Source organism: Pseudomonas sp. MM211, from assembly GCF_020386635.1.
Classification (GTDB): domain Bacteria; phylum Pseudomonadota; class Gammaproteobacteria; order Pseudomonadales; family Pseudomonadaceae; genus Aquipseudomonas.
Genome location: NZ_CP081942.1, coordinates 2753669 through 2811339, shown reverse-complemented (window position 1 = coordinate 2811339; position 57671 = coordinate 2753669). Strand labels below are relative to the sequence as shown.

The window sequence follows — 57671 nt, the reverse complement described above, 5'->3', positions numbered from 1 at the left end:
GGTAGGGGGTGGCGGGAAAGAGCGGGTATTCGATGACCGGCTGGCCGACATCGACCTGGGCATACACCTCGCGATTGAAGTAATGCAGGATGCGCCGGTCACCAATTACTACATCCACACGCCCGCTATAAAGCAGCCGATTGCGGGCGACCTGCTGGGCTTCCTCATGATAACGGGGGTTGTCTTCGGCCATTTGCCGGAACTCGTCGCCGAGCAGGAAACGGGCGCGCTGGAAAGCGCGAACCGAGTAGTGCCGCAAATCACTGATGCGCTCTATGCGATAGCCGCGAGATGCCAATGACATGGCAACGTTCTGGTAGTAGATGTAAGGCTGCGAATAGAAAGGCGCTGCCCCATCCTTGGCGTTTGTGGTGGTCATCGCCTCAATCTCACCAAGTTTGAAGGAACGATGCAGACGCTCCATGGGCGAGTAATAAGGCTTCACCGTAAAGCCGGCGGCACGCGCAGCAGCGACCACTACGTCATACTCGAGCCCTCTGTTCTGCCTCTCAAAGACATAGGGTGGCTTGTGGGTGCCAAAGCCGATTCTCAACTCCTCGGCCACGCAATCCAGCGCGAGGAGCGACAATCCGACTACCCACCACTTCATGCGCATAACTGCCACTCATCGGCTCCGTAGCCAGTTGGTATAGCGGGGGCGAATCACGCTGTCCAGCACGGCACTCATCGCCCATACCAAAGCTTACCAGCCACTGCGCCCATTACCGGTATTCAAACTAGCGTGGCCTTGGGCCCCAGCCCATCGAACACCTCTGGCGTCAGCGCCGCCAGCCCGTGCTGGTCGAGTACCTCACGCGGATGCTCTTCCCCGGGGAAGGTGCTGTCGATCATGCTCAGCAACTGGGAGCCGCGCGGGGTGAGCACAAAGTTTTCCCCATTACCGCCCTCACTTTCCGGGCGTGGTTCGATAAAGCCGCCAGCGAGCAGCGTGGCTTCATAGCGATCGGCCTGGGCCTTGAGCCCGTCGATATCCTGCACATCCTGACCAGCCTGCTGCAGCGCCTCGGCCAGTTCCTCGGCACAGCGACGCGGCACGAACGCCTGGCCGGCGCTGTTCTGCACGTCGTGCAGTATGCGCTCGATGAGATCCCAGTTATGGGTTTGGGCCTGAGTCGTCATATCATCATCTCCCACCATTTAGGGCACCCGATGGGACTATCGGATGCGGCGCCCGCAGGCACCTGTGAACGTGTGACGCTGCTGCATTGGGCAAGGTTCGCCCTATCTGCCCAAACGCAGCCTGAACCAAGGCAAACGGCGCCAGTCTGAGGCGCATCTCCCCCTTCGCACAAAGGACTCACCCATGCTCCGCCGGCCACCGCTGCGCCCCGTTCTCAGCGCCCTGCTTCTGGCGACCATCGCGCCATCGGTACTGGCAGCCGAACCGCTGCGGCTCAAGCATCTGTACCGCTGTGAAGACGTGCTCGATAGCCAGCGCCAGACCTTCTGCCTCGACGCTCGTGGCATGGCAAGCGGCAACCTGCAGGTGTTGCTCGACGGTAAACCGCTGCCCGCCAGCGCAGTAAGCCGTCGCGATGGCCTGCGTATCACCCTGAACAGCGACAGCTACCGCAGTGGCCCGCTGTGGTTGCAGCAGGGCGACGCAGTCAGCAATCCAGTGTGGCTGTCCATGGCGGGTAGCCATGTACTGGCAGCCAAGCCGAGTGAAGTGGCCAAGAACATGGATGGCCTGAACACCTACGTCGACCTGGTCAGCGTGGTCATCGAAGAAGACGCGAAAGGCCTAGAGACGGCCAAGGCACTGGCGAAGAAATACGGCGCTGAAGTGGTCGGCGCGATTCCGCCGCTCAATACCTTCCAGCTGCGTCTGCCAGCCAAGGATCTGATCCAGCGCGATGCCATGGTGCTGCGCCTGGGTAGCGAGCTGAGCGTGGATGCCGTGGTGATCGAAGAATCCTCGGCGGAGGAACAGGAAGCGCCAGCTGGCGAGTCCGCAGATGCTCATCTCGACGAAGAGGAATGGGCAGCGAACCGCTTTATCGATGCGGTGAACTACTACCAGCGGCGTATCCCGTCCAAGCGCTCGCCCATCGAAACCAAACCGGTGCGCATCGGCCTGATCGAACGCAATGTCGACTTCGACGCTCCGGACTTCAAGGATTACCTCGGCGCCGCCGAGCGCGATGGCCATACCCCTCACACTCGCCTGTACAGCCGCGACGCCGACAAGCCGAACGGCCATGGCTCCACCGTTGCCGGCATTCTCGCCGCGCGCTGGGACAACGGCGGCAACACCGGTTTCCTGCGTGGCCTGGACGGCGCCGGCCCTGGCTTCGAAGTCATCGTCGACCGTAACTCGGATGCCGGCATCACCGCCAACATCGCCGCCTCGGTCAACCTGGTCGAAGATGGCGTTCGCGTGCTGAACTGGAGCTGGGGCATCCACCGCGTCGGCGCCAAGAATATCCATGGCGACGAGATCGACTCACTGGTGCGCTCAGGCATTGCCATGAGCGGCTACGAGGAACTGCTCGAAGAATTCTTCCTGTGGCTGCGCCGCGAGCACCCGGATGTGGTGGTCATCAACTCCGCCGGCAACGGTGCATCATTCTCCGGCGCAGACGACTACCGCCTGCCCTCCTCCTTCGTCACCGAGCAACTGTTCGTGGTCGGCGGCCACCAGCGCAGCGAGCGCAAGGACGTCGCGGTAGACGACCCGGCTTACGTTACCCGGCGCAGCTCCTCGAACGTCGATACCCGCGTCGACATCACTGCTGCCGCCTGCGTGCGCGCCTCCACAGCAGAAGAAGGCAAACAGGGCAGCGTGCATTGCGGCACCTCCTACGCCACGCCACTGGTGGCGGGCGTGGTCGCGGCACTGATGTCGATCAACCCCGAGCTGCATCCCGATCAGTTGCGCATGTTGCTGCGCCGCAGCGCCATGACCATCGGCGAGGAATTCGACTTCGAGCCCACCGATGCCGACGACCTGACAGCGCCGATTCTGCCCTCCGAACGTGGCTTCGATCTGAATGACAAGGACATCGGCCGCTCGGCCAGGCTGGACATGCAGAAAGCCCTGGATCTGACGGTGCGCAGCCTCGATAGCGTGAAATAGCACGCCGGCCGATAGCCTGAACCTTCACGCCAAGCAGGCACTCAATCCCAGGACATGACCCTGCTAAGCGTGAGGAATTGAGCATGATCAAGCATATCGCGCCACTCTGTGGGCTGGCTCTGGCGCTCTACGGCGCCGGTCACGCACAGGCCTGCACGGCCGACGAAGCCGCCGCCAAAGCCCAGGAGCTGGCTGCAAAGGTCGAGGAAATAACCCAGCGCGATCCCGAACGGGCCGCCCTGTTGCGCCAGGAACTCAAGGAAGCGGAGCCGCAAACCGAAGCCGACAAGCTGGGCACCGATTGCGACGCCTATGACCAGCGTCTGCGCGAGCTGGAAGAGATCGGCGGCGAGGTCGAGGAACAGGTGGAGTGAGGCTGGGGGTAACAGGCGCGGCATGAAGCGCGCCCGTCAGCAGCCCCGACGCATCAAGCGTCGGCGGAAGGCGCCTTGCGCTTGAGCGGCGCCAGCCCATCCTGGCTGACCAGGGTCGGCGCATCGCTCTTCGGCTTGTTCACCGTGTTGCGTTTGGCTGGAGTTTTCGCGACTGGCTTCTTGGCGATCTTCTTACCGGTTTTCGGATCGATCTTTTTCTTCTTCGGGCCAACTGCCTTGCCAGACGCCTTGAGGTTCTTCGGCCCCTGGTAAACGCCCTTGTGCTCCTTGATGCTGCGACGCTCGAAACGCTGCTTGAGGTAGCGTTCGATGCTCGACATCAGGTTCCAGTCGCCGTGGGTGATCAGCGAAATCGCAGTGCCTTCGCTACCAGCACGGCCGGTGCGGCCGACGCGGTGTACATAGTCGTCGCCGGAGCGCGGCATATCGAAGTTGATCACCAGATCCAGCCCATCGACGTCCAGGCCGCGGGCGGCCACGTCGGTGGCGACCAGCACCTTCACGGCGCCCTGACGCAGGCGGTCGATGGCCAGCTTGCGATCCTTCTGGTCCTTCTCGCCGTGCAGCACGAAGGTCTTGAATTCCTTGGCCACCAGCTTGCCGTACAGACGATCGGCCTGGGCACGGGTGTTGGTGAAGATGATCGCCTTGTCGTAGGTCTCGTTACTCAGCAGCCACTCGACCAATTGCTCTTTGTGGTGGTTGTGGTCGGCGGTAATGATCTGCTGGCGGGTGCCCTCGGCCAGCTCGCTGACGCGGTTGAGCTGCAGGTGCTCGGGGTCACGCAACACCTTGCCAATCACCTCACGCAGGCCGGCGCCGCCACTGGTGGCGGAGAACAGCAGGGTCTGGTGCGCGTTGCCGCACAGCTCAGCCAGGCGCAGCACATCTTCGGCGAAGCCCATGTCGAGCATGCGGTCGGCTTCGTCCAGCACCAGCATTTCCACGTCTTCGAACAGCAGGTTGCCGGCGTTGGCATGCTCGATCAGGCGCCCGGGAGTGCCGATCAGGATGTCGATCTTGCGCAGCATGGCGGCCTGCACCTTGAAGTCTTCACCGCCAGTGACGAGACCGGCCTTGAGGAAGGTGTACTGGGCGAAGCGCTCGACTTCCTTGAGGGTCTGCTGGGCCAACTCGCGAGTCGGCAGCAGAATCAGTGCACGCACGCTCAGGCGCTGCTTGGAATTACCGTCGCCGAGCAGGCGGTGGAGCATCGGCAATACGAAGGCAGCGGTCTTGCCGCTACCGGTCTGGGCGGTTACGCGCAGATCCTTGCCCTGCAGCGCAGGCGGAATCGCCGCCACCTGTACCGGAGTCGGCTCGACGAAATTAAGCTCGGCCACGGCTTTGAGCAGGCGTTCATGCAGGGCAAATTGGGCAAACACTGGGCAACCTCGATGCAAATGCTAAATCAGCCGCATAGGTTACCGCGTTCGCGCTCCGGGGCCGAATGCTTTCTCCGAACGGATGGTTGAAAACTGTCAGATGGCCGGCCGCATGCGCCATTGTTTGATCAGTAGACGTCCACTGTCCCAGCCCACCAGTACCACTGCCAGCCAGATGGGCAGGTAGGTGAGGAACTGGCCGGAGTCGAACTGCTCGCCCAGAAACAGCAGAGAAACCATGAACAGCAACACCGGCTCCACATAACTGAGGATGCCGAACAGCCCCAGCGGCAGGAGCCGCGACGACGCCATCATCGCGGCCAGGGCGATGGTGCCCAGCAATGCCATGCCCGGCACCAGCCACCACAACCGAGGAAACTCGCCGAATACGTTGTCCGGCGCCCACTGCAGGATCAGCCAGATGGCCAGGGGCGCCAGCATCAGCATTTCCAGAATCAGCCCGGACAGGGCATCAAGACGCATCCAGCGACGCAGCATGAAATACGGTGGATAGCCCAGCGCGGTGACCAGCGTCACCCAGGAAAAGGCCTGGGAACGCCACAACTCATGCAGGACGCCGGCAAAGGCGCAGGCCACGGCAATTTTCTGCAAGGGCCGCAGTCGCTCGCCATAGAACACCCGGCCGACCAGCACCATGGCCAGCGGCAAGAGGAAATAACCCAGCGAAACGTCCAGCATGTGCCCGGTGAGCGGTGCCCACACGAACAGAAACCACTGCACGCCGATCAGTGCCGCGGAAAGCGGCAAGGCGGCCAACAGCAAAGGCTCGCTGCGCAGGCGCTGCAGAACGGCAAGTAGCACCGGCCACTGGCGCAGTACGGTAACCAGCAGCAACACCGCCGGAATCGACCAGATCACGCGTTGGGCGAACACCTGAAAACCGTCCAGCGGCGTGAGCATCTGCACGTAGCCAGGGATCAGGGCAAACAGGATCGAGGCGCTGACAGAGAACACCACACCACGTCCGGAAAGCGTCATTGCGCACCTCGAAGAGAGAGAAATCACCCACGCTGTTCAGGCTATCAGGCGGCCGCAATAGCGGCACCAAAACGGCGCAGACAGACATGCCAGCGACGCTCTGGCGAACGGCGGCGCACCATAACGGTTCAGCGCAAGGCAAACAATCATCTGCGCCACGAAACTCCAGGCAAAAAAAGGAACCGCCGAAGCGATCCCTTGGAAAGTCACACCCAGGACAGGCCGTGTGAAAACGTAGCGAGCGAAGGTCAGGCAAGGCAAAAACCAGCGAAACGTAGCGCAGCGGAGTAACAGCCGAAGGCTGGCCCGTAGGGCGAACGTAGTGAGTCAAAAGCGCAGTTTACGAGTTGTAAATGAGCATTTTGACTGGGCTGGCATTCCAGCTAGTTTTTAACGCCGCATGACCGAGCGCAGTAGTTTTCACACAGTCTGGGGAGCACCGGGGGCGAGTGGCGATTCATATCACCTGAGTCAGGCGCAGCTCGGCGGCTTCCAAACCCTTGGCCATGAACTCGACACCGAGGTTGAGGCCCTCGGCATGGATGAAGGTGACGTCGTGGATACCCATGAAGGCCAGCACCTGACGCAGATAAGGTTCCTGATGATCCTGACAGCCGCCCGCATAAATGCCGCCACGGGCGGTGAGCACGAAAGCGCGCTTGCCATGCAGCATGCCTTGCGGATCGTTTTCGCTGTAACGGAAGGTCACCCCGGCACGCAGCACGTGGTCGAACCAGGCCTTGAGTGTGCTGGGAATGGCGAAGTTGTACATCGGCGCAGCCAGCACCAGCACATCGGCAACCAATAGCTCATCGATCAGCTGATTGGCGCGCTGTAACGCCGCACATTCGGCTGCGCCATGCTTTTCAGCAGGTTGCGTCCAGGCGTTAAGCAGACTGGTATCGAGATGGGGTAACGGCTCGACGCCCAGATCACGACGGCAGACAGCGTCGTTGGGGCGCTTCTCGCGCCAGTGCGCCAGAAGGCGCTCGGTCAGTTGTCGTGAAACCGAGCCGTGCTGCCGCGCACTGCTTTCAATCACCAGCAACTGAGCCATGGGGTCACTCCATCGATAGGCGGGTATCAAACGATGGGCGCGAGACTAGATAAACGAGGTTCGATAATAAAGCGTAAATATCCACCACTAAATATCGATGAAGTTGATTTGTTCGGGATCAGACCCTAGGCTGCTCGAAGTTTCAGGTCACTGTGGTTCGCAGGTCAGCTGAACACGCAGACGGATGATGCTGCGGGCGAATTTCACCGTCAGGTTGCCGCTCTCCCCCGCTGCCAGATTGGCGCTGCGGGTACGTGGCGCTTCCGGGCCGTTGCGAAACACCGCTTTGCAGGAAGCCGCCGTTTCGCCGTAGTTCTGTACCAGCACCGCCGCCATGTTGTGGTCGATTTCCTGGGAGCTGGCCGATACCTCGGCGCCATTGAGCTGCTTCTCCAGTTCGATGGGATAAGCCTGAGCTGCCAGCGGTAGCAAGGCGATCAGCGCGCAACAGAGTTTTTTCATGGCCAGCCTCCAACGGTGGGCCGTCAGTTTAGGGCCAGTACCCTGCCCGTGCACAGGGGCTGGCAGAGGAGATGAAATGAAGGCCCCACGCGTAACCCTTGATCAATGGCGCACTTTGCAGGCCGTGGTCGACCATGGAGGCTTCGCCCAGGCCGCCGAGGTACTGCATCGCTCGCAATCGTCGGTCAGCTATACGGTGGCGCGCATGCAGGAGCAGTTGGGTGTACCGCTGTTGCGTATCGATGGGCGCAAGGCAGTGCTCACCGAAGCGGGTGACGTGCTGCTGCGCCGTTCCCGGCAACTGGTCAAGCAGGCCAGCCAGCTCGAAGACCTCGCGCACCATATGGAACAGGGCTGGGAAGCTGAGGTTCGCTTGGTGGTCGACGCCGCCTACCCGAGCGCGCGGCTGGTGCGCGCACTCACCGCCTTCATGCCGCAAAGCCGTGGCTGCCGCGTGCGCCTGCGTGAAGAAGTGCTGTCGGGTGTCGAGGAAGTGCTCAAGGAAGGCGTCGCCGACCTGGCGATCAGCGGCTACAACATTCCCGGCTTCCTTGGCTCGGAAATGAGCCCGGTGGAATTCATCGCCGTGGCCCATCCTGATCACGCCCTGCACCGCCTGCAACGACAGTTGAACTTCCAGGATCTGGAAACCCAGATGCAGGTGGTGATCCGCGATTCCGGGCGCCACCAGCCCCGCGATGTCGGCTGGCTCGGCGCCGAACAGCGCTGGACGGTGGGCAGCCTGGCCACCGCCGCCACCTTCGTCGGCAACGGCCTGGGCTTCGCCTGGTTGCCGCGCCATATGATCGAGCGCGAACTGAGCGACGGCCTGCTCAAGCCCCTGCTGTTGGAAAAGGGCGGCAGCCGCAGCCCGGTATTCTTCCTCTACGCCAGCAAGGACAAAGCCCTGGGGCCGGCCACGCAGATCCTCACCGATCTGATTCAACGCTTCGATGCGGCCCCGCTTAATGCGGCCTTCGCCTCACCACCATCGGCCTGATCACTGTGCGATGACCTGTTCGATAGGCCATCGCCGCAGGCTTGCCACGCAGCGTTTGAACTCCCTGCCTGCTTGCCTTTCTGCATGAAGTCGAAAACACTGCTGCCACCTCACCTAAGGACTAGACACGATGTTGAAGAAACTCGCCCTTACCGCCTGCTCTCTGTTGTTCACCGCCCAGCTTATGGCCGCCGAAAACCCAGTGGTGCTGCTGACCACCAGCCTGGGCGAAATCGAAATTCAGCTCGATGAACAAAAAGCACCGATCAGTACCAAGAACTTCCTGGCTTACGTGGACAGCGGCTTCTACAAAGGCACCCAGTTCCATCGCGTGATTCCGGGCTTCATGGTGCAGGGTGGCGGTTTCGACGAGAACATGCGCCAGAAGAACACCAGCGCGTCGATCAAGAACGAAGCCGATAACGGTCTGCACAACGTGCGCGGCACGCTGGCCATGGCACGTACCCAGGCGCGTGACTCGGCGACCAGCCAATTCTTCATCAACCATGCTGATAACGCCTTCCTTGACCACGGCTCGCGCGACTTCGGTTACGCCGTTTTCGGCAAGGTGACCCGTGGTATGGAAGTGGTCGACCGCATCGCTCAGGTGCGCACCGCCAACCGCTCTGGCCAACAGAACGTGCCAGTGGATCCGATAGTGATTCTCGACGCCAAGCGCCTCTGATACTGCTACCCTCCTGCAAGTAACCCGCGTGCCAGAGCACGCGGGTTCGCCTCTGAGCCCATGTGCTCATGCCCCTCAGCATTCCAGCCGGCAGGCCTACCCTGTCGGTAGCAGCAAGCAAAACGCCCGCCCATTTGCCAGAGCAGACTGTGCCCCATGTTGTTCCGCCGCTTCGAAAACCTGATCGATGTCTTCAAACCCAGCCCTGACGTAGCACCGCCTGAAGGCATGCTGCGGTTCTACGCCCATTACCTCAAACAGGTCTGGCCGTTGATGATCGCCGTGCTGGTGATCGGCTTCTTCGCAGCGTTGATCGAAGTGGCGTTGTTCAGTTTTCTCGGCCAACTGATCGACATGGCCCAGGCGACCACCGACGCCCGTACGTTCTTCGCCGAACACCGCAACGAACTGCTGTGGATGGCGCTGGTCGCGCTGATCATCCGGCCCTTCGTGTTCGGCCTGCACAACCTGCTCACCCATCAGGCGATCAACCCGGGGCTGACCAACCTGATCCGCTGGCAGAACCACCGCTACGTGCTCAAGCAGAGCCTGAACTTCTTCCAGAACGACTTCGCCGGGCGTATCGCCCAGCGGGTCATGCAGACCGGTCCGTCGCTGCGCGATTCGGCCATGCAGGTGATCGATGCACTGTGGCACGTGCTGGTCTACGCCGGCAGTGCGCTATACCTGTTCGCGGCCGCGGACCTGCGCCTGGTGGTGCCACTGTCGCTGTGGATCATCGGCTACAGCGCCGCGCTCTGGTACTTCGTGCCACGCATCAAGGCCCGCTCGGCCGCCGCCTCGGCGGCACGCTCCAAGGTCATGGGCCGGGTGGTCGACGGTTACAGTAACGTCGCCACGTTGAAGCTGTTCGCCCACTCCCGCGAGGAAGAAACCTACGCTCGCGAGGCCATGCAGGAGCTGCTCGATAAATTCCGCCTGCAGTCGCGCACCATCACCAGCCTGGACTTCCTGATCACCTGCATGAACGGCCTGCTGATCGTCGGTACCGGCGCCCTGGCCCTGTGGCTATGGAGCGAGTCGCTGATCAGCACTGGCGCCATCGCCCTGGCACTGGGCCTGGTGATCCGCATCAACAACATGGCCGAATGGATCATGTGGGTGGTCAACGGCATCTTCGAGAACGTCGGCACCGTGCAGGACGGCATGCAGACCATCGTTCAGCCGCGCGAGGTGCTCGACCGCGAAGACGCCAATCCGCTACAGGTACAGCAAGGCGGTGTGCGCTTCGACGACGTGAACTTCCACTACGGCAAGAAAGGCGGCGTGATCAGCGGTCTGACCATCGACATTCGCCCTGGCGAAAAAATCGGCCTGGTGGGCCCGTCGGGCGCCGGCAAGTCGACCCTGGTCAATCTGCTGCTGCGCCTCTATGACCTGGAAAGCGGGCGCATCCTCATCGATGGCCAGAACATCGCCGATGTCAGCCAGGAAACCCTGCGCGCCAACATCGGCGTGGTCACTCAGGACACCTCCCTGCTGCACCGCTCGATCCGCGACAACCTGCGCTATGGCAGGCCCGATGCCAGTGATGAAGAGCTCTGGGCGGCAGCCCGTAAGGCCCGTGCGGATGGCTTCATCAACACGCTGGACGATAGCCAGGGCGGCGTCGGTTTCGAGGCCCAGGTCGGCGAACGTGGGGTCAAGCTGTCCGGCGGGCAGCGTCAGCGCATCGCCATTGCCCGGGTGCTGCTCAAGGACGCGCCGATTCTGGTGATGGACGAAGCCACCTCAGCCTTGGACTCGGAAGTCGAATCGGCCATTCAGGAAAGCCTCGACAGCCTCATGGACGGCAAGACGGTAATCGCCATCGCCCACCGACTGTCGACCATTGCGCGCATGGATCGCCTGGTGGTGATCGACAAGGGCCAGGTGATCGAGACTGGCACTCACGCCGAGCTGATCGAGCGCGGCGGCCTGTATGCCCGTCTGTGGCAACACCAGACCGGCGGCTTCGTCGGCGTCGATTGATGCTGACGGGGCAGCGCCAGCCTGAGTAATCCAGACGAATCGTTAGCTTGCTAACATCATCATTTTTCATGATGTCTACTAGCAAAGGCATCAATTTCCGAGATACCGACATTGCTGGTCATATAAGTCCTACGAGGCAACGAAACCGATTGGATCGGTCAGGCTGCCTCACATCGAAATGATCGAGGACTTCATCATGAAAATCGCAACTGCCGTTACCGCTCTGCTTTCCAGTCTCGCTCCTGCCGTGTTCGCCGCCGACATGCAGCCCAAACCCGGTGCTGGCCTGCCGACCGAGGACTATCACTACGGCATGAAAGTCGATGTGCAGAAAGTCCTGTATCGCACCGACGTCTCCGACAAGAGAGGTGTCGTGCCGGTGATCATGGTGTTCACCGACAGCCAGGGCGAAACCCACAAGATGCGTTTCCTCGAGTGGGGCGGCCGCTACGACGGCTGACCGGTCGCGTGCTGCGCTGGCGCGCTGCGGCTCCCCGCAGCGCGCCAGCGCTTCAGGTCAGGCCTGCCTGTACGGCAGCATCTCCCGCGCCTGCTCAGCGTAGGCCAGCACGCCCTCCCGCTCCTCCTGCAGAAACCCCGCCACCGCATCACGTAGCCCGCCATGCACCAGGTAGTGCCAGGAATGGGTGATGACCGGTTCGAAGCCGCGAATCAGCTTGTGCTCACCCTGTGCGCCCGCATCGAAGCGCTGCAGACCCAGCTCGATAGCCTGCTCCATGCCCTGGTAGAAACAGGTCTCGAAGTGCAGCCGATCGAACTCGGCCAGGCAACCCCAGTAACGCCCATACACGCTGTCGCCACCGAGCAGGCTGAACGCCATGGCCACCGGCTGTGCGCCGCGACAGGCCAGCACCACGCGAATGGCCTCGGGCATGCGCTCGGCCAACAGGCTGAAGAAGGCCCGGGTCAGGTAAGGTGCCTGACCGCGTATATGGTAGGTATTGGCATAGCAGTGATAGACGAAGTCCCACTCCGCCTCGCTCAACTGCTGCCCTTCGCGCCAGTCGAAATGGATGCCCTGCCCCGCCACCTGCTCGCGCTCCTTGCGCATCTGCTTGCGTTTGCGTGAGCTGAGGGTGTCGAGAAAATCCTGAAAATCCCGGTAGCCGCGGTTGTGCCAGTGAAACTGACAGCCCAGACGCTGCAGCCAACCCTCACGCCCCTGCAGCATCTCATCGCCAGCGGCATCAGTGAAGTTCACGTGCAAGCTGGACAGCCCCTGTTCCTCGAGGGAAGCGGTAACTCCGTCGAGCAGCTGCCCCGCCGCCTCGGCCGTACCTAGCAGACGCTGGCCGGTTACCGGCGAAAACGGAATGGCACCCAGCAGCTTGGGGTAATAGGCGATACCAGCGCGACGGCAAGCATCGGCCCAGCCATGATCGAACACGTACTCGCCGGAAGAATGGTATTTGACGTAGGCCGGCAGCGCCGCCAGCGGCTTGCCATCGGCACCGAGCAGCACCTGGTGCGCCGCCTGCCAACCGCTTCGTCCGCCAACGCTGCCGCTGTCTTCGAGGGCGCTGAGAAAAGCGTGGCGCAGAAAGGGCTGGGGGCTGCTGAGTAGGCCATCCCAGGTGGCGGCGTCGAGTTCGTTGAGGGCGTGCAGGCTGTAAACAGGCATCGGCAATATCCGCGGGCAATCAGCGCACACTATATAGCCAAGTGCCCGGTCAATAAAAAACCCCGCACTAGGCGGGGTTCAAAGGAGCACCACGTTTGAAACTTTTTGCTTAGAACGCGTATTGGGCGCGGAAGACCATGCCATCACCGTCGTCATCGCCATTGGCGTTGGTAGCGTTGTCAGCCTTGGCCTTGACGTACATACCGCTTACTTTGATCACATCGTTGACGTACCAGTTGACACCCAGGTTATGAACTTTGGCTTCGACATCGCCAACGTTTGCGAAAGCGCCATTGTCATCATCGACCGACAGGTTGTCGTAGCGGTAAAACAGTTCCCAGGCACCGATCTGCTTGTTCTCAGGCTTGATGCTGTCGAACTTGCCGAGCTTGTAGCCACGGGCTTCGCCGGTCAGCGTGTAGGCAACCTGGCCGTAATAACCCGTGGCCTTGATGTCCTGGAACGCGGCGTCATCGGCCTCCAGCTTACGCTTGATGTATTCGCCCTGGATCGAGAACGGGCCTGCCGCAAAGGCAGCTTCCAGACCCATGGCGGCATCGTCGCCATAAGAGCCGGCTACCAGGTTGTTGGCACCACCCAGTACCAGGCGGTTGCCATTGGTACCGGCGTCATTGCCACCACCGGTGCTCACACCACGCATACCCATGCGGCTGCGGATGCGGCCATCGAAGGCAGTGTCGGATAGATCGCGGTAGGCATAGTTGAAACCGACGTGCAGTACGTTGCCGGCCTCGTGCATCGGTGCAAAAACGCCGCGCAGGTTGAACTGCTTGGTGCTCTCGCCATCGACGTCGTTCTGATCCTTGGCGCTAACACCAACCGAGCCGTAGAGGGAGTCAGCCGCAGTACCAGAAACTTGGACGCCGAGGCCATTCTGGTGGGCGTTGGCCCAGTCGACCAATTCGTAAGCAGCGTTACGCTCAGTAGCTGTCACCCACTTCGAGCTGGTGGCTTTTTCCAGGCCGAACTCCGGGTCGAAACGGCCAACTTTGATAGAGATCGGAGCGAAGCCGTTGTAGGCGATGGAAGCCTCATCGAAATAACCATCTTCCTGGCTACCCGAGTTGTGCGAGAAGTCGTAGCTCAGAACGTAGGCCCAGTCTTTGTAGACATAGCCGGAGAGTTCAAGAAACGCGCGGCGCAGGTAGGCAGCATCAGCGTTGTCACCGTTTACGGTGTAGATACCATCGAAAGTGCTGTAGTCAGCTTGTACACGGCCACCGAGCTTGAAACCGAATTGCTTGTCAGTGGTGGCAACCTCAAGGCCGCCTTTGGTTTTAACTACGATGTCAGCGCCGTCAGTGGTGACAGTACCGGCGAAAGCCTGGGCGGAAACGGCCAGAGCCAGGGCGCTGGCTGCGAAACCGGCGAAGTGCTTACGGATCATCGAGAATTCCCCTAATTGAACTTAAGTGCTGAAAAACACCCGAGCTTTGCGCTCGTTCGTGCTGGGGGAATCTTCGCGGCGGGTTATTTCAGCGCGATTGCTGATATATAAATATTTGATGACAAGGGAACTTTTTACTCCCTTTGAATATAAAGCTTGACAAGGCTCACCGTGGCCAAGTAATCGACCGGGCTGTATAGGCCGTTCTAGAGGGGTTGCGGGAGGTCGACGGGCAGCACCTCGCGTGCTGCCCGGAAACGATCAGCGCTTGCGCAGAATCACGCTGCCGATGGAGTAACCTGCACCAAAGGAGCTGAGCACGCCGATGGAGCCTGCCGGCAGATCATCCTGATTCTTGTGCAGAGCGATCACCGAACCCGCCGAACTGGTGTTGGCGTAAGTGTCGAGGATCACCGGCGCTTCCTGTGGTTCAGGGTCACGACCGAGCAATTTGCGGGCGATCAACTGGTTCATGTTGAGGTTGGCCTGGTGCAGCCAGAAGCGCTTCACATCAGCCACGTCCAGCCCATTTTCCTGCAGGTGGCTGGCGATCAGCTCGGCCACCATCGGGCAGACTTCCTTGAACACCTTGCGCCCTTCCTGCACGAACAGCTTGTCGCTGGCCGACTGGCTAGCGGTTTCAGCAGCGCGGTTGAGGAAACCGAAGTTGTTGCGGATGTTGTTGGAGAACTGTGTCAGCAACTTGGTGCCAACCACCTCGAACTGGTGCGCTGAGGTCGCCAGATCGGCGCGTTCGATGATTACCGCCGTAGCGGCATCGCCGAAAATGAAATGGCTATCACGGTCACGGAAATTCAGGTGGCTGGTGCAGATTTCCGGATTGACCATGAGGATCGCCCGAGCCTGGCCAAGCTGCACGCTGTTAACCGCCGCCTGAATACCGAAAGTGGCCGAAGAGCAGGCCACGTTCATGTCATAACCAAAACCCTGGATGCCCAGTGCCGCTTGCACTTCGATAGCCACCGCCGGGTAGGCGCGCTGCAGGTTGGAACAGGCGACGATGACACCGTCGATATCGGCTGCAGTCTTGCCGGCACGGGCCAGCGCCTGCTCGGCAGCAGCAACCGCCATTTCGCAGAGAATCCCCCACTGTTCGTTATCGCGTTCGGGGATGGAGGGCACCATACGCTGTGGGTCGAGAATGCCCTGTTTGTCGATCACGAAGCGGCTTTTAATGCCTGACGCTTTTTCGATGAAAGCGCTGTTCGATTCGCTCAACGCCTCGACCTCACCGCGGCCGATGGCTTCGGCATTATCGGCGTTGAACTGCTGGACGAAGGCATTGAAAGACGCCACCAACTCGTCGTTGGAAATGCTGTTGGCCGGGGTGTACAGGCCCGTACCGCTGATGACGACGTTATGCACGTGTATTCCTCTTGTTCTTCGCCGTTCGCGGCGATAGTCAGGCAAAACCGCAGGGCGGCCAAGGGTGCCAATCGCGTGGCCGACAACAGCGTGCCGCCAGCGCAAACACCTTCATTACAGGCGTTCAAGTGTGCCACAGGCGCCCTGTTTTCGCCTGCCCCCGGATTAACAACGGCGCGTGCGATACGCGCCAGCCATCGACGAACGGGGCGCAGGGCGTCTACATTGCGGGCGCCACCCATGCGCCAAGGAACCTGCATGAACCTGTCCCTGCTCAGTCGCTACGCCTTTTTCGCCTTCTGCGTGCTGTTCACCCTCACCAGCCTGGCTTTCTGGAGGCATGAATGGGTCTGGCCGCTGACCCTGGTCGGCGCCCTGCTGAGCCTGATTGGCGTGGGTGATCTGCTGCAGAAACGCCATGCAGTGCGCCGAAACTATCCAATTCTGGGCAACATCCGCTACCTGGTCGAGGGCATCCGCCCGGAGATTCGCCAATACCTGCTTGAAGGCGACAGTGAGCAACTGCCTTTTTCCCGTGCCCAGCGCTCGCTGGTGTATGCACGGGCCAAGAACGAGGGTGGCGACAAACCCTTTGGTACGCTCATCGATGTTTACCAGAATGGCTTTCAGTTCATCAGCCACTCGATGCGCCCCGCACCGCTAAGCGATCCGGACAGCTTCCGGGTAATCATCGGCGGGCCGCAATGCAGCCAGCCCTACTCGGCCTCGCTGTTCAACATTTCCGCGATGAGTTTCGGCTCGCTCAGCGCCAACGCCATCCGCGCGCTGAACAAAGGGGCCAAACTGGGCAACTTCGCCCACGATACTGGCGAAGGCAGTATCAGCAGCTACCACCGTGAGCATGACGGCGACCTGATCTGGGAATTGGGCAGCGGTTATTTCGGCTGCCGCACCGGCTCGGGCACCTTTGACGAGGAGCGTTTTGCAGCCCAAGCGAAAAGGCCCCAGGTACGCATGATCGAGATCAAGCTTTCGCAGGGCGCCAAACCCGGTCACGGCGGCATCCTGCCCAAGCATAAGATCACCCCGGAGATTGCCGAGACCCGCGGCGTACCGATGGGTGAAGACTGTGTGTCGCCATCACGTCATAGCGCGTTCTCGACCCCTATAGAACTGCTCCAGTTCATTGCCCGCCTGCGTGAGCTGTCGGGCGGCAAGCCCGTCGGGTTCAAGTTTTGCCTCGGCCATCCGTGGGAGTTCATGGGAATTGCCAAGGCCATGCTGGAAACCGGCATTCTGCCTGACTTCATCGTCGTCGATGGCAAGGAAGGTGGTACTGGCGCAGCGCCCGTGGAGTTCACCGACCACCTTGGCGTGCCTATGCGTGAGGGCCTGCTGTTCGTACACAACACCCTGGTCGGCCTGAATCTGCGTGACAAGATCAAGCTCGGCGCCAGCGGCAAGATCGTCAGCGCATTCGACATCGCCCGCGTATTGGCCATCGGCGCCGATTGGGCCAACTCGGCACGCGGCTTCATGTTCGCCATTGGTTGCATTCAAAGCCAGAGTTGCCACACCAACAAATGCCCAACTGGAGTGGCTACCCAAGATCCGCTGCGCCAGCGTGCACTGGTGGTCGAAGACAAGGCCCAGCGGGTTTACAACTTCCACCGCAATACGCTCAAGGCGCTGGCGGAAATGCTCGCCGCAGCCGGCCTCGATCACCCGGCGCAGATGGATGCACGGCATTTGGTGCAACGTATGTCCGCCACGGAAATTCAGCTGTTTTCCCAGCAGCACGTATTCCTCAAGCCGGGTGAGTTGCTCAGCGGCAAGATCGAGGGAGAGTTCTACGCAAGGATGTGGAAAATGGCCCGCGCCGACAGCTTCGACGCCGCAGCCTGACGCGGCGCCGCGAAGCGTCGCGCCAGGCTGCGTGGATCAGCTCAGGCTTTCGTCAATCACCAGCACCAACTTACCGTTGACCTGATTGCCTTCCAGCGTGGCAAAGGCCTCCTGTGCCTCGGCAATCGGGAAGGTTTGCGCCAGTTGCGGCTTGAGCCGCCCCTCACTGAACAGCGGCCATACGTGCTGGCGCAGATCACGCAGCAGTTCGGCTTTGAACAGGTCGTCGCGGCTGCGTAGCGTCGAGCCAATCAGCTGGATGCGCTTACCGAGCAGCAATGCCATATCCAACTCCGCCTTGCGACCGCCCATCAGGCCGATGTTCACCCAACGGCCGTCGAGTGCCAGCAGCTTCAGGTTCAGCGCGGCGTAACTGGCCCCCACGGGGTCGAGAATGACCTCGAATGGGCCAACCTCATGCAATTTCTCCAGGCCATCTCCACCGCGAATCGCTCCCCCGGCAGCACCCAGACTCTCGCAGTAGGTCAACCGTTCGGCCGAACCGACGCTGACCCAACAGGCGCTACCGAAAGCCTTGCACAGCTGGATCGCAGCCGAGCCAACGCCACTGGCGCCCGCATGCAGCAACACTTTCTCGCCGGGTTTCAGGCCGGCCAGCTGGAACAGGTTGAGCCAGGCCGTCGCGTAGACCTCCGGCAGCCCCGCCGCTTCGTGCAGCGACACGCCTTCCGGCACGGGCAGCACGTGGCGTGCATCGACCACCACTTCCTCGGCCAGCCCGCCACCGGCCAGCAAGGCGCAAACCCGGTCACCCACCTGCCAGTCGCAGCCGGCACCCACTTCGCTGACGATACCGGCGCATTCAAGGCCGAGAATATCGCTGGCGCCCGGTGGCGGCGGATACAGCCCGGCACGCTGCAACAGATCGGCACGGTTCAGCCCCGCAGCCACCACGCGAATGCGCACTTCACCCACATCACAGGCAGGAGTGGGACGTTGCACCCATTCCACCTGCCCTTCCACGCCTTGCAATGCTTTCACGCTGCCTCCATAGTGCATTTGAACCTAGCCCAGCGCTTCGCGCTGGGCTTTTGCATTGCGCCGATGGAACCTGGCGCCCTCAAAGACGGCCTAATATGCGTTATCAACTGTCCTCACGTCGAATCAGCATGAAGCGATCTCTTATCAGCGCCACCCTGGCCCTCGTTCTCGGGCTGGGCGCATTGCCCCTCGCAGCCAAAACCAGCCAAGCCGATCCGTGGGAATACCTGCAGCCTGATCGTGACCAGGTTATCGCCAGCCTGAACGTCGTCGAACTGCTGCAGCGTCATCACTACAGCAAGCCGCCGCTCGACAATGAACGCTCGGAGAAAATCTATCAGGGCTACCTGAAGATGCTCGATCCGTCGCGCAGCTATTTCACGGCCTCCGATATCGCCGAGTTCGACCGCTGGAAGGACAAGTTCGACGACCTGCTGAAAAAGGGTGACCTCGAACCTGGTTTCCATATCTACAAGCGTCAGCTCGAGCGTCAGCAAGGCCGCCTGACTTACGTGCAGGGGCTGCTGGCCAAGGGTGTCGACAAGATTGACTTCACGGTCAACGAAGACCTGTTGGTCGATCGTGAAAAAGCCCCTTGGGCCAAAGACGTTGCCGAGCTGGACGAGCTGTGGCGCAAACGTCTGAAAGACGAAGTGCTGCGCCTGAAAATCGCTGGCAAGGAACCCAAGGCGATTCAGGAGCTGCTCACCAAGCGCTACAAAGCCCAGCAGGCACGTCTGCAGCAGACCCGCAGCGAGGACGTGTTCCAGGCGTACATCAACGCCTTCGCCATGACCTACGATCCACACACCAATTACCTGTCGCCGGACAGTGCAGAAAACTTCGACATCAACATGAGCCTTTCCCTCGAGGGCATTGGTGCCGTACTGCAGAGCGACAACGAGCACGTCAAAGTTGTGCGCCTGGTGCCGGCCGGCCCTGCCGAGAAAACCAAGCAGATCTCCCCCGCGGACAAAATCGTCGGTGTCGCTCAGGGTGACGACGAGATGGTCGACGTGATCGGCTGGCGCCTTGATGAAGTGGTCAAGCTGATCCGCGGCCCCAAAGGCTCGCGCGTACGCCTGGAAGTGATTCCGGCGAGCAATGCGCCGAATGACCAGACCAGCAAGGTGGTGAGCATCACCCGTGAGGCGGTCAAGCTGGAAGAACAGGCGGCGAAGAAGTCCGTCCTCAAGATTGAGCAGGATGGTAAGCCCTATAGCCTGGGTGTGATCGAGATTCCGGCTTTCTATCTGGACTTCAAGGCGTTCCGCGCTGGCGACCCCGATTACAAGAGCACCACACGCGACGTCAAAAAGCTGATCACCGAACTGCAGGCTGAGAAGGTCGACGGTATCGTCATCGATCTGCGCAACAACGGCGGCGGCTCGCTGCAAGAAGCCACCGAACTGACCGGCCTGTTCATCGACAAGGGCCCGACCGTACTGGTGCGCAACAGCGATGGCCGCGTCGACGTATTGGCTGATGAGCAAGAAGGTGCCTTCTACAAAGGCCCGCTGGCACTGCTGGTCAACCGTCTGTCTGCCTCGGCTTCGGAAATTTTCGCCGGCGCCATGCAGGACTACCATCGCGCGCTGATCCTCGGTGGCCAGACCTTCGGCAAAGGCACCGTGCAGACCATCCAGCCGTTGAACCATGGCGAGCTGAAGCTGACCCTGGCCAAGTTCTACCGCGTATCCGGGCAGAGCACCCAGCACCGCGGCGTGGTGCCGGACATCTCCTATCCTGACGTGATGGACAACAAGGAAATCGGCGAAAGCGCCCTGCCCGAAGCCATGCCGTGGGACAGCATCCGTCCGGCGATCAAACCCGAACTGGATCCGATCAAGCCGTTCTTGACCGAGTTGAAAAACCGTTACGACAGCCGTACGGCCGACAACCCGGACTTCAACTTCGCCCGTGAGCGCCTGGCCCTGTCTCGCGAGCTGATGGCCGAGAAAACCGTCAGCCTCAACGAAACCAAGCGCCGCGCTCAACAGGCCGATATCGAGAAACGCCAGTTGGTGATCGAGAACGCCCGTCGCAGCGCCAAAGGCGAGGAGCCTCTGACCGAGCTGAAGAAGGAAGATGAGGACGACGCCCTGGCGCAGAGCGAGGAAGAGAAGAAGACCAAACCGGAAGACGACGCCTACCTGTCGGAAACCGGCCACATCCTGATCGACTACCTCAAGCTCAACACACGCCTGGCGAAGCAGTGACAGGCAAGCGCTAACCAGCAAGGGCGTCGTGAATACGACGCCCTTTTTTATGGGCCAGCGTTTCTCTCTGGCACACGGTCTCGACAGCCGTCAAAAACCGCTCCTTTATTTTTTGACGGCGCTCAGCGGTCATTAAACGGTCATCAATCTGTAGTGAAATCCCGAGCATTCAGCAGTACTTATCCGCGTACGGTATCCCCGCCGTGTGCTCGCTCCCTGATTTGCACAGAGACCTGCCATGACCGTCACCGAGCAATTGAGCGCGCTGGGCCAGATCCTCGCGCACGGCGACCTGCATAGCCTGTTTCAGCCCATCGTGTCGCTCTCCGAACGGCGCATTCTTGGCTATGAAGCGCTCACTCGCGGCCCGTCCAACAGCCCACTGCATTCGCCGATCACGCTGTTCGCTGCGGCTCGGCAAACCGGGCTGCTCAACGAGTTGGAGCTGGCTTGCCGCAAGAGTGCCTGCCGCCGCTTCAGCGAATTGAAACTGGACGGCCTGCTGTTTCTCAACGTATCGCCGGATTCACTGCTCGATGCCCGACACCAGCCGGGCCGAACCCTGCAGTTGCTGCAGACCTACGGCATTCCGCCGAGCCGGGTAGTGATCGAACTGACGGAGCAGTCGCCCACCGACGACTTCAACTTGCTCGACACGGCCCTGCACCACTACCGCGACATGGGCTTTTCCATCGCGCTCGACGACCTCGGTGCCGGTTATTCGAGCCTGCGCCTGTGGTCGGAGCTACGCCCCGATTACGTAAAGATCGACCGTCATTTCATCGATGGCATCCATCAGGATTCGGTCAAGCGTGAGTTCGTCGGCTCCATCCTGCAAATGGCCAAGGCTTCACGCGCACAAGTAATCGCCGAAGGCATCGAGCTCGAGGAAGAGCTCGCCGTACTCTGCGAAATGGGCGTCGATCTGCTTCAAGGCTACCTGCTCTGCCGCCCTCAGGATCATCCACCAACCGACGCACGCACGCTGCTACCGGTTTTGGGCAACCCGCCGATCTCGCTCAGCGAGGAAGGCAGCGATCTTACAGCCTTGCTCAACGAGCACCCGGCCGTATCCATCAGCACCCCCACCGCTGACGTGCTGGAAGCCTTCCGTGCCCAGGCCAACCTCAACTCGCTGGCGGTGCTGGACGAGGAGCAGCGACCAGTCGGCATCGTGCATCGCCACTCACTGTCGGAGGTGCTGCTCAAGCCCTTCGCCACCGAACTGTTCGCCCGCAAACCGATCAGCCGCCTGATGAGCAACGATTTTCTCGCCGTGGAAATCAGTCAGTCGCTGCAGAAGGTCAGCCGCCTGCTGACCAGTCGCGCACGCCAGCGTATCGAAGAGGATTTCGTGATTACCGTGGACGGCCGCTACCTGGGCCTCGGCCGGGTCATTGACGTGCTCAAGCTGATCACCGAACTGAAGATCCAGCAGGCCCGTTACGCCAACCCGCTGACCCTGCTTCCGGGCAACGTGCCCATCCAGCAGTGCCTGACGCGGCTGTTGCAGCAGAGCCGTGAAGCGGTGATCTGCTACGTCGACATCGACAGCTTCAAACCCTTCAACGACCTCTACGGTTACGCCAAGGGCGACGAAGTGCTGCTGTGCCTGGCGCATTGCCTGAACGAACGGATCGACCCGACACGCGACTTCGTCGGCCATATCGGCGGCGACGATTTCCTGCTGGTGTTCGGCTCGAAAGACTGGCGCGCACGCCTCAACCGGCTGCTGGAAGACTTTCAGGGACAGTGCCGGCGCTTCTATCTGGATGAGCATCTGGATGCCGGCTGCTTCGTCAGTCACAACCGCCAGGGGCAACGCGAGGAGTTTCCGCTGCTGTCACTGTCACTCGGCGTCGTCCATCTGCATCCGCAGCACTGTGCCCTACTGGACGCCAGCGAGTTGGCCGGCCTGGCCTCGGAAGCCAAGCGCCATGCCAAGGCGGTGCCGGGTTACAGCCTGCACGTGATCGATACGCATACCCTACAGGGCGCGCTCACTCAGGGCTCCGCGGGGTAGTCGAACTCGAACACACGGGTTACTTCAGCGGCGTGCCAGGAGGCAGCAGCCACGCCGTCAGAAGCACCGTCAAAGCGCCCCAGGCGGGTGACACATTCGAAGAAACCGGTACGCGGCAGACGGCTGGCACCCTGGCTAATCACCAACGCACTGCGCAGCGGGCGCTCGCCACGGGCATCCAGTGCAGCCAAGTGTTCCAGTGCGGCGGCTAGGGTCTGCATGGCCGGCGCTGGCAGCGCCAGGCGCTCGATCAGCGCGCGATAGGTCAACAGGTGGCGCTGCCGACGGGCATCGTCCAGTGCGGCCAGCAGCGCCTCCCAATGCACGCGGCTGATGCGCACGCTCATGCACCCGCCTCCCAGCCGGAGATGCCGAGTACCCAGGCCAGGGCCCGCAGGATCGCGGCATCGGGCTGCCGTTCGCCACTTTCGATCATGGCCAGGTAATGGGGGCTGATGCCCACGGCGCGGGCCAGCTCATCGCGGCTCAGGCCCTTGCCCTCGCGTAACTGGGCCAGTTGCGTCAACGGCTTCGGCGCATCGGTGACAGGCTGGGTCGACGGGGCGGCGACACTCTTGCCGGCGGCCTGCAGCAGCGCCTGATACTCGGCCCAAGGCAGTACGGCGTATTCCGGTTCTCCGTCACGCTCGATCACTTGTACATTCATGCATCTTTCTCCGCGAGGCGCAGCATCCCTGTGCGTAATCCGGCCTGGGGCAAATCTGCCTGCCACGTTGTTTGCGCCATCTTATCAGCCATCCCGCCCGAAGCGCTCGTCGGGCGATCGCCGTCTGAACGCACTCACTGTTGTACAGCGGCAGCACCCTGCATGAAGAACTGCATCAGCGAGGAGCCCATGCCGGCGCGTGCCACACGCCCGCGACGCTCGCCATCGACCAGGCCGAACAGCAAGGAAGCGAAGAGCTCGGTCAGCACCGGGGCGCCGATGTCTATGCGAAACACGTTTTCACGCTGGCCGCGCAGAAAGAATTGATCCAGCGCATTGGTATAGGGCAACCAGCGCGCGTCTTCGCCACACTCGTCCAGCGAGTCCGGGCGCCATTGGAAGATCAGGAACACCAGCAGCTCGCGATGGGCCAGGTGCCCGTCGACCAGACGCTGCAGAGCCTCCTGCGGCGGAGCGTGCTGCAGATCGGCATCGGCGATGAGCTGATTCATGACCACCGAGCCGTAATCGAAGAGCATTTCGATCAAGTTATCGCGGGTTCCGCAAAAACGGTTGAGCGTCGCCTTGCTCACCCCGGCAGCCTGGGCTATTTCCTTGAAGGTGCCACGCGGGTGCTCGACGATGGCGACCGCAAGGGCCTTGAGCAATTTTTCTTCAGCAGCGGGTCTAAGCATCAAATCCAATCTTCATTCGGGCGTCGGCAACGGCGCGTCATTGTGCAGGAAAAACCTTTTTCCTCAAGGGGACTATCTACTTTGTCCACAAAAACTGCAAATGAGCCAATATTGACTCATTTGCAGTTATACACGATCATTCGCGCCTTTCGAGTACTAACTAAATGGGCTGAGCCCCAGGTGAAGCATGAGCACGATTCGCGAGCGTTGCGTTTTTTCGGCGATAACCCTTTTGGTAGCGATCAGCCTCGCCGGCTGTGACAAGGGCGAGCAAGGCTGGGGGGAGGCGCCGCCCCGCGAAGTCGACGTGCTTACCGTCAAGACCGAGCCCTTCACCGTGGTCGCCGAATTGCCGGGCCGTATCGAGCCCGTACGCGTCGCCGAAGTGCGCGCTCGGGTCGCCGGTATCGTGCTCAAGCGTACCTTCGAGGAAGGCGCCGACGTCAAGGCGGGCGACCTGCTGTTCCAGATCGATCCCGCGCCGTTCAAAGCTGCGCTGTCTCGTGCTCAGGGCGAACTGGCTCGCGCCGAAGCGCAGCTGTTCCAGGCTCAAGCCACCGTTAAACGCTACGAGCCGCTGGTCAAGATAGACGCCGTCAGCCAACAGGACTTCGACGTCGCTCGCGCTGCCCTGCAAAGCGCTCAGGCTGACAAGCGTTCGGCCCAGGCCAACGTGGAAACCGCGCAGCTGGACGTAGGTTATGCACAGGTGCGCGCGCCTATCGCCGGGCGTATCGGCCGTGCGCAAGTCACTGAAGGCGCACTGGTCGGCCAGGGCGAAACCACCCTGCTCGCGCGCATTCAGCAACTCGACCCGGTCTACGCCGACTTCACTCAGCCGGCTGCCGATGCCTTGCGCCTGCGCGCCGCCATTGCCGACGGCAAGGTGTCCGGTGACGGCGACAAGACACTGTCGCTGAGCGTCGACGGCACCGATATCGAGAGCAAAGGCACCCTGCTGTTCACCGATATCTCCGTAGACCGCAGTACCGGCCAGATCGCCCTGCGCGGGCGCTTCGAAAACCCGAATGGCGTGTTGCTGCCGGGCATGTACGTGCGCGTACGCACCCCGCAGGGCCTCGATCAGGACGCCATCCTGGTGCCGCAACGCGCCGTGCAGCGCTCCGCGGACGGCAAGGCCAGCGTGATGCTGCTGGGTGCCGAGAACACCGTGGAAGCGCGTCCGGTCACCACCGGCAGCATGCAGGGCGCACGCTGGCAGATCACCGAAGGCCTGAAGGCCGGCGACCAGATCATCACCAGCTCCCTGGCGGCAATCCGACCGGGCGCCAAAGTCGTGCCGCGTCAGCCAGGCGCTGAAACGCAGAACGACACCACTCCCCAGGCGCAATAAGTCGGAGCAACGACATGTCCTTGTTTTTTATCCGGCGCCCCAACTTTGCCTGGGTAGTCGCCCTGTTCATCACGATGGGCGGCTTGCTGGCCATCCCCTTTTTGCCGGTGGCGCAATACCCCAACGTGGCGCCGCCGCAGATCACCGTTACCGCCACCTATCCGGGCGCTTCGGCGCAGGTGCTGACCGACTCGGTCACCAGCGTGATCGAGGAAGAGCTCAACGGCGCGAAGAACCTGCTGTACTTCGAGTCCACCAGCAACGCCAACGGTATCGCTGAAATCACCGTGACCTTCCAGCCGGGCACCGATCCCGAGCTGGCCCAGGTCGACGTGCAGAACCGCTTGAAACGTGCCGAGGCACGTATGCCTCAGGCGGTGCTCACCCTTGGTATCCAGACCGAACAAGCCACTGCCGGCTTTCTGCTGATCTACGCGCTGAGCTACAAGGACGGCAGCGCGAACGATGACACCACGGCGCTGGCCGACTATGCGGCGCGTAACATCAACAACGAGATCCGCCGTGTGCCGGGTGTCGGCAAGCTGCAGTTCTTTGCCTCCGAAGCCGCCATGCGCGTGTGGATCGACCCGCAGAAGCTGGTGGGTTACGGCCTGTCGATCGACGACGTCAACAACGCCATTCGTGCCCAGAACGTACAGGTGCCGGCGGGCGCCTTCGGCAGCACGCCGGGTACGGCGGAGCAGGAGCTGACCGCGACCCTGGCGGTCAAGGGCACCCTGGATAACCCGCAAGAGTTCGCCGCCATCGTGCTGCGCGCCAACCAGGACGGCTCACGCCTGACCCTGGGCGATGTCGCACGCATCGAAATCGGCAGCCAGGACTACAACTTCGGCTCACGCCAGGACGGTAAACCCGCCGTGGCCGCCGCCGTGCAGCTGGCACCGGGCGCCAATGCCATCCAGACCGCCGAAGCGGTCAAGCAGCGCCTGACCGAGCTGTCGGCCAACTTCCCGGATAACGTGCAGTTCTCCATGCCGTACGACACCTCGCGGTTCGTCGACGTGGCCATCGACAAGGTCATCATGACCCTGGCCGAAGCCATGGTGCTGGTATTCCTGGTGATGTTCCTGTTCCTGCAGAACGTGCGTTACACGCTGATTCCCTCCATCGTGGTGCCGGTGTGCCTGCTCGGTACGCTGACCTTCATGTACCTGCTCGGCTTCTCGGTGAACATGATGACCATGTTCGGCATGGTGCTGGCCATCGGTATTCTGGTGGACGATGCCATCGTGGTGGTGGAGAACGTCGAACGGATCATGGCCGAAGAAGGCCTGGATCCGGTGCCGGCGACCATCAAGGCCATGGGCCAGGTCTCCGGGGCGATCCTCGGCATCACCCTGGTGCTGTCGGCGGTGTTCCTGCCACTGGCGTTCATGTCCGGCTCGGTGGGTGTGATCTACCAGCAGTTCTCGCTGTCACTGGCGGTGTCGATCCTGTTCTCGGGCTTCCTGGCGCTGACCTTCACGCCCGCGCTGTGCGCCACCCTGCTCAAGCCGATCCCCCAGGGGCACCACGAAAAGACCGGTTTCTTTGGCTGGTTCAACCGTAAGTTCACCGGGCTGACCGGGCGTTACACGAAACTCAACAGCAAGCTGGTGCCACGCGCCGGGCGCTTCATGTTCGTCTACCTGGGCATCGTGATTCTGATGGGCTTCTTCTACCTGCGCTTGCCGGAATCCTTCGTGCCGGTCGAAGACCAGGGCTACATGATCGTCGATATCCAGCTGCCTCCGGGCGCCACCCGCGAGCGCACCTCGTCGACCGCCAAGGAGCTGGAGGAATTCCTCGCCACTCGTGAAGCCGTAGCGACTTCGTTCGTGGTGCTGGGCTTCAGCTTCTCGGGCATGGGTGAAAACGCCGCCATCGCTTTCCCGCTACTCAAGGACTGGTCGAGCGTAACGACGAACAATCGGTGCAAGCCGAAACCGCGGCGGTCAACGGGCGCTTCGCCAACCTTGACGACGGCGCCATGATGGCTGTTCCACCGCCGCCTATCGAAGGGTTGGGCAACTCGGGTGGTTTCTCCTTGCGCCTGCAAGACCGGGGTGGTCTGGGCCGTGAAGCGCTGCTCGCGGCGCGTGACGAAGTGCTGGGCAAGGTCAACGGTAATCCGTTGTTCCTGTACGGCATGATGGAGGGCCTGGCCGAAGCGCCACAGTTGCGCCTGATCATCGACCGCGATCAGGCACGCGCTCAGGGCGTCAGCTTCGAGTCGATCAGCAGTGCGCTGTCTACCGCGTTCGGCTCCTCAGTGATCAACGATTTCGCCAACGCCGGTCGCCAGCAGCGCGTCGTCGTGCAAGCCGAGCAAGCTGCGCGGATGACGCCAGACAGCGTACTCAAGCTGCACGTGCCCAACGACAGCGGCAGCCTGGTACCGCTGAGCGCCTTCGTGACCACGCAGTGGGAAGAAGGCCCGACACAGGTTGCCCGCTACAACGGTTATCCGTCGATCCGCATTTCCGGCGACGCCGCCCCTGGCGTCAGCACCGGCGAGGCCATGGCCGAACTGGAACGCATCGCTGGCGACCTGCCGGAAGGCATCGGCTACGAGTGGACGGGCCTGTCCTATCAGGAGAAGGTCGCCAGCGGCCAGGCGGTGATTCTCTTCGCCCTGGCCATCGTGGTGGTCTTCCTGCTGCTGGTCGCCCTTTACGAGAGCTGGGCGATTCCGCTGACGGTGATGCTCATCGTACCGGTCGGCGCACTCGGCGCAGTGCTTGCGGTGACGGCCATCGGCCTGCCCAACGATGTGTACTTCAAGGTCGGCCTGATCACCGTGATCGGCCTGGCGGCGAAGAACGCCATCCTTATCGTCGAGTTCGCCAAGGATCTGTGGGAGGAAGGTTATTCCCTGCGCGATGCTGCCATCGAAGCGGCACGCCTGCGCTTCCGGCCAATCATCATGACCTCCATGGCCTTCATGCTCGGCGTGGTTCCCCTGGTGATCGCCAGCGGCGCCGGTGCTGCCAGCCAGCGCGCCATCGGTACCGGGGTGCTGGGCGGCATGTTCAGCGCGACCTTGCTCGGGGTGATCTTTGTGCCGATCTTCTTCGTCTGGGTGCTCTCGCTGCTGCGTACCAAGCCTAAGCAAACCGACAATCACCCACTGCACAAAGCGGAGTAATGCCATGACCACCCAAATCATGCTGCGCCCCGCCCTACTGGCAATGGCCATCGCCCTCGGAGGTTGTTCCCTGGCCCCTCATTACGAGCGGCCGGATGCGCCGGTCGCCGAGCAATGGACGGCCGCGAGCACAGCCGGCACTCGCGCGGATGCGTTGGACTGGCAGACCTTTATCGTCGATGCCGACCTGCGCCGTGCGGTGGACACCGCCCTGAGCAATAACCGTAGCCTGCGCCAGGCGCTGCTGGATATCGAAGCGGCGCGCGCCCAGTACCGTATCCAGCGCGCCGACCGCCTGCCGTCGATCAACGCCAACGCCACCGGCAACCGCCAGCGCTTGCCCGCCGATCAGTCGCAGACCGGGCGCTCCGAGGTGACCAGCGTCTATCAGGTCGGCGTGGGCCTGGCCGAGTACGAGGTCGACCTGTTCGGCCGTGTGCGCAACCTCTCCGAGGCGGCGCTGGAAACCTACCTGGCCACCGAGGAAGCGACCCGCGCCACGCAGATCAGCCTGATCGCCGAAGTGATCCAGGCCTACCTGACCCGCGACGGCGCCTTGCGCCGCAGGGCGCTGATCGAACAGACCCTGGACAGCCGCCTGGCCTCGCTGGATCTGGTCAGCAGACGCCGCGAAGCCGGTACCGCTACGGCGCTGGATTATCAGGAAGCCGTCGGCCTGGCCGAGCAGGCCAAGGCCGAACGCGAAAGTACCGAGCGTCAGCTGCGCCAGGCGGACAACGCCCTGGTGCTGCTGCTCGGCACGCCGGACGTGGAGCGATTGCTGCCCGCCAAACCGCGCGACAACCTGATGGTGCTGCAAGACATCGCCCCAGGCACCACCTCGGCATTGATCGAGCGGCGCCCGGACATTCTGGCCAGCGAACACCGGCTCAAGGCACGTAATGCCGATATCGGTGCCGCACGTGCAGCGTTCTTCCCGCGTATCACCCTGACCGGCTCGGTAGGCAGTTCCAGCACCGAGCTGTCGCGGCTGTTCGATGGCGGCTCGCGGGCCTGGAGCTTCGCGCCGAGCCTGTCGCTGCCGATCTTCGCCGGCGGCCGTAACCGCGCCAACCTGAACCTCGCCGAAGTCCGCCAGGACGCGGCAGTGGCGGACTACGAAAGCACCATCCAGACCGCCTTCCGGGAAGTCGCCGATGCCCTCGCCGCCACTGACACGCTGCGCCGCGAGGAAGCCGCGCGGCGTGCGCTGGCCGACTCCAGCCAGGCCGCGGAAACCCTCGCCGAAGCGCGTTATAGAGGCGGCGTGGACGACCACCTGCGTTACCTCGACGCGCAACGCAGCAGCTTCACCGACCAGACCACCCTGATCCAGATCAGCACCGAGCGGCAACTCGCCCTGGCTGATCTGTTCAGAACCCTGGGCGGCGGCTGGACAGGAGATGGAATGGCGCGTGCGGATGCTTCGGCACCCGCGCAGCGCTGATGAATAAAGGGCGTGTTGGCGAAAGCCGCACGCCCTTGTGCATCACCTCAGCAGCAGCCCGTTTCGGTCAGAGCCGGAAACCTGCCACCAGGCTGTTGAGGCTGACCGCCAACCGCGACAGTTCCTGACTGGCAGAGCTGGTCTGGTTAGCCCCGGCAGACGTCTGCAGAGACAGATCACGGATGTTCACCAGGTTACGGTCGACCTCGCGAGCCACCTGTGCTTGCTGCTCCGAGGCGCTGGCAATCACCAGGTTACGCTCGTTGATCGAGCCGATGGCCCGTACGATCACTTCCAGCGCCTGACCGGCCGCTTGCGCCAGGGACAGAGTCGAATCGGTGCGCACACTGCTGCTTTCCATCGCCTTCACCGCATGCTCGGTGCCCTGCTGGACGGTCTCGATCATCTGCTCGATTTCCCGAGTCGATTGTTGAGTTCGGTGGGCCAGTGCACGCACCTCATCGGCCACCACCGCGAAACCACGGCCTTGCTCACCCGCCCTGGCCGCCTCGATAGCCGCGTTCAGCGCCAGCAGATTGGTCTGCTCGGCAATCGAGCGGATCACGTTGACCACCTGGCTGATGTTGCGCACGTTGCCAGCCAGCTTGCCGACCTCGGCGGACGTCGAGGTGACGTCCTGGGCCAGCAGGTGAATCGAGTCGACCGTCTGGCGTACCTGATCCTGCCCCTGACGCGCATTGCTGTCCGACTCCTGCGAAGCCTCGGAGGTGCTGACCGCGTTCTGCGCCACCTCTTCCACCGCAGCAGTCATCTGGTTGACCGCAGTGGCGGCCTGTTCGATTTCATTGTTCTGCTGGTGCAGCCCACGGGTCGAATCTTCGGTGACCGCATGCAGCTCTTCGGAAGCGGATGCCAGCTGGTTCGAGGAATCGGCAATCTGCTGGAGAGTACCGCGCAGGCTGCGCTGCATAACGGCCAGCGCCTGCAACAGCTGAGCAGGTTCGTCGCGCCCTTCATCACTGAACTCGCGGGTCAGATCACCGGCAGCGATGGTCTGCGCCACGCCAACGGCCTTGCTCAGCGGCCTGACGATGCTGCGGGTGAGGAACACGGCCAGGAAGATGGTCAGCAACGTGGCGATCAGCACCACCGACACCACGATGGTGTTACCACTGCCGTACACGCTCTCGCTCTCTGCCGACGCATGGGCAGCCCCCTGGCGATTGAATTCGGTCAGCTCCCGCAACTCACGGACAATGGTATCGCCCTCTTCGGCCATTACCCCGGTAATGATTTTCCTGGCCTCGTCGCGCTGCCCATGGCGCATCAGGTCAATCACTTCAGCCTGGTGCGCCATATAGCGCTCCTTGACGCTGAGCAAACGCTGGTAGAGCGCCCGTTCTGAGTCGCTATAAACCAACGCCGAATAACGTTCTTGCGCGAGTTGCAGATCAGCTTTGGCGCCATCGATAAGCGCTAAGGTGCCCTGCGCTGCCTGCTCACTATCGAGGATGTAAAGGCGCAACGTCAGCGCTCTGATGCGGAAAATAGCCGTACTCAACTCATTCAACGTCAGCGTGGATGGAAACCACTTCGACTCGATGGCATCGGACATGCTGTCCATGCGCTTCATCTGCCCCAGGGTCGTAACCCCCAAGACCACCACGAGAACCGCCAACGCAGCGAAGGAAATACCCGCACGCAAACCGATTTTCACATTCCTGAACGACATCTCATCTGCTCCTGGATCACTAAGTGTTCTGCTCAGGCGCGCGTTCTCGGGCCTGTGGTCATGCCAATTTCGTGGGGTGAGGCAGTACTCGCGTCGTCACCTGGAAGCGATGACGCACGGCTCCTCGAGACCATCGATCAACGCCTGTGGGCGGGCAAAAAGAAACCCTTGAACCCACTGCGCATCACACTCCTGAGCAATCTCCAGATCCTCGGTGGTCTCAATGCCCTCGACCACAACGTGGGCGGCAAGGGTGCTGCACAGCCCGATCAGATGCTTCAGGGTCTTGCCATGCAGGGATGACTGCCGAGCTCGGCGTATGTAGCCCTGATCGATCTTGATCAGATCGGGCTGGCCTTGCTGAATGAAGGTGAGGGTCGCGAACCCCGACCCGAAGTCATCGATCGCCACGTGACAGCCGGTGCTTCTCAGTTGGTGAACGAACTCGATAGCCTGTTCATGGCTGGGTTGCGCTGAACTTTCGGTTATCTCGATGACCAACCGACGCGCCAAGTTGGCATCGTCCGCGAGCTGCTGCAGCACTCGCTCCCAGTGAGAGTCGAGCCTGGCGCTCTGCGCCGATATATTGCAGCCCAGTGTCAGACTTGGGTGGCTCTGCAGCAGGGCGATCACGCTGTTGGCGACACAGCAATCCAATTGCCTGATCGACTGCAGACGCTCCAGAACCGCAAAGGGATTGAAATCCAGCGCTTCGCCACTGCTGCGCAGCAGCCCCTCGTGATAGAGGGTGCGCTGCGCATTAGCAGGGGCAACCACCGGTTGAAAAGCCAGGTGAAACCGGCCCTGCTGCAACTGCCCGTAAAAATACCGGGCCCGAGCCTCGTCGCTCGAAGCCACGGCGGCAGACATCTGCGCCAGGCGGATCATAGAGTTACCTGAAAATATTTTTGCATCGCACGACATTCCCCTAGGCTGTCCCTGCCAGCCTCGTCAGTCGCTCGATGCCGCCCCTGGGTCAGCGGCCCCGTTAAACCGGGCCTGGCCTAGACCAGAAAAATCAGGGTCGCGATAACGCGCCACAACCCCGGCACTGCGCTTTTGCCAGTTCGGGTCTGCAACGTTTCACGAAGCGTATTCTTGGTTTTATGGGGTTCGAGGATCGACATCAAAACCGACAGATAACCGGGAAGCGGCATATCGGCTAGTCGACAAAAACTGCGAGGCTTGGTGGGATATTTATAAGCGTGCTTATGTTTACACCGCCGCGCCTACTCGAATAGTGTTCTCACGCACCTGTTTCTTGTCCGCACGCCCATCCGTCAGTCTTTATTCGATCAATCAGCACCACCCGAGAATCAGGAAAGCCGATGTACACGATGACGAGCGCCTGCTTTCAGGTGATGGCCAAGACCCTGCTCCAACAAGGCATCGATCCGGGCAAGCTGAACCACGAACTGGTCGCTGCGCTGAGCCGCGGAGCCCCAATCAGGCTGGCTCAGGTCTATGACCTGTTTTCCCAGGCGACCGAGCAGGCGAACAACGCGGATATTGGCCTGGCCACATACGCCCATGCCCACCCGAGTATTCTTGGCGCGCAGTGCTACTCGATCATGTCCAGCCCGACACTGGGTAGTGCGCTCAAACTGCTGGCGGACTTCCACCCGCTGACCAGCAATGGCTCGCACATACTTCTCGAGCAACGACACGACACGCTGAAACTGATTGGCCTGGAAGTCGGCACCTCACCAACACCAGCACCTCGCGCCTTCATCGATGCTGGCGCCGCCTTGACCCTCGGCCTGATCCACTGGCTGACACCCCACGAAAAGCCCATGCCACTGGCGGTGGAGTTCACCTACCCGCAGCCCGACAACATCACACGTTTGCAGCAGCTGTTCGGCGACAATCTGCGCTTCTCGGCGCCGCACAACAGCCTGACGTTCCGTGGCGAAATCAGCGCCTTCACCCTGCCGACGGCAGATGAAGCCCTACATGTCATGCATCAGGAATATGCCCAGGCGCGTCTCGACGACGTGGTCAATGGCTCTGTCGCAGCGCGCGTGGTGAGGCTGCTGGTGGAGCAACTCACTCAGGGACTCAACCCCAGCCTGAGCGAGATCGCCGACGCACTGAGCCTGAGCAAACGCAGCCTGCAGCATGCCCTGGAACGTGAAATGGTGAGCTTTACCCAACTGCAGGAGGAGTCGCGCCTGAAGCTGGCACACAACTTCCTGCGCAACTCCAGCCGCAGCCTCAAGTACATCTCGACCACCCTGGGCTTTCGCGACCAGAGCAGCTTCCACAAGGCCAGCATGCGCTGGTTCGGCATGCCGCCCAGCCAATATCGCAACCTTCAGGAACAGTGCTGAACCATGGCGATACCCAGAATGCTCATCAAAAGGTGAGGCAACCAGCGTCGCTTGCATACGAGCCAGGCCGCTAGAGACAAGAAAAAGACAGGAATGGGCTGAAGCAAATCATCGTCGGCCCCACCTGCCGACTTGGCGAAACACCTCGGGCGCCTGCCCCAAAGGGCGCGACGACCGAGCTGATCGATTCAGATCAAGACGCGCGCTCTTCGCTCGGCGCCTGTTTGTGCCACAGGGTCGGGATCAGGAACACGATCGCCAGCAGGCAGGCGCCGATCAGCAGTACGAAGCCGCCGTCCCAGCCGAAGTGGTCGACGGTGTAGCCCATCGCCGCGCTTGCCGCGACCGAGCCACCCAAGTAACCGAACAGGCCGGTGAAGCCCGCTGCAGTACCTGCCGCCTTCTTCGGCGCCAGCTCCAGCGCGTGCAGACCGATCAACATGACCGGGCCGTAGATCAGGAAGCCGATGGAGAACAGCGCAGCCATATCGACGATCGGGTTACCCGGCGGATTGAGCCAGTACACCACGGTCGCGACCGTCACCAGAGCCATGAACACCACGCCGGTCAGGCCACGGTTGCCACGGAACACCTTGTCCGACATCCAGCCGCACAGCAGCGTGCCGGGAATGCCCGCCCACTCGTAGAAGAAATACGCCCAGGACGTCTTGTCGACCGAGAAGTGCTTGACCTCCTTCAGGTAGGTCGGCGCCCAGTCCAGCACACCGTAACGCAGCAGATAAACGAACACGTTGGCCAGGGCGATGAACCACAGCATCTTGTTGCGCAGGATGTACTTGACGAAGATCTCGCGGGTACTGAATTCCTTCTCGTGGCTGGCATCGTAGCCCTCCGGATAGTCATTCTTGTACTGCTCGATGGGTGGCAAGCCGACCGATTGCGGGGTATCGCGCATGGTCATGAAGGCGAAGACCGCCACCAGCAACGCCACTGCAGCCGGCACGTAGAACGCCGCGTGCCAGTCGTTGAACAGCCCCATACCGACCAGGAACAGCGGCCCGATCAGGCCACCGCCGACGTTATGGGCGACGTTCCAGACCGACACCACGCCGCCACGCTCTTTCTGCGACCACCAGTGCACCATGGTTCGGCCGCTGGGCGGCCAGCCCATGCCCTGCGCCCAGCCGTTGATGAACAGCAGGATGAACATCATGGTCACGCTGGAGGTAGCCCAGGGCGCGAAACCGAAAACGAACATCACGCCTGCTGACACCAGCAAACCGAAAGGCAGGAAGTAGCGAGGGTTGGAGCGGTCGGAAATCAGTCCCATCAAGAATTTCGAAAGCCCGTAGGAGATGGCGATGGCGGACATCGCCAAGCCAAGCTGCCCGCGGCTGTAACCCTCTTCCTCGATCAGGTAGGGCATGGCCAGCGAGAAGTTCTTGCGCAGCAGGTAGTAACCGGCATAGCCGATGAATATCCCGGCGAATATCTGCCAACGCAGGCGGCGGTAGGTGCTATCGATCTGTTCTTCGGGCAGGGTTTCCCGATGAGGGGCGGGACGGAAGAAGGCGAACATCCTGAGACTCCAGTTCTTGTTTTAGCTGCGCACTTTGAATGTGACAGTTATGTGACATTTTCATTAACGAAAATAGCACTCACAACTGAAGCGGTAAAGGCAAGAAACTGTTGGAATCTGAACTAATCCGCGCTATTCGGACGGGAGGATGCTCTGGCTTCATCCATTGAGCGATACAAGAACAGTAGAAAAATGTCGTCGCCACAGAAGCGGAACGAAAAAAGCGCGATCCGCCGGCTGGCAAATCGCGCTTTTCAGAACCCCGGACGCGCAGTCAGCGAGCGGTGATCACCGCCAGCTTGGTGATACCGGCCCGCTCGATAGCGGCCATGGCCTTCGCCACCGAGCCGTAGTCCACCTGGTCGTCGGCCTGCAGCTGCACCTTCAGTTCGGCGTCGTCGGCCTTGGCCTGAATCAGGCTGCTTTCCAGCAGCTCCGGCTGGATCTCATCCTTGTTGATGAACAGCTTGCCGTCACCATCGATGCTGATCACCAGCGGGTCTTTCTGGTCGGCTGGGGCCACGGCTTCGGTCTTCGGCAGGTTGATCGGAATAGAGTTGGTCAGCAGCGGTGCGGTGACGATGAATACCACCAGCAGCACCAACATCACGTCTACCAGCGGCGTGACGTTGATTTCGCTGAGTACTTCGTCATTGTCCTGGGTCGAGAATGCCATGTCACACCGCCTCTTTTACGGGTTGGCCGGTGGCGATTCCACCGCGCTTTGCACCTGGGTGAACGATGACCTTGAAAGCACTCTTTTGCGCCAGGCTGTAGAAGTCATGGGCAAAATCGTCGAGATCCGCCGCGGTCAGCTTGAGGCGGCGCAGGAAGTAGTTGTAGACCAGCACCGCTGGTACCGCGACGGCGATGCCCACACCGGTGGCAACCAGCGCGGCACCGATCGGCCCGGCAACGGTTTCCAGGCTGGCGTTACCCGCTGCGCTGATGCCCTTGAGCGCTTCCATGATGCCCCACACAGTGCCGAACAGGCCGATGAAGGGTGAGGTAGAACCGATGGAGGCGACCACGGCCAGACCGGATTCCAGCGAGCGACGCTCACGCTGGATCTGCTGACGCAGGGCGCGCTCAAGGCGATCCTGGTGGTTGATCGCCTGGCTCAGGTCGCCCGGCTGCTGGCCGTCCGGTACCTGGATAGCGGCGAAACCGGCCTGGGCAACATGAGCCACGGCGCCAGACTGGCTCTGACCCAGCTCTAAGGCCGAGTCGAGACTGGTGGCCGACCAGAACAGCTTTTGGAACTTGCGATCCTGATGGCGCTGGCGGGCAAACTGAATGCCCTTGATCAGGGCTAGGCCCCAGGTGACGACGGAGAAGCCGATCAGCAGCCAGATGACGGCGTGTTCGACCGATTGCAGGGGGGAATCGACTAGCAGGTTCATGGTGCGGTCCTCGGAAAACAGTATGTCGATGACAGGTTTCGGGCCCGGACTGTCCGGGCTCGTGAAAAAGGGTGTCGCCGTATGCGTCAGTTCAGGCGGAAGTCCAGCGGTACCGTGACCCAGCCTTCCTGGGCAACATCACCACGCTTGGCGGGCACGAAGCTCCAGCGCTGTACCGCTTTAACTGCAGCCTGGTCGAGGACGTCGCGACCACTGCTGGTCTGGATCTGAATATCGCCGGGCTTGCCGTTGGCCAGCACGCGGATGCGCAGCAGCACGGTGCCTTCCCAACCGCGGCGCTGGGCCAGGGAGGGATATTCCGGCGCCGGGTTGCGCAGGTAAGCGGCGCTGGCGGATGGCGGCGTCTCGGTCACCGGCTTGGGAGCTGGCGGCGCGGGCGGTGCCGGTGGCGCTTCGACCTTGGGCGGCGCAGGCGCAGGCTCGACCGGTTTCGGCACGGGCTTGGGCTCCGGCTTGGGTTTCGGCGGCTGCGGCTTGGGCTTTGGAGGTTCCGGCTTGGGCGGTGGTTTGACCGCCAGCTCATCGACCACCGGTGGTGGTGGCTCGACGATCGGCTCGGGAGGTGGTGGCTCTACCACTGGCTCCGGTGGCGGAGTCGGGGCGGCGAATTCGATGGTCATCGGCGGGATTTCCACCGGCACTTCCGGCAGCACCGGCTCGGGCCGCTGGCTCAGCCAGAACAGCACACCTGCGTGCAACACCAACGCGAAAGTACCCAGCAGAATCGCTTCACGGCGCCCCAGAACGGGACGCGAGGCATGGGGGGCGTGACGCAGCGTACCCAGCGCCTGGCGCAGTGGTACACCGAGGTCAAAGACCTCTCCGGGCACGCGCGCCTGCTGCCAGGCTGCATTGGAACGCACGGAGGATTGAAGATTACCCATTACCAACAGACTCCTGGAAGTACCGACTTAGAGCCGGTCTAAGCAAAAACGGAATTCCAGTTGTCTGGTGCGGCTAAGAATGAGGGTTACCGATTATTTCGTAAAATCACTTTTTTTCAGATGGTTATTCGATTGGAGAATATAGAGCGTGCCTATCCCCAATTTAAGATGACCTGCCTCGGGGAATAGCGTGACAGCCAGCCTTATCAGCCCTCTGAACCAGAGCGCATCAGCTAACAGAATGAGAGGAATGAAAACAAGAAAAGCGGCCAATGGCCGCTTTTCAGGAAACCTGCTAAAGGCAGGTGGATATGGCGCAGCGGACGGGACTCGAACCCGCGACCCCCGGCGTGACAGGCCGGTATTCTAACCGACTGAACTACCGCTGCGTGTCGGTGGACTTGCGTCCGTACAACTCTTGCTTCGTCAGATACGTAAGCGGTGCTTTCGTATCACATCCCAGAACGGCGTCTGGTATGGAAAATATGGCGCAGCGGACGGGACTCGAACCCGCGACCCCCGGCGTGACAGGCCGGTATTCTAACCGACTGAACTACCGCTGCGCGTCGGTGGACTTACGTCCGATTCTCTCAAGGCAAGTGGTGGGTGATGACGGGATCGAACCGCCGACCCTCTGCTTGTAAGGCAGATGCTCTCCCGGCTGAGCTAATCACCCTTGGCCTTGCGAGGAGGCGAAATTTACGCGGGGGCCGAACCTAAGTCAAGGCCCCGCTTCGTTTTTTTCTAAAAAGGTGGTTTTTACAGCGCGGCCAGACCACGCGTCAGATCGGCCTTGAGATCGGCCACGTCTTCCAGACCTACCGCAACCCTGATCAGACTGTCGCGAATCCCAGCATTGGCACGCTCTTGCGGCGATAGGCGCCCATGAGAAGTGGTCGCTGGATGGGCAATGGTGGTCTTGGTATCGCCCAGGTTGGTGGTGATGGAGATCACCCGCGTGGCGTCGATGAAACGCCAGGCGCCCTCCTTGCCTCCTTTCACTTCGAAGCTCACCACCGCACCAAAGGCGCTCTGCTGACGCGCAGCCAGCTCATGCTGAGGGTGGCTGGCCAGACCGGCGTAATACACATGCTCGATGCCGTCCTGCTGCTCCAGCCACTGGGCGAGTACGAGCGCACTGGCACAATGAGCCTGCATACGGATACGCAAGGTTTCCAGCCCCTTGAGGAAGATCCAGGCGTTGAACGGGCTCAGCGTCGGCCCTGCGGTACGCAGGAAGCCCACCACGTCGGTCATCAGCTTGGCGCTACCGGCCACCACGCCGCCCATGGCGCGGCCCTGGCCATCAATGAATTTGGTCGCCGAGTGCATGACGATATCCGCACCGAGCTTCAGTGGCTGCTGCAGCGCAGGCGTGCAGAAACAGTTGTCCACAGCCAGCAACGCGCCGCGCTCATGGGCAATCTCCGCCAGCGCAGCGATGTCGACCAGTTCAGCCAGCGGATTGGAAGGCGACTCGACGAACAGCAGTTTGGTGTTCGGCTTGAACGCGGCGGCCCAGCCTTGCAGATCGGCCAACGGCACGTAGTCGACCTGAACGCCAAAACGCTTCAGGTACTTCTCGAACAGGCTGATGGTCGAACCGAATACGCTGCGCGACACCAGCACGTGATCGCCGGCACTGCACAGGCTCATGACGATGGACAGGATCGCCGACATGCCCGAGGCGGTAGCAACGGCCTGCTCGGCCCCTTCCATGGCCGCAATGCGTTCCTCGAACGCACGCACCGTAGGGTTGGTGTAACGCGAGTAGACATTGCCCGGCACTTCGCCCGCGAAGCGTGCGGCTGCATCGGCAGCGGTACGGAATACATAGCTGGAGGTGGTGAACAGCGCCTCGCTATGCTCGCCCTCAGGCGTGCGGTGTTGCCCGGCACGTACCGCCAGGGTGTCGAAACCTACACCGTCCAGATCGCTGTCGAGTCGACCTGCATCCCATTCCTGCGTCATATCGCGTCCTCGTCCTGAAACCAGTCCGGGCCACATGGGCCCGGTTGTTTACGCTTCGTTTGCCGATCAGTTGTTATACAGATCGATAATTTCGCTACCCGCCTGCTGGATGGTCTTGGAGCCATCGTTGCGCGCCAGATCGATGCGATTCAGGTAAGCCTCATCGACGTCGCCGGTGACGTACTGGCCATCGAATACAGCACTGTCGAAATGCTCGATCTTGATCTTGCCACCACCGACGGCTTCTTTCAGATCATCGAGATCCTGATAGATCAGCCAATCGGCACCGATCAACTCAGCCACCTGCTCGGTGGTGCGACCGTGGGCGATCAGCTCGTGGGGGCTCGGCATATCAATGCCATAGACGTTCGGGTAACGCACGGCTGGAGCGGCCGAGCAGAAATACACATTCTTGGCGCCGGCTTCGCGGGCCATCTGAATGATCTGCTTGCAGGTGGTGCCGCGCACGATGGAATCGTCCACCAGCATCACGTTCTTGCCGCGGAACTCCAGCTCGATGGCGTTGAGCTTCTGGCGTACCGACTTCTTGCGCGCAGCCTGTCCCGGCATGATGAAGGTACGGCCGATGTAGCGGTTCTTGACGAAGCCTTCGCGGAACTTCACACCGAGGTGGTTGGCCAGCTCCAGCGCCGACGTACGGCTGGTATCTGGAATCGGAATGACCACGTCGATATCGTGCTCGGGGCGCTCGCGACGAATCTTGTCCGCGAGCTTTTCGCCCATGCGCAGGCGCGCCTTGTACACCGACACACCGTCCATGATCGAGTCCGGGCGAGCCAGATAGACATGTTCGAAAATGCACGGCTTAAGCTGCGGATTGGGTGCGCACTGACGGGTGTGCAACTGGCCTTCTTCAGTGATGTAAACCGCTTCGCCAGGAGCCAGGTCACGAATCAGGGTGAAGCCGAGCACGTCCAGGGCCACGCTCTCGGAGGCGATCATGTACTCGACGCCTTCGTCGGTATGGCGCTGACCGAAGACGATGGGACGAATGCCGTTCGGATCGCGGAAGCCGACAATGCCGTAACCGGTGATCATCGCCACCACGGCGTAACCGCCACGGCAGCGCTTGTGCACGTCCTTGACCGCAGCGAAGACGTCTTCTTCGCTGGGGTTGAGCTTGCCGCGCACGGCCAACTCATGGGCGAACACGTTAAGCAGCACTTCGGAGTCGGAGTTGGTATTGACGTGACGCAGATCCGATTCGTAGATTTCCTTGGCCAACTGTTCGACGTTGGTCAGGTTACCGTTGTGCGCCAGGGTGATGCCGTAGGGCGAGTTGACGTAGAACGGCTGAGCTTCCGCCGAGCTGGAACTACCCGCGGTCGGGTAACGCACGTGACCAATACCCATGTGGCCGATCAGGCGCTGCATGTGCCGCTGCTGAAACACATCACGCACCAGGCCGTTGTCCTTACGCAGGAACAGCCGTCCCTCGTGGCTGGTGACGATACCGGCAGCATCCTGGCCGCGGTGCTGGAGGACGGTAAGGCCGTCATACAGCGCCTGATTGACGTTCGATTTCCCGACGATACCGACAATGCCACACATGTGACGCAACCCCTACTCAGTGAGACGACTATTTACCAGTGCCAACGGGAATGGTTCCCTGCAGCACATCTTTGAACGGCAGTTCGACCGGCTCGCGTATACCACTCGCCAACCACTCGCTGGACATCCCCAGAATGAGGTTCTTCGACCAGTCTGCAACCAACAGAAAATGCGGCAGCAGCGTCGATTGCTGCCACCAGACATCCTGCTCGACGGGTGCCAGGCTCAACAGCCCGACGGCGACCACGACCAGCAAGGCGCCACGTGCGGCGCCGAATACCATACCGAGAAAACGATCCGTACCCGAAAGACCGGTCACCCGGATCAGCTCACCGATCAGATAATTGATCAATGCACCGACCAGCAGGGTCAGTACGAACAACAGAACGCAGGCGGCGATGACACGGGCGGACGGGGTTTCGATATAGGCACCGAGATGCTGCGAGAGCGCACCACCGAACATCCAGGCGACCACGCCAGCGATGATCCAGGTAACGAGCGACAGCGCTTCCTTGACGAAGCCTCGACTCAAGCTGATCAGGCTCGATACGACGATGATGGCGATGATCGCCCAATCGACCCAAGTGAATGCCACGATGCAGGCTACCGATGGAAGAGGCGCTGCATTTTAGCAGACCCCTGCCCATCGGTTAAGCGCATATACCGAGTCAGTTGCTTTCAGGCTGGAAGCGCACCACAAAGCCATTGAGCTTGTGCTGACGATTGAGCTGATCGCGCAGCCGATCGGCCTCGACCCGCTCGACCAAAGGCCCGACGAACACCCGGTTCATGCCATCGGCGGCGCGGATATAGGCGTTGTACCCCTGAGCACGCAGGGTTTTCTGCAGTGTTTCTGCACCTGGGCGACTGGAAAGACTGGCCAATTGCACCGACCAACTGACCGGCAGGCTATTGGCATCCAAACGCTCAGCCGGCGCCTTCTGCGGCGGCGGTGCCACTTCGGCCGGCTTGCTGGGCGTTGGCTGCGGAGCGGGCGTCGCTACGGGCTCCTGGCTGGCAGGCAACTCGGCGATCGGCTGCTCGACGGGCGCTTGCGCCTGATCAGCAGCCGCGCTGTCGCCGGGCACCGGTTCCTGCGGCAGCTCCTGAGGATCGGGGACGATAACCGGCTGCATCTCGATTTCCGGGACTACGGGCTTGGCCGGCATGCTTGGCGCGTCGACCACCACATGACGCAACTCGTCAGGACGGGACAGCAGCATCGGCAGGAAAATCACCGCCAGCGCGACCAGCACCAGAGCCCCGACAATACGTTGCTTCGTTCCACTATCCAGCATTGCCATCCTGCACATCCTCCTGGGCGTGACGCTCCAGCCATATCAGGGCTTCGGCCACGCAGAAAAAAGAACCAAAGAGCAGAATTTCATCCCCTGCCGCGGCGCGCTCGCACTGTGCCTGCAGAGCACTCGCCACATCGGCGTGCATCTCGACCTGTGCAGCACAGGCGATCAGATGCCCATGCAACTCGGCCGCTGAGCGAGAACGCTCGGTCGGCAGCGGCGTCACCGCCCAGTGGGCAATCTCGCCAAGCAGCGGCGCCACGACGGCAGGCAAGTCCTTGTCGGCCAACAGGCCGAAGACTGCCCGGCGCTGACCGTTGACAGGACGGGACTGCAGGCGACCGGCAAGAAACTGCGCAGCGTGGGGATTGTGCCCTACATCGAGCAACAGAGTGAGGGACTTGCCCTGCCAGTTCAAGTGACGACGATCCAGGCGCCCGGTTACCCGGGTAACAGCCAATGCTGCGGCGATGACGCCGGCATCCCAAGGCAGATCGAGCAAGGCATAGGCTTGCAGAGCCAGCGCGGCGTTTTCCATGGGCAGATCGAGCAGTGGCAGGCCCTCAAGGCGCAGCACATGCCCACGCAGCGTCAGCCCGTACCAACTCCAGCCATCCTCAGTGATGCTCAGGTCAAAATCCCGGCAACGCAGAAAAAATGGCACATCGAGTTCAGCGACGCGCTCCAACAGTGGCAGCGGCGGATCGAAATCGCCGCAGAGCGTCGGCTTGCCGAGACGCATGATGCCGGCTTTCTCGAACGCCACCGACTCGCGGGTATCCCCCAGCCAGTCGGCGTGATCCACACCGATGCTGGTGATCAGCGCCAAGTCAGCGTCGATCAGATTGACCGCATCGAGGCGCCCACCCAGACCGACTTCCAGCACCGCGACGTCCAGACCGGCACGCTCGAACAACCAGAAGGCTGCCAACGTGCCCATCTCGAAATAGGTCAGTGAGGTTTCGCCCCGTGCGGCCTCGACGGCGCTGAAAGCCTCACAGAGACCTTCATCGCTGGCGTCCAGACCATCGATCTGCACCCGCTCGTTGTAACGCAGCAGGTGCGGCGAGCTGTACACGCCAACCTTGAGCCCCTGCGCACGCAGCAGCGAGGCGAGAAAAGCACAGGTTGAGCCCTTGCCGTTGGTGCCGGTGACCGTGATCACCCGCAGCGCCGGACGGGAAAGCCCAAGGCGCTTGGCAACCTCCCGGGAGCGCTCCAGGCCCATGTCGATGGCGCTCGGATGCAAACGCTCCAGGTACGCCAGCCACTCGGCCAGGGAGCGCTGGATCATGCCGTGACCGGCAGCGCTGCAGGTGATGGCTGGTGGGTGAACTGCGCCAGCAGACGAGCCAGACGCGAGCGTAGCTCGGCACGGTGAATGATCATGTCGATGGCGCCGTGCTCGATCAGGAACTCGCTGCGCTGGAAGCCTTCTGGCAGCTTCTCGCGAACGGTCTGCTCGATTACCCGCGGGCCGGCAAAACCGATCAGTGCCTTCGGCTCGGCGACGATCACGTCACCCAACATGGCCAGACTGGCGGAAACACCACCGTAGACCGGATCGGTCAGTACCGAAACGAAGGGAATGCCTTCCTCACGCAGACGCGCCAGCACGGCGGAAGTCTTGGCCATCTGCATCAACGAGATCAGCGCTTCCTGCATGCGCGCACCACCGGAGGCGGCAAAGCACACGAATGGGCAGCGCTGCTCCAGAGCCACGTTGGCGGCACGCACGAAACGCTCGCCGACGATAGCGCCCATGGAGCCACCCATGAAGGAGAACTCGAAGGCACAGGCCACGATCGGCATGCCTTCCAGAGTACCGCTCATGGAAATCAGCGCGTCCTTCTCGCCGGTCTGCTTCTGTGCAGCGACCAGGCGATCCTTGTACTTCTTGCTGTCGCGGAATTTCAGGCGATCGTTTGGCTCCAGATCGGCGCCAATCTCTTCACGACCATCGGCGTCGAGGAAGATGTTCAGGCGCGCACGCGCGTTGATACGCATGTGGTGATTGCACTTGGGGCAAACGTCCAGGGTCTTTTCCAGCTCCGGCTTGTACAGCACGGCCTCGCAGGATGGGCACTTGTGCCACAGACCTTCCGGCACCGAACTCTTCTTGACCTCGGAACGCATGATCGATGGGATCAGTTTGTCTACCAGCCAGTTGCTCATGCTCTCAATTCTCCAACGCTGTAGGCTTCAACATGCTTGTTGCACATGACAAGCGAATTCACAAAGTGGTCGCCTCAGGGGCCGGCGTTACGCCCGCCACCTTACCCGACCACGAAAAAAGCGCGCACTTATCGCGGCGATAGGAGTATGGACGGCTCGCTACGCGACGTCGTCACATCGACTCTCCAACCGCCCGCACAGCGCGCACGAAGTCTTTTACCCGACCGGCATCCTTGATGCCCTTGCTCGCCTCTACGCCGCCACTGACATCGACCGCATAAGGCCGCACTTGGGCGATTGCCGCAGATACGTTACTCGGGGTCAGGCCACCGGCAAGGATCACTGGCTTGCTCAATTGCGCAGGCACCAGCGACCAGTCGAAGGCCTGCCCTGTCCCTCCGGGAACACCCTCCACGAAGGTATCGAGCAGAACTCCGCGGGCACCAGGATAAGCATCCACCAGCGCCGCCACATCGTCTTGTGCACGAACCCGCAGCGCTTTGATATAGGGCCGGCCGACGGCTTCGCATTCGGCAGCGGTTTCATCACCGTGAAACTGCAACAGATCCAGCGGTACCGCAGCCAGCACCTTATCCAACTCGGCTCGCTGCATGTCGACGAACAGACCGACCGTGGTCACGAACGGCGGCAGCGCGGTCACGATGGCCCGCGCCTGCTCGATCGACACCGCCCGCGGGCTGCGCTCGTAGAACACCAGGCCGATAGCGTCGGCACCAGCCGCCACTGCGGCGAGCGCATCCTCGAGGCGGGTAATCCCGCAGATCTTGCAGCGAACGACTGACAAAAGACGAATACCTCCGCGAAAGGCCGGATGGTAACAAATGACCACAGGCGATGGGCCATTAATTGCTGCCCCCACCCTGCCCTGCCGGCTAATCCGGGATTGCCACGTCTTTCAGGCCGGACAGGAAGTGCGGCCCCAGATAACGCGTCGGCAACTCGAACTCGGCCGGGTAATCCACCTGCACCAGATACAAGCCGTAAGGATGAGCCGTCACACCACCAGTGCGCCGCACACCGGTAGCCAGCACCTCACCAGCCCACTCCACCGGGCGCTCACCGGCACCAATGGTCATCAGCACGCCAGCGATGTTACGCACCATATGGTGCAGGAAGGCATTGGCACGGATATCCAGCACGATGAAGCGACCATGTTGCAGCAACTCCAGGTGGTGCACCGTCTTGATCGGTGACTTGGCCTGGCACTGCCGCGCACGGAATGCGCTGAAGTCATGGGTACCAATAAACACACGCGCCGCTTCGCGCATGCGCTCGATATCCAGTGGACGGTGGTTCCAGGTGACTTCTTCAGCCATGTGCGCCGGACGTATCTGATCGTTGTAGATCACATAGCGATAGCGTCGCGCCATGGCGCAGAAGCGCGCATCGAAATGCCTTGGCATGGCCTTGGCCCAGGTCACACTGATGTCGCCCGGCAGATTCATGTTGGCACCCATCACCCAGGCGTGCATGGAGCGCTCGACTGTAGTGTCGAAGTGCACCACCTGACCGCTGGCATGTACCAGGGCATCGGTGCGCCCGGCACAGCTCAGCGTCACAGGCGCGCCGCCGGCAACCTTGGAAAGGGCTTTCTCGAGGGACGCCTGGATCGATGGCACGCCGTCACGCTGGCGTTGGAAACCACGGTAACGGGCGCCACGGTACTCGACACCCAGGGCAATCTTGTAAATGCCGACGGCAGCCATTTCGGCTGCCGTCGAGGTACGCACATCAGACATGTATCAAACCAGTTTGCCGATCAGCTCACGCGCTTCCTGCTGCTGACCATCGTTACCTTCGGCGATCACTTCATCGAGGATGTCACGGGCACCCTCGGAATCACCCATATCAATGTAGGCGCGCGCCAGATCCAGCTTGGTCGCGGTCTCGTCGGTGCCCGAGAGGAAGTCGAAATCCTCGTCATCGTCGAGCGATGAGGTATCCGCCTGATGGCTTTCCGGCTCAAGCTTGCCTTGCTGCTCCAGGCTCTCAGCCAACTGGTCAAGTTCGGCAGTCACATCATCGAGCTGAGCGGCGAAGCTGGCACCGGTGCCTGGAGCCGGCGCGTCGTCATTGAGCGACAAATCGAAATCTGCAGGCAGGCCAAAGTCATCCTGGTGCTTTTCATCCGGCAGCGACGAGGAGAAATCAGCCAAGCCATCATTGGCTGGCGCCTTGTCAGCGTCATCATCGAGGCTGAGTAGGAAGTCATCACTTTGCGCCGCAGCGGTAGTGGAAGGCGAGTCAAGGTCGAGACTGAAGTCCGCCAACTCACCGCCCAGCTCCTGACGATTATCGGCGTCATCGCCGAGATCCAGATCAAAAGCCACAGTGTCATCCTTGATTGCGACCGGCTGCTTGGGAGCCTGCAGATCCAGATCGGAATCCAGGCTCAGGGTATCAATTTCGTCGAAACGATTGGTGCTCTGGGGCGTAGCCTGCGAGTCAGAGGCGAATTCGGCTTCGAGTGCATCCAAGTCAAGATCGAAAGCGTCATCGGCAGGTTGCGGTGCAGCCGGTTTGACGGGCTCGTCCAACGCCAGATCGTCCAGGCTGAAGGAGTCCAGATCATCGGCAGCAGCCAGCGTAGCAGCACCACCGAGCAGCACCATGGCCGGGTAGCGGCTTTTCAACTGCTCGACTTCGGCGTTGGCACCGCCGATTTCACGCAATTCGTTTTCCTGACGAGCGAAACCTTCGCGGTCACCCAGCTCGGCATAGACCTCCATCAGTTTGAGGCGCAGATCGGTACGATGCGGCTCGTCGTTGATAGCGTTGTGCAGCAACTCGGCGGCCTGATTGAAGCGGCCATAAGCGATATAGATGTCGGCCTCACCCATGGCATCACCGGTTTGCGCGACGACACGATCTTCACCTGCTGGCTGCAGTGGTGCTGCCAGGTCATCAGGCAGGTCATTCAGACTGTCGGCAGGCAGCTCCATGTCGCTATCGAAACGATGGGTATCTTCCTGATACACAGCGAGGCTCTCTTCCTCCTCGGCTTCCTTGCGCGCCTTACGGCGCGACAGGATCAGCAGCACCAGCAGCAGTGCCAGCAGCAAGCTGCCACCGACCAAACCCAGCAGCATCGGATTGGCCAGCAGGTTGTCGAGGGCGCTGTCCTCTTCGACCGGCTCAGGGGCGGGAGCTACCACCTCTGGGGCCTGGGTAACGACAGGAGCGGCTGGTTCGACGGGTGCCGGCGCAGGAGTTACAGCAGGATCTTCGGCTGGTGAAGCGCCATCGGCGGGTACAGCCGGGGCGGCATCGGTACCAGGCTGCGCAGCAGACTCACCGCTCAGCGGGGTCTCGGCTACCGGCCCAGCCGGAACGACCGGTGTTTCAGCCGAAGGCGCGACAGGTGTGGACGCCTCGCTACCTGGCGCACCAGCTGGCGTGTCAGTCGCCTGACCTGCGCTGGCAGGTGCTGCAGTTGCTGCGGCACCAGCACCAGCCACCTGCCCGGCAGGAGCCGACACATCAGCCTGCAACTTGGCCAGTTGGTTATCTTTCAGTTGAATGAGCCGCTGCAGCTTGTCGAGCTGGCTTTGCAGATCAGTCATGCGGTCTTTCAGTTCGTCGTTTTCGCGACGTGTCGAATCCAGACTCTCCTGGGTGACCGCCAGTTGATTGCTCAACGCTGCGCTATTGTTGGATCCGTTTTCGCTACCTGCCGTGGCTTTACCCGCATCAGCAGCCAGTAGTTTGAGCTTATCTTCAGACTGCACTTCGGCAGGCGCAGCACCGGCGCCGGTACGGCGCGTAGCATCGATCTGCCGCGCACCAGCGACTGCAGGGGCGCTTCGCGCCTGGCGCCAGGCACTGTTCTGCTCATTTACCTGGGCCAACGCCTCGGTCTGGCTGCGACGGGCGACTTGCTGCTCGTCCGGCAGACGCAGCACCTGGCCGCTCTTCATGCGGTTGATGTTGCCACCGATGAAGGCATCCGGATTGAGATCCTGAATGGCGAGCATCGCCTGATGGACGCTGCCGTTGCCGCGTACGCGCTGAGCAACTTCCCACAGGGTGTCGTTGGTGTTGGTACGATATTCAGTGCCCTGCTCAGTTGCTGCAGCGCGTGGTGCTGCAGGCGTAGCCGCCGCAGCGGCGCGCGGCGGTGTGACCGAAGCAGGAGCAGCAGGACGTGGTGCCGGAGCGGCGACCGGCAATTGCGGTGCGGCAGCGGCCTGAGGGGAATAAAGAGGCGGATCGAGCAGCAGCGTGTACTCACGCAGCAGACGGCCATTGGGCCACAGCACTTCCACGAGGAAATTCAGGTAGGGCTCGCGAACCGGCTTGGTCGAGGTGACGCGAATCACGCTCTTGCCGTTCGGTTTGACGATCGGCGTGAACTTGAGGTCGGTCAGGAAATACTGGCGATCGACACCGGCCTTGTTGAACTCTTCCGGCGAGGCGAGCGCAGGGCGCATTTCCGCCGCGGAAAGATCGCGCACATCCAGAAGTTCAATTTCTGCCACCAGAGGCTGGTTCAGAGACGACTGAAGCGTCAGCTCGCCGACACCCAACGCATGCGCCATACCGGAAGACAACGCCGTCGCGGCAGCGATAGCCAGTACCAGTTTACGAACCCGAACCATAGCCTTTTCCTTTGTGTTAACTGCTCTCGCACAACGAGAGGGTTGGTGATCGTCGGCTGCCCCTTTACAGGCCCCCCAGCCAACAATCAGCGCGCTCAGTATTTGCCAAGCTCGAATAGATCTTCAAATTTCCGCATAAGTATCTTTTACAGATGGTGTTTTATCAATAACTCGCCCAGTTGCACGGCATTCAAAGCCGCACCTTTTCGCACATTATCAGACGCAATCCACAAAGTGAGTTCGCTGGGGTCGTCCAAACCGCGCCGCACGCGGCCTACGTACACCTCATCCTGGCCGACGGCGTCACCGATAACGGTCGGATAATCCCCCGCGTCGACCAGCTCGATACCGGCTGCCGCATCCAGCGCAGCGATAACCTTATCCAGCTCTACAGGTGTAGATGACTGCACCGTTACGCTCAAGCTGTCGCCAAAGAATACCGGCACCTGGTGACAGCTGACCGCGACACTCAGTGAAGCATCATCGAACAGCGCCTTGATGTCTTCGTTGACGCGGCGCTCGATGCGACCGTGCCCCTCTGCATCCGGCTCGTCGACCTGGGCCAGGACGTTGAAGGCCATCTGCCGATCGAACAGACGCGGCTCGAACGAACGGCCATTGAGCAACTCGGCCGTCTGCCGAGCCAGTTCGGACACCCCCTCCCGGCCACGGCTGGAAACCGCCAGCCCGGCGTTAATCACCAGCCGACGCACCGATACCTGCTCCCTCAATGCGGCAAGCACCAGCGTTACTGCCACGGCTACCGAGGACGGGCTGGTGAGCATGAATGGCGCCTCACGCCCCTCGAGCACAGCGGCATTGACCTCGGGAACGACCCGCGGCGCCTGCTCGTTGGGCAACGCACCGGTCACGTCGATCAGCGAACAGCCTGCCTTGCGCACCGCGTCGACGTGGGCCAGCGTGACGGCCTGATCGGCGGCGAAGAACACCAGCTTCACAGCGCGAAAATCGAAACCGTCCAAGGCACGCACACGCAGATTGCGCCCTTTGTAGGCTAGCGTACGACCTGCAGATTCGCTGCTGGCGAGCAGATGCAAATCACCAACCGGGAAATCCCGCTCTGCGAGAGTTTGCAGCAGGGATTCACCGACGCTGCCGGTGGCGCCGACGATGGCGATATCAAAGGTAGAAGTCATGAGGAGAGGCTGATGCTCGATAGCTGAAACAGACCCGGCACTCTACCGAAAAGCAAAGGGGCGAGCGATGGCAATCGCAAAGCGACCACCATCCACCCGCCCCTTCACGACACACCTGGCAGCGCGCCGTCAGCAGATCAACGCTCCAGCAGGATCCGCAGCATGCGGCGCAGCGGCTCTGCCGCGCCCCACAGCAGCTGGTCGCCCACGGTGAAGGCGCCCAGGTACTGCGAGCCCATATTGAGCTTGCGCAGACGACCCACTGGCACGCTCAGGGTGCCGGTAACGGCGGTCGGGCCGAGATCGCGAATGCTCGCTTCGCGGTGGTTCGGCACCAGTTTGACCCACGGGTTGTGCTGGCTGATCAGGCCTTCGATGTCGGACAGCGGCACGTCCTTGTTCAGCTTGATGGTCAGCGCCTGGCTGTGGCAGCGCATGGCGCCGATACGGACGCAGATACCATCGACCGGGATCGGATTCTTGAAACGACCAAGAATCTTGTTGGTTTCCGCCTGAGCCTTCCATTCTTCGCGGCTCTGCCCATTAGGCAGCTCCTTGTCGATGTAGGGAATCAGGCTGCCGGCCAGCGGCACGCCGAAGTTGTCGACCGGGAACGCATCACCACGCATGGCCTCGGCCACCTTGCGGTCGATGTCGAGGATGGCGCTGGCCGGGTCGGCCAGGTCGTCCGCGACGCTGGCGTTGACCGCGCCCATCTGCTTGATCAGCTCGCGCATGTTCTGCGCGCCGGCACCCGAGGCCGCCTGATAGGTCATGGCGCTCATCCACTCGACCAGGCCGGCTTCGTAGAGCCCGCCCAGGGCCATCAGCATCAGGCTGACGGTGCAGTTACCACCGATGTAGTTGCGCGTGCCCAGGTCGAGCTGATGGTCGATGACCTTGCGGTTGACCGGGTCGAGCACGATCACCGCGTCATCGGCCATGCGCAGCGAGGACGCCGCATCGATCCAGTAGCCTTTCCAGCCAGCTTCGCGCAGCTTGGGGAAAACTTCGTTGGTGTAGTCGCCACCCTGACAGGTGAGAATCACGTCCAGACCTTTCAGCTCATCGATGCTGTAGGCATCCTTGAGCGTCTCGGTTTCCTTGCCGATGGCCGGACCTTGGCCGCCGACATTGGAGGTGGTGAAGAACACCGGCTCGATCAGATCGAAATCCTGTTCTTCCAGCATGCGCTGCATGAGCACGGAACCCACCATGCCACGCCAACCGATCAGACCTACACGTTTCATAACCACTACACCTATATGAACAAACCGCCGGACACTTTCCAGCGGCCTGGAAGATTACAGACTACGCAGCGCTTCGACTACCGCATCACCCATTGCCGCAGTGCCGACCTTGGTCGTACCTGCCGAGTGGATATCGCCGGTACGCAGGCCCTGGTCGAGCACGCGGCTCACGGCCAGCTCGATGGCATCGGCTGCCTGGGTCTGGTTGAAGCTGTAACGCAGCAGCATGGACACCGACAGGATGGTCGCCAACGGGTTGGCAATGCCCTGCCCGGCGATATCCGGCGCCGAACCGTGGCAAGGCTCGTACATGCCCTTGTTGTTGGCATCCAGCGAAGCGGACGGCAGCATGCCGATGGAACCGGTCAGCATCGATGCCTCGTCGGAGAGGATGTCGCCGAACATGTTGTCGGTGACCATCACGTCGAACTGCTTGGGCGCACGCACCAGCTGCATGGCGGCATTGTCGACGTACATGTGGCTCAGCTCGACATCCGGGTAATCCTTGGCCACTTCCTCGACCACGGTGCGCCACAGTTGGCTGGACGCCAGCACGTTGGCCTTGTCCACCGAGCACAGCTTGTTGCCACGCACGCGGGCCATGTCGAAACCGACCTTGGCGATGCGGCGGATCTCGCTTTCGCTGTAGGGCAGCGTGTCATAGGCCATGCGCTCGCCATCATCGAGCACTTTGCTCTCGCGGGGCTGACCGAAGTAGATGCCACCGGTCAGCTCACGCACGATGAGGATGTCCAGGCCAGCGACCACTTCGGGCTTGAGCGAGGAGGCATCGGCCAGTTGCGGATAGAGGATGGCTGGGCGCAGGTTGGCGAACAGGCCCAGTTGCGAACGGATCTTCAGCAGGCCACGTTCCGGGCGAATGGCCGGATCGATCTTGTCCCACTTCGGGCCACCCACGGCGCCGAGCAGCACGGCATCGGCAGCGCGCGCGCGCTCCAGGGTTTCGTCGGCCAGCGGCACGCCGTACTTGTCTACCGCGGCACCACCCAGTTCGTCGAACGACAGCTCGACGTCCAGCGCGAACTTGTCGTTGGCCAGGCGCAGCACCTTGACCGCTTCGGCCATGATTTCAGGGCCGATACCGTCACCGGGGAGAACCAGAATCTGCTTGCTCATCGCTATTTCCTTCACGAAGCTCGAGGCGCATGCGCTAAACGGCAAACGCGACATTTAGAAACCTGAGCGGGCCTGCGCCTATCGCCCTGCCGCGAGGGGCGCCATGTTCGGCGCCTGCGGGGCATGGGTCAATGGGGCGTCAGGCCCGTTCGCTGATAACACGTAACCTTATTTTTCCGCCCAGAGCACCAGCACATCGGTGCTGAACGAGCCATCGGCGGCGACCTCGAAGTACTCGCGCACTTCCTCGCCCATCGCAGCCTGCAAGGCCAGAATGGCCTCACGCATGACCGCCGGAGTGCGCATGCGCTCGACCCACGATGCGAATTCCAAATGCAGACGCTGACGGGTGTGACTGCGCACTTGCAGGCCGGCCTCGCTGATCTGCTGCAGCCATTCAGCCGACGAGTAGTCACGCACGTGACTGGTATCACGCAGCACTTCGACGCTCTGCAGGTAGGTATCCAAAAGTGGCCTGCCCGGCGAGGCGACATCGATGAATGCCGCCACGCCTCCCGGCTTGAGCACCCGGCGCACTTCGCGCAGGGCAACCGCCAGGTCGCTCCAGTGATGCGCCGAGTAACGACTGAACACGAAGTCGAACTCGCCATCGGTAAATGGCAGCGACTCCGCAGCGCCATGCACCGTACGCAGATTGTTCAGGCCGCGCTCGGCGGCAGCCTTGTCGACCACTGCGAGCATCTGCGCAGAGAGGTCATACGCCACCACTTCGCCAACCAGCGGCGCGACCTGAAAGCTGACATGGCCGGCGCCACAACCCAGATCCAGCACGCGAGCATCGCTTCGCCCTGCTACCTCGGCCTGCAACAGAGCGAACTCGCTGCCCTGTGCATGCACGGCGCTATTGAGATAAGCGTTGGCCTGCTCGCCAAACTGGCGCTGCACCACCTGCTCGTGACCTGACATCTATGCTGCTCCTTGAAGACCGCTGGCTTACTTGATCGCGCCGAACAACCAGGGCTGACGCTGCTGATAACCGACTTCGAACGCGCGAATCGCGTCAGCGTCCTGCAGGGTCAGGCCGATGTCATCGAGGCCGTTGAGCAGGCAATGCTTGCGGAAGGCATCGACTTCGAAGCGGTACTGCACGCCATCGGGACGGGTGACGGTCTGCGCCGCGAGGTCGACGGTCAGCTGATAGCCTTCCTGAGCTTCGGCCTGCTCGAACAGCGCATCGACCTCCTCCTCAGCCAGAATGATCGGCAGCAGGCCGTTCTTGAAGCTGTTGTTGAAGAAGATGTCAGCGAAGCTCGGTGCGATCACGGTACGGAAGCCATACTCGTCCAGCGCCCAAGGCGCGTGCTCGCGGCTCGAACCACAGCCGAAGTTCTCGCGGGCCAGCAGCACGCTGGCGCCCTGATAACGCGGGAAATTCAGCACGAAGTCCTTGTTGATCGGCCGGTTGGAGTTGTCCTGATTCGGCTGCCCGACATCCAGATAACGCCACTCGTCGAACAGGTTCGGGCCAAAGCCGGTGCGCTTGATCGACTTGAGAAACTGCTTGGGGATGATCTGGTCGGTGTCGACGTTGGCGCGATCAAGCGGAGCGACCAAGCCGGTGTGTTGAGTGAAAGGTGTCATGTCGTGCTCCTCAGGCCTGGATCAATTCGCGAACGTCGATGAAGCGACCGGTCACCGCCGCAGCGGCAGCCATGGCCGGGCTGACCAGGTGGGTACGGCCACCGGCGCCCTGGCGGCCTTCGAAGTTGCGGTTGGAGGTCGACGCGCAATGCTCGCCGTTGCCGAGTTTGTCCGGGTTCATCGCCAGGCACATGGAGCAGCCTGGCTCACGCCATTCGAAGCCGGCCTCGATGAAGATCTTGTCCAGCCCTTCGCTTTCCGCCTGGGCCTTGACCAGACCGGAGCCCGGAACCACCAGCGCCTGCTTGATAGTGCTGGCGACCTTGCGACCCTTGGCCACTTCAGCGGCGGCACGCAGGTCTTCGATGCGCGAGTTGGTGCAGGAACCGATGAACACGCGATCGAGCTGGATATCGGTGATCGGCTGGTTGGCAGCGAGGCCCATGTACTTGAGGGCGCGGGTGATCGAATCCTTTTTCACCGGGTCGTTTTCACGGGCCGGATCCGGGACGTTCTGATCGACGGCCAGCACCATCTCGGGCGAAGTACCCCAGCTGACCTGCGGCTTGATGTCTTCGGCACGCAGCTCGACCACAGTGTCGAAATGCGCGTCGGCATCGGACACCAAGTCATGCCATACGGCGACCGCCTGCTCCCAGTGCTCGCCTTTCGGCGAAAACGGACGGCCCTTGACGTAGTCCAGAGTCTTTTCATCCACCGCGACCAGACCAACGCGGGCACCGGCTTCGATCGACATGTTGCAGATGGTCATGCGCCCTTCGAGGGACAGCTCACGGATCGCGCTACCAGCGAACTCCAGCGCGTGACCATTACCGCCGGCGGTGCCGATCTTGCCGATCACCGCGAGCACGATGTCCTTGGCGGTGACGCCAAACGGCAGCTTGCCTTCGACCCGCACCTGCATGTTCTTCATTTTCTTGGCGACCAGGCACTGGGTGGCGAGCACGTGCTCGACCTCGGATGTACCAATGCCATGGGCCAGCGCGCCGAATGCGCCATGGGTAGAGGTGTGCGAGTCGCCGCAGACCACGGTCATGCCCGGCAAGGTGGCGCCCTGCTCCGGGCCGACGACGTGAACGATGCCCTGACGCACGTCGTTCATCTTGAATTCAAGAATGCCGAAGTCGTCGCAGTTCTCATCCAGCGTCCTGACCTGAATACGCGAGACTTCATCGGCGATGGCGTCCAGGCCACCGAGACGCTCGACGCGAGTGGTCGGCACGTTGTGGTCGGGGGTGGCGATGTTGGCATCGATGCGCCAGGGTTTGCGCTGGGCCAGACGCAGACCTTCGAAGGCCTGGGGCGACGTCACTTCGTGAAGAATGTGGCGGTCGATGTAGATCAGCGACGAACCGTCGTCGCGTCGCTTCACTTCGTGCATTTCCCACAACTTGTCGTAGAGCGTCTTGCCTGCCATCAGCCTGTCCTCATCGGTCTTTCTATGCCAGGGCAATAGCCCTTTGGCTTATGGGGTAATCCTACGACCCGGCGTCAAATTACTCAAATTCATATTTTTCATCCAAAGCATTCCCTGACAGAATGCGGCGATCCTCGATTCAGCCTCGGAACCCCCAATGGATCTCGCCACCCTCAACGCGTTTATCGCCATCGCCGAACTTGGCAGCTTTTCCGAGGCTGCAGTGCGCCTGCACCTTACCCAGCCCGCAGTGAGCAAGCGCATCGCCAGCCTGGAACAGCAATTACGCGTACGCCTGTTCGACCGCCTGGGTCGCGAAGTGAGCCTGACCGAGGCCGGCCGCGCCCTGCTGCCACGCGCCTACCAGATTCTCAACGTGCTTGAGGACACCCGCCGCGCGCTGACCAACCTCAATGGCGAGATCACTGGCCGCCTGACGCTCGCCACCAGCCACCATATCGGCCTGCACCGCTTGCCGCCGCTGTTGCGCGCCTTCACCCGCGCGCACCCGCAGGTCGCCCTGGACATCCAGTTTCTCGATTCCGAGGTCGCCTACGACGAGGTATTCCATGGCCGCGCCGAGCTGGCGGTCATCACCCTGGCGCCGGACACACGCGAGCCAGTGCGCGCTGTGGCGGTGTGGGACGACCCCCTGGACTTCGTTACCGCACCGGAGCATCCACTGGCGCAGAGCAGCGGCGTGACGCTGGCCGATGTCGCCCTGCACCCGGCGGTGTTTCCCGGTGGCAATACCTTTACTCACCACATCGTGCAGCGCCTGTTCGAAGCCGAAGACCTGACCCCCAATATCGCCATGAGCACCAACTACCTGGAAACCATCAAGATGATGGTGTCCATCGGACTGGCCTGGAGCGTGCTGCCGCGCACCATGCTCGATGAACAGGTCGCGCGCCTGCCTTTGCCGGGCATTCAGCTGTCGCGCCAGCTGGGCTATATCGTGCATACGGAGCGCACGCTGTCCAACGCTGCCAGGGCCTTCATGCAGTTGCTCGACAGCCATCGCGACAGCCTTGCTTTAGCGCCTGGGCAACGGCTAACGTGACACCCATGCAGGCCATTTGCCGCCTGCGTCATGCTGCGCTACGGATAGCCTCTGCGCATGTTCTACCGTTCTTTTTGTAGAGGAAGGGTTATGGGCAACTCCAATGACAAACGCCCGCCATTGCCCTACGTCCCAGCGCTCGACCCAGCCGAATTCGAGAAGACCTGGCACGACTCCCAGCACTTGCTGGCCGCACTCAATGGCGCCAGCCTCGGTGCCTGGTTCTGGAATGTCGACACCGGTGAAGTGAACTGGTCGCGCGGGGCGCAAAAGCTGTTCGGTATCGACCCCAACAGCCCGCTGAGCGCGCCCGTCGATTACATGGCACTGATCCCCGAAGAAGAACGCACTGAAGTGATGCGGATGTTCCAGGCCGTGCTCGACGGCTCGCCTACCGCCGAGCCGATCCGCCATCGCATCCGCTGGCCGGACGGCAGCCTGCGCTGGTTGGAGATCACCGGCAGCCTGCAGGCCGGCGAGGCCGGGCAGCACAAGATGTTCGGGGTGATCCGCGACATCAGCCGCCAGCGCGCTCAGGAGCAGGCCCTGGCCGACAGCCAGGAACGCCTGCGCATGGCCCTCG

Annotated in this window: 47 protein-coding genes, 3 tRNA genes and 3 pseudogenes (2 of these 53 running past the window's edge); 15 read left to right on the top strand and 38 right to left on the bottom strand. The window is 61.6% G+C overall.

From position 1 onward, the window contains the following. Both K5Q02_RS12885 and K5Q02_RS12880 read right to left on the bottom strand, forming a co-directional pair. A protein-coding gene (locus tag K5Q02_RS12885; protein ID WP_225831052.1) for a substrate-binding periplasmic protein crosses the window boundary here: on the bottom strand, positions 1–616 show its 5' portion. 110 nt of this gene lie to the left of the window's left edge; only the first 616 of its 726 coding nucleotides appear in the window; the start codon lies at positions 614–616; its stop codon lies off the left edge, out of view. Positions 617–732: 116 nt separating this feature from the next. Next, complete coding sequence (locus K5Q02_RS12880) at positions 733–1140, bottom strand: transcriptional regulator (protein ID WP_225831050.1); 408 nt, start codon at positions 1138–1140, stop codon at positions 733–735. Positions 1141–1324: 184 nt separating this feature from the next. Between K5Q02_RS12880 and K5Q02_RS12875 the strand changes: the two genes are divergently transcribed. After that, positions 1325–3100, top strand: coding sequence for a S8/S53 family peptidase (locus K5Q02_RS12875; protein ID WP_225831048.1), 1776 nt, complete (start codon positions 1325–1327; stop codon positions 3098–3100). An 83-nt stretch (positions 3101–3183) separates the two neighbouring features. Then, on the top strand, positions 3184–3474 hold the full coding sequence (locus K5Q02_RS12870; RefSeq protein ID WP_225831046.1) for a hypothetical protein: 291 nt from the start codon (positions 3184–3186) through the stop codon (positions 3472–3474). A 53-nt stretch (positions 3475–3527) separates the two neighbouring features. Here the strand turns inward: K5Q02_RS12870 and K5Q02_RS12865 are convergent, their stop codons facing one another. From K5Q02_RS12865 to K5Q02_RS12850, 4 genes are all read right to left on the bottom strand, one after another. Then, entirely contained in the window at positions 3528–4880 is a 1353-nt protein-coding gene (locus K5Q02_RS12865; RefSeq protein ID WP_225831044.1) for a DEAD/DEAH box helicase, read from the bottom strand. Positions 4881–4976: 96 nt separating this feature from the next. Continuing rightward, positions 4977–5879, bottom strand: a complete 903-nt coding sequence (gene rarD, locus K5Q02_RS12860) for an EamA family transporter RarD (RefSeq protein WP_225831042.1) — start codon at positions 5877–5879, stop codon at positions 4977–4979. A 457-nt stretch (positions 5880–6336) separates the two neighbouring features. Further along, positions 6337–6936: an FMN-dependent NADH-azoreductase gene (locus K5Q02_RS12855; RefSeq protein WP_225831040.1), complete on the bottom strand. Its 600-nt coding sequence runs from the start codon at positions 6934–6936 to the stop codon at positions 6337–6339. 147 nt (positions 6937–7083) lie between these two features. Further along, positions 7084–7398, bottom strand: coding sequence for a 3-phosphoglycerate kinase (locus K5Q02_RS12850; protein ID WP_225831038.1), 315 nt, complete (start codon positions 7396–7398; stop codon positions 7084–7086). Positions 7399–7474: 76 nt separating this feature from the next. On the opposite strand from K5Q02_RS12850, the gene K5Q02_RS12845 reads away from it, so the two are divergent. The 4 genes from K5Q02_RS12845 (at position 7475) to K5Q02_RS12830 (ending at position 11535) form a co-directional block, all read left to right on the top strand. Beyond that, positions 7475–8398 carry a LysR family transcriptional regulator gene (locus K5Q02_RS12845; protein WP_225831036.1) on the top strand — a complete coding sequence of 308 codons (924 nt, stop codon included), beginning with the start codon at positions 7475–7477 and terminating at the stop codon, positions 8396–8398. 130 nt (positions 8399–8528) lie between these two features. Further along, positions 8529–9083 carry a peptidylprolyl isomerase gene (locus K5Q02_RS12840; protein WP_225831034.1) on the top strand — a complete coding sequence of 185 codons (555 nt, stop codon included), beginning with the start codon at positions 8529–8531 and terminating at the stop codon, positions 9081–9083. Positions 9084–9239: 156 nt separating this feature from the next. Further along, positions 9240–11075: an ABC transporter ATP-binding protein gene (locus tag K5Q02_RS12835; RefSeq protein ID WP_225831032.1), complete on the top strand. Its 1836-nt coding sequence runs from the start codon at positions 9240–9242 to the stop codon at positions 11073–11075. Positions 11076–11271: 196 nt separating this feature from the next. Then, positions 11272–11535: a DUF2790 domain-containing protein gene (locus K5Q02_RS12830; protein ID WP_074882321.1), complete on the top strand. Its 264-nt coding sequence runs from the start codon at positions 11272–11274 to the stop codon at positions 11533–11535. A 57-nt stretch (positions 11536–11592) separates the two neighbouring features. Here K5Q02_RS12830 and K5Q02_RS12825 read toward each other — a convergent pair whose 3' ends face one another. The 3 genes from K5Q02_RS12825 to K5Q02_RS12815 all read right to left on the bottom strand — a co-directional run bounded on the left by K5Q02_RS12825 (position 11593) and on the right by K5Q02_RS12815 (position 15511). Continuing rightward, complete coding sequence (locus tag K5Q02_RS12825) at positions 11593–12717, bottom strand: GNAT family N-acetyltransferase (RefSeq protein WP_225831030.1); 1125 nt, start codon at positions 12715–12717, stop codon at positions 11593–11595. A gap of 109 nt (positions 12718–12826) precedes the next feature. Then, entirely contained in the window at positions 12827–14125 is a 1299-nt protein-coding gene (locus tag K5Q02_RS12820) for an OprO/OprP family phosphate-selective porin (RefSeq protein ID WP_225831028.1), read from the bottom strand. Positions 14126–14386: 261 nt separating this feature from the next. After that, the gene (locus K5Q02_RS12815; RefSeq protein WP_225831026.1) at positions 14387–15511 is read right to left on the bottom strand and encodes a beta-ketoacyl-ACP synthase III; all 1125 of its coding nucleotides are present in this window, start codon (positions 15509–15511) and stop codon (positions 14387–14389) included. A gap of 258 nt (positions 15512–15769) precedes the next feature. Between K5Q02_RS12815 and K5Q02_RS12810 the strand changes: the two genes are divergently transcribed. Beyond that, on the top strand, positions 15770–17377 hold the full coding sequence (locus tag K5Q02_RS12810; RefSeq protein ID WP_225831024.1) for an FMN-binding glutamate synthase family protein: 1608 nt from the start codon (positions 15770–15772) through the stop codon (positions 17375–17377). A 36-nt stretch (positions 17378–17413) separates the two neighbouring features. Here K5Q02_RS12810 and K5Q02_RS12805 read toward each other — a convergent pair whose 3' ends face one another. Then, positions 17414–18379, bottom strand: a complete 966-nt coding sequence (locus tag K5Q02_RS12805; protein ID WP_225831022.1) for an NAD(P)H-quinone oxidoreductase — start codon at positions 18377–18379, stop codon at positions 17414–17416. A 128-nt stretch (positions 18380–18507) separates the two neighbouring features. Here K5Q02_RS12805 and K5Q02_RS12800 point away from each other — a divergent pair, with 128 nt between their 5' ends. Both K5Q02_RS12800 and K5Q02_RS12795 read left to right on the top strand, forming a co-directional pair. Next, positions 18508–20598: a carboxy terminal-processing peptidase gene (locus K5Q02_RS12800; protein WP_225831020.1), complete on the top strand. Its 2091-nt coding sequence runs from the start codon at positions 18508–18510 to the stop codon at positions 20596–20598. Between the two features lie 238 nt (positions 20599–20836). Continuing rightward, positions 20837–22621 carry a bifunctional diguanylate cyclase/phosphodiesterase gene (locus K5Q02_RS12795; protein ID WP_225831018.1) on the top strand — a complete coding sequence of 595 codons (1785 nt, stop codon included), beginning with the start codon at positions 20837–20839 and terminating at the stop codon, positions 22619–22621. Here the strand turns inward: K5Q02_RS12795 and K5Q02_RS12790 are convergent. The 3 genes from K5Q02_RS12790 to K5Q02_RS12780 form a co-directional block, all read right to left on the bottom strand. Further along, on the bottom strand, positions 22603–22968 hold the full coding sequence (locus K5Q02_RS12790) for a hypothetical protein (RefSeq protein ID WP_225831016.1): 366 nt from the start codon (positions 22966–22968) through the stop codon (positions 22603–22605). The genes K5Q02_RS12795 and K5Q02_RS12790 overlap by 19 nt on opposite strands. Then, positions 22965–23288 carry a helix-turn-helix domain-containing protein gene (locus tag K5Q02_RS12785; protein WP_225831013.1) on the bottom strand — a complete coding sequence of 108 codons (324 nt, stop codon included), beginning with the start codon at positions 23286–23288 and terminating at the stop codon, positions 22965–22967. The genes K5Q02_RS12790 and K5Q02_RS12785 overlap by 4 nt, the downstream gene beginning before the upstream one ends. Positions 23289–23422: 134 nt before the next feature. Then, positions 23423–23983, bottom strand: coding sequence for a TetR/AcrR family transcriptional regulator (locus K5Q02_RS12780; RefSeq protein WP_225831011.1), 561 nt, complete (start codon positions 23981–23983; stop codon positions 23423–23425). A gap of 187 nt (positions 23984–24170) precedes the next feature. On the opposite strand from K5Q02_RS12780, the gene K5Q02_RS12775 reads away from it, so the two are divergent. From K5Q02_RS12775 to K5Q02_RS12765, 3 genes and pseudogenes are all read left to right on the top strand, one after another. After that, complete coding sequence (locus K5Q02_RS12775; protein WP_225831009.1) at positions 24171–25337, top strand: efflux RND transporter periplasmic adaptor subunit; 1167 nt, start codon at positions 24171–24173, stop codon at positions 25335–25337. A 14-nt stretch (positions 25338–25351) separates the two neighbouring features. Continuing rightward, positions 25352–28485, top strand: a pseudogene (locus tag K5Q02_RS12770) (multidrug efflux RND transporter permease subunit). A gap of 4 nt (positions 28486–28489) precedes the next feature. Beyond that, positions 28490–29932, top strand: a complete 1443-nt coding sequence (locus tag K5Q02_RS12765) for an efflux transporter outer membrane subunit (RefSeq protein WP_225831007.1) — start codon at positions 28490–28492, stop codon at positions 29930–29932. Between the two features lie 67 nt (positions 29933–29999). Here the strand turns inward: K5Q02_RS12765 and K5Q02_RS12760 are convergent. The 3 genes and pseudogenes from K5Q02_RS12760 to K5Q02_RS12755 form a co-directional block, all read right to left on the bottom strand. Continuing rightward, positions 30000–31118, bottom strand: a pseudogene (locus tag K5Q02_RS12760) (methyl-accepting chemotaxis protein); the annotation flags it as partial. A gap of 12 nt (positions 31119–31130) precedes the next feature. Then, positions 31131–31625, bottom strand: a pseudogene (locus tag K5Q02_RS24585) (MCP four helix bundle domain-containing protein); the annotation flags it as partial. Positions 31626–31721: 96 nt separating this feature from the next. After that, positions 31722–32513, bottom strand: coding sequence for an EAL domain-containing protein (locus K5Q02_RS12755; protein WP_225831003.1), 792 nt, complete (start codon positions 32511–32513; stop codon positions 31722–31724). A 440-nt stretch (positions 32514–32953) separates the two neighbouring features. Between K5Q02_RS12755 and K5Q02_RS12750 the strand changes: the two genes are divergently transcribed. Beyond that, positions 32954–33955 carry an AraC family transcriptional regulator gene (locus K5Q02_RS12750; protein ID WP_225831002.1) on the top strand — a complete coding sequence of 334 codons (1002 nt, stop codon included), beginning with the start codon at positions 32954–32956 and terminating at the stop codon, positions 33953–33955. A gap of 193 nt (positions 33956–34148) precedes the next feature. Here the strand turns inward: K5Q02_RS12750 and glpT are convergent, their stop codons facing one another. The 22 genes from glpT to leuC form a co-directional block, all read right to left on the bottom strand. Beyond that, positions 34149–35495, bottom strand: coding sequence for a glycerol-3-phosphate transporter (gene glpT / locus K5Q02_RS12745; protein ID WP_179538665.1), 1347 nt, complete (start codon positions 35493–35495; stop codon positions 34149–34151). Between the two features lie 274 nt (positions 35496–35769). Continuing rightward, positions 35770–36171: an ExbD/TolR family protein gene (locus K5Q02_RS12740; RefSeq protein ID WP_075929518.1), complete on the bottom strand. Its 402-nt coding sequence runs from the start codon at positions 36169–36171 to the stop codon at positions 35770–35772. A 1-nt stretch (position 36172) separates the two neighbouring features. Continuing rightward, positions 36173–36898, bottom strand: a complete 726-nt coding sequence (locus tag K5Q02_RS12735; protein ID WP_225831000.1) for a MotA/TolQ/ExbB proton channel family protein — start codon at positions 36896–36898, stop codon at positions 36173–36175. 86 nt (positions 36899–36984) lie between these two features. Beyond that, entirely contained in the window at positions 36985–37803 is an 819-nt protein-coding gene (locus K5Q02_RS12730; RefSeq protein ID WP_225830998.1) for an energy transducer TonB, read from the bottom strand. A gap of 312 nt (positions 37804–38115) precedes the next feature. Beyond that, positions 38116–38192, bottom strand: a tRNA-Asp gene (locus K5Q02_RS12725). Positions 38193–38289: 97 nt separating this feature from the next. After that, positions 38290–38366, bottom strand: a tRNA-Asp gene (locus K5Q02_RS12720). 37 nt (positions 38367–38403) lie between these two features. Then, a tRNA-Val gene (locus tag K5Q02_RS12715) sits at positions 38404–38479 on the bottom strand. 83 nt (positions 38480–38562) lie between these two features. Continuing rightward, a complete protein-coding gene (locus K5Q02_RS12710; protein ID WP_225830996.1) occupies positions 38563–39774 on the bottom strand; it encodes an O-succinylhomoserine sulfhydrylase in 1212 nt (403 codons plus the stop codon). A gap of 66 nt (positions 39775–39840) precedes the next feature. After that, complete coding sequence (purF, locus tag K5Q02_RS12705) at positions 39841–41346, bottom strand: amidophosphoribosyltransferase (protein ID WP_225830994.1); 1506 nt, start codon at positions 41344–41346, stop codon at positions 39841–39843. Between the two features lie 28 nt (positions 41347–41374). Continuing rightward, a complete protein-coding gene (locus tag K5Q02_RS12700) occupies positions 41375–41941 on the bottom strand; it encodes a CvpA family protein (RefSeq protein WP_225830991.1) in 567 nt (188 codons plus the stop codon). A gap of 73 nt (positions 41942–42014) precedes the next feature. Further along, the gene (locus K5Q02_RS12695; protein ID WP_225830989.1) at positions 42015–42650 is read right to left on the bottom strand and encodes an SPOR domain-containing protein; all 636 of its coding nucleotides are present in this window, start codon (positions 42648–42650) and stop codon (positions 42015–42017) included. Beyond that, on the bottom strand, positions 42634–43941 hold the full coding sequence (folC, locus tag K5Q02_RS12690) for a bifunctional tetrahydrofolate synthase/dihydrofolate synthase (RefSeq protein WP_225830987.1): 1308 nt from the start codon (positions 43939–43941) through the stop codon (positions 42634–42636). Before folC ends, K5Q02_RS12695 begins: the two co-directional genes overlap by 17 nt. Next, positions 43938–44822, bottom strand: coding sequence for an acetyl-CoA carboxylase, carboxyltransferase subunit beta (gene accD, locus K5Q02_RS12685; RefSeq protein ID WP_225830985.1), 885 nt, complete (start codon positions 44820–44822; stop codon positions 43938–43940). Before accD ends, folC begins: the two co-directional genes overlap by 4 nt. A 172-nt stretch (positions 44823–44994) precedes the next feature. Next, on the bottom strand, positions 44995–45627 hold the full coding sequence (locus K5Q02_RS12680; RefSeq protein ID WP_225830982.1) for a phosphoribosylanthranilate isomerase: 633 nt from the start codon (positions 45625–45627) through the stop codon (positions 44995–44997). A gap of 88 nt (positions 45628–45715) precedes the next feature. After that, positions 45716–46582 (bottom strand): tRNA pseudouridine(38-40) synthase TruA, encoded by an 867-nt coding sequence (gene truA, locus K5Q02_RS12675; RefSeq protein ID WP_225830980.1) that lies wholly within the window; start codon positions 46580–46582, stop codon positions 45716–45718. Positions 46583–46585: 3 nt separating this feature from the next. Next, positions 46586–49441: a FimV/HubP family polar landmark protein gene (locus K5Q02_RS12670; RefSeq protein ID WP_225830978.1), complete on the bottom strand. Its 2856-nt coding sequence runs from the start codon at positions 49439–49441 to the stop codon at positions 46586–46588. A gap of 146 nt (positions 49442–49587) precedes the next feature. Then, positions 49588–50598, bottom strand: a complete 1011-nt coding sequence (locus tag K5Q02_RS12665) for an aspartate-semialdehyde dehydrogenase (RefSeq protein WP_225830975.1) — start codon at positions 50596–50598, stop codon at positions 49588–49590. Positions 50599–50735: 137 nt separating this feature from the next. Further along, positions 50736–51848 carry an aspartate-semialdehyde dehydrogenase gene (gene asd, locus K5Q02_RS12660; protein WP_042553066.1) on the bottom strand — a complete coding sequence of 371 codons (1113 nt, stop codon included), beginning with the start codon at positions 51846–51848 and terminating at the stop codon, positions 50736–50738. Positions 51849–51902: 54 nt separating this feature from the next. Then, a complete protein-coding gene (gene leuB / locus K5Q02_RS12655; protein ID WP_225830973.1) occupies positions 51903–52985 on the bottom strand; it encodes a 3-isopropylmalate dehydrogenase in 1083 nt (360 codons plus the stop codon). 168 nt (positions 52986–53153) lie between these two features. Next, positions 53154–53912: a class I SAM-dependent methyltransferase gene (locus K5Q02_RS12650; protein ID WP_225830971.1), complete on the bottom strand. Its 759-nt coding sequence runs from the start codon at positions 53910–53912 to the stop codon at positions 53154–53156. A gap of 27 nt (positions 53913–53939) precedes the next feature. After that, entirely contained in the window at positions 53940–54587 is a 648-nt protein-coding gene (gene leuD / locus K5Q02_RS12645; RefSeq protein ID WP_042553069.1) for a 3-isopropylmalate dehydratase small subunit, read from the bottom strand. 10 nt (positions 54588–54597) lie between these two features. After that, on the bottom strand, positions 54598–56025 hold the full coding sequence (gene leuC / locus K5Q02_RS12640) for a 3-isopropylmalate dehydratase large subunit (RefSeq protein WP_225830969.1): 1428 nt from the start codon (positions 56023–56025) through the stop codon (positions 54598–54600). 157 nt (positions 56026–56182) lie between these two features. On the opposite strand from leuC, the gene K5Q02_RS12635 reads away from it, so the two are divergent. Both K5Q02_RS12635 and K5Q02_RS12630 read left to right on the top strand, forming a co-directional pair. Further along, on the top strand, positions 56183–57088 hold the full coding sequence (locus tag K5Q02_RS12635) for a LysR family transcriptional regulator (RefSeq protein ID WP_225830967.1): 906 nt from the start codon (positions 56183–56185) through the stop codon (positions 57086–57088). Between the two features lie 90 nt (positions 57089–57178). Further along, positions 57179–57671: the 5' portion of an EAL domain-containing protein gene (locus K5Q02_RS12630; RefSeq protein WP_225830965.1), read on the top strand. Its footprint extends 2435 nt past the window's final position; only the first 493 of its 2928 coding nucleotides appear in the window; the start codon lies at positions 57179–57181; its stop codon lies off the right edge, out of view.

Coding starts and splice junctions, on each gene's coding strand:
- K5Q02_RS12735 (WP_225831000.1), bottom strand. CDS start 36,898: ATGAACCTGCTAGTCGATTCCCCCCTGCAATCGGTCGAACACGCCGTC.
- K5Q02_RS12650 (WP_225830971.1), bottom strand. CDS start 53,912: ATGTCAGGTCACGAGCAGGTGGTGCAGCGCCAGTTTGGCGAGCAGGCC.
- K5Q02_RS12710 (WP_225830996.1), bottom strand. CDS start 39,774: ATGACGCAGGAATGGGATGCAGGTCGACTCGACAGCGATCTGGACGGT.
- glpT (WP_179538665.1), bottom strand. CDS start 35,495: ATGTTCGCCTTCTTCCGTCCCGCCCCTCATCGGGAAACCCTGCCCGAA.
- K5Q02_RS12750 (WP_225831002.1), top strand. CDS start 32,954: ATGTACACGATGACGAGCGCCTGCTTTCAGGTGATGGCCAAGACCCTG.
- K5Q02_RS12830 (WP_074882321.1), top strand. CDS start 11,272: ATGAAAATCGCAACTGCCGTTACCGCTCTGCTTTCCAGTCTCGCTCCT.
- asd (WP_042553066.1), bottom strand. CDS start 51,848: ATGAAACGTGTAGGTCTGATCGGTTGGCGTGGCATGGTGGGTTCCGTG.
- K5Q02_RS12740 (WP_075929518.1), bottom strand. CDS start 36,171: ATGGCATTCTCGACCCAGGACAATGACGAAGTACTCAGCGAAATCAAC.
- leuB (WP_225830973.1), bottom strand. CDS start 52,985: ATGAGCAAGCAGATTCTGGTTCTCCCCGGTGACGGTATCGGCCCTGAA.
- K5Q02_RS12665 (WP_225830975.1), bottom strand. CDS start 50,598: ATGACTTCTACCTTTGATATCGCCATCGTCGGCGCCACCGGCAGCGTC.
- folC (WP_225830987.1), bottom strand. CDS start 43,941: ATGATCCAGCGCTCCCTGGCCGAGTGGCTGGCGTACCTGGAGCGTTTG.
- K5Q02_RS12810 (WP_225831024.1), top strand. CDS start 15,770: ATGAACCTGTCCCTGCTCAGTCGCTACGCCTTTTTCGCCTTCTGCGTG.
- K5Q02_RS12730 (WP_225830998.1), bottom strand. CDS start 37,803: ATGGGTAATCTTCAATCCTCCGTGCGTTCCAATGCAGCCTGGCAGCAG.
- K5Q02_RS12875 (WP_225831048.1), top strand. CDS start 1,325: ATGCTCCGCCGGCCACCGCTGCGCCCCGTTCTCAGCGCCCTGCTTCTG.
- K5Q02_RS12765 (WP_225831007.1), top strand. CDS start 28,490: ATGACCACCCAAATCATGCTGCGCCCCGCCCTACTGGCAATGGCCATC.
- K5Q02_RS12670 (WP_225830978.1), bottom strand. CDS start 49,441: ATGGTTCGGGTTCGTAAACTGGTACTGGCTATCGCTGCCGCGACGGCG.
- K5Q02_RS12790 (WP_225831016.1), bottom strand. CDS start 22,968: ATGAGCGTGCGCATCAGCCGCGTGCATTGGGAGGCGCTGCTGGCCGCA.
- leuD (WP_042553069.1), bottom strand. CDS start 54,587: ATGACACCTTTCACTCAACACACCGGCTTGGTCGCTCCGCTTGATCGC.
- K5Q02_RS12780 (WP_225831011.1), bottom strand. CDS start 23,983: ATGCTTAGACCCGCTGCTGAAGAAAAATTGCTCAAGGCCCTTGCGGTC.
- K5Q02_RS12695 (WP_225830989.1), bottom strand. CDS start 42,650: ATGGCAATGCTGGATAGTGGAACGAAGCAACGTATTGTCGGGGCTCTG.
- K5Q02_RS12850 (WP_225831038.1), bottom strand. CDS start 7,398: ATGAAAAAACTCTGTTGCGCGCTGATCGCCTTGCTACCGCTGGCAGCT.
- K5Q02_RS12775 (WP_225831009.1), top strand. CDS start 24,171: ATGAGCACGATTCGCGAGCGTTGCGTTTTTTCGGCGATAACCCTTTTG.
- truA (WP_225830980.1), bottom strand. CDS start 46,582: ATGTCTGATGTGCGTACCTCGACGGCAGCCGAAATGGCTGCCGTCGGC.
- K5Q02_RS12845 (WP_225831036.1), top strand. CDS start 7,475: ATGAAGGCCCCACGCGTAACCCTTGATCAATGGCGCACTTTGCAGGCC.
- K5Q02_RS12785 (WP_225831013.1), bottom strand. CDS start 23,288: ATGAATGTACAAGTGATCGAGCGTGACGGAGAACCGGAATACGCCGTA.
- K5Q02_RS12635 (WP_225830967.1), top strand. CDS start 56,183: ATGGATCTCGCCACCCTCAACGCGTTTATCGCCATCGCCGAACTTGGC.
- K5Q02_RS12800 (WP_225831020.1), top strand. CDS start 18,508: ATGAAGCGATCTCTTATCAGCGCCACCCTGGCCCTCGTTCTCGGGCTG.
- K5Q02_RS12825 (WP_225831030.1), bottom strand. CDS start 12,717: ATGCCTGTTTACAGCCTGCACGCCCTCAACGAACTCGACGCCGCCACC.
- K5Q02_RS12755 (WP_225831003.1), bottom strand. CDS start 32,513: ATGATCCGCCTGGCGCAGATGTCTGCCGCCGTGGCTTCGAGCGACGAG.
- K5Q02_RS12870 (WP_225831046.1), top strand. CDS start 3,184: ATGATCAAGCATATCGCGCCACTCTGTGGGCTGGCTCTGGCGCTCTAC.
- K5Q02_RS12795 (WP_225831018.1), top strand. CDS start 20,837: ATGACCGTCACCGAGCAATTGAGCGCGCTGGGCCAGATCCTCGCGCAC.
- K5Q02_RS12855 (WP_225831040.1), bottom strand. CDS start 6,936: ATGGCTCAGTTGCTGGTGATTGAAAGCAGTGCGCGGCAGCACGGCTCG.
- purF (WP_225830994.1), bottom strand. CDS start 41,346: ATGTGTGGCATTGTCGGTATCGTCGGGAAATCGAACGTCAATCAGGCG.
- leuC (WP_225830969.1), bottom strand. CDS start 56,025: ATGGCAGGCAAGACGCTCTACGACAAGTTGTGGGAAATGCACGAAGTG.
- rarD (WP_225831042.1), bottom strand. CDS start 5,879: ATGACGCTTTCCGGACGTGGTGTGGTGTTCTCTGTCAGCGCCTCGATC.
- K5Q02_RS12835 (WP_225831032.1), top strand. CDS start 9,240: ATGTTGTTCCGCCGCTTCGAAAACCTGATCGATGTCTTCAAACCCAGC.
- K5Q02_RS12880 (WP_225831050.1), bottom strand. CDS start 1,140: ATGACGACTCAGGCCCAAACCCATAACTGGGATCTCATCGAGCGCATA.
- K5Q02_RS12820 (WP_225831028.1), bottom strand. CDS start 14,125: ATGATCCGTAAGCACTTCGCCGGTTTCGCAGCCAGCGCCCTGGCTCTG.
- K5Q02_RS12840 (WP_225831034.1), top strand. CDS start 8,529: ATGTTGAAGAAACTCGCCCTTACCGCCTGCTCTCTGTTGTTCACCGCC.
- accD (WP_225830985.1), bottom strand. CDS start 44,822: ATGAGCAACTGGCTGGTAGACAAACTGATCCCATCGATCATGCGTTCC.